The following is a 57,671-nucleotide window of genomic DNA, read 5'->3' on the forward strand; positions in this document are numbered from 1 at the left end:
TAGCTAACAACCCTGTAACTTCAAGTACAACGGGTTTATACCGGGACAAACAACCCCAGCCAATAGAACAGATTCAGCACAATACCGGCAATAATCACGGCGACCACCGGTGCGGCAATTTTCATTACCGGGCGACCAATGGCTTCATTCAGGAAATATAAGGCTGTGGTGATGGTAAAACCGGTGTAGCCGGCCATTTTGATCGAGGCAAAGATAGCCCCGATTAACAGTGCATATTCCATCAGCAAATTCATGGCATTACGAATATTGTCGGAGGCATTACGCACGGAGGGGAAGCGGCCCAGCCATTTACCGATTGAGCGCAGCATCAATACTTCCAGCGATATCACTACCGCACCAATTATCCCTGCCAGCAATGGATTCGGTACCAGATAACCCACCACAAACACGAATGTGAAACCAGCTACGGCATAAACACCGGTTGCCAGCGCGGTGGTGGCAATCAGCGGCACAAAACCAAGGCCGCGCATAAACTCGGCCAGCGATGCCTGATGGATTAATGCCAGTGATTCTTCCGGTGTGATGCCCGGAGCGTAAGCTTTGGCGAGCGTATAAATCGACACTTCACTGCCGCCGAAGATCTTCATACTGGCGACGGCTGAAATTAACCCACCGACAATGGCCAGCATCGGCAGATTTTTAATAATTCGCTGGGTTCGTTCTTCGAAAACAGAGTGCCCTCCACCCCCTCCCAGGTGGGTTTTTGCTTTCAAGTCTTGTGCGATAGCGATGCCGATAAGCAGGATCATACCGACGAAAATTTCAATAGATTCAGGGAAAAGCCCGGTAAAGCGGGTGATGACCAGCCGGGTCAGCAGCACGATAAAGGCAGAGACGACGGCAGTTTTCCAACCGAACTGGTAGAAAATGGCGACCAGCGGGAACAAGGCAAAGGCTGATATCACCGGGCTGCTCAATTCACCCAGCGAACCGATAAAGTTAACCGGTAAAGAGGTCAGCGCGGTATTAACGGCGGGTAAACTGGTCAGCGCCAAAATACCCCAAGCCGCGCCTAGCGCGAAGGCCAGATAGCTATTAATCGCCAACACGCCAATGATGTCGGTCGGCAGAAACAGTAGCCAGGAGTTAAGTAAACCGGTTGAGAGTGTGAAAGAGATACCGACAGAGGCAATAAAGCCGACACTCAAGCCAAACGCGATACTGCCTGCCTCACGGCGACTCATATTCCCTTCAACCAACTGCGGCAGAATAGGGCGAATGCCGTCATGGAACACGGCCACAGAACGGTGAGACAGCAGCGCGGTCATCCCTGTCAGCAGGGCAACCACAATAATATGAATATAATCCACGGTGGCCCCTTAGCGTAGCTGTGTAATTAGCAATGGGATAGCATGTTCAATATGTTCGACAGATAAGCCAAATGCCACTTTGCCATCAGTGACAAATTTTTCTATTTGTTCTGGTTTGGCTTTGATTCCCGGCTTGGCGATGGTGGCACTTTTGTTATAGCCGATAATGGCGATAGCCATTGATAACGCGGCTCCGGCCCCAGTGTTACAGGCACCAATATAATAATCCAACTGACCTTCTTTCACTTTTACCGCCGCATCCATATCCGAAAGAATAAATGTTTCAAAGGTATTCGGTGCCGTCTGCTCGATCATCTCGCGTATTAACTCGCGTTGCAGCCCGGCAATGCCAATCTTCTTCATAATCACTTTCCTTGCGTTGAGAAAAATTTATTAGGATTGTGGCGCAGCATCATTTCCACATGATCTTGTGAAAGTCCGGCGGCCAGTAACAGGGGAATAAACGTATCAACTAAATAACTAAAGCCGCTACCACCATTGGTTTTTAAATGGGAGCGACGGGTAATATCCATAGAAAGCATTACTTTATCCAGCAATCCACGTTCAGCCAGCATCACTAACATGGCGACACGCCGTTCATCCGGGAAATAGCTGTTTTTGCCGATAGTATCGAACTGTACATAAACGCCTTTATCGATCATTCGCAAAATAAGGTCTGGTTGCTCTTTGAGATCACAATGGCCGATAACCACCCGATTCAGTGGGACGCCATGTTGTTCGAGCAGTGCGATTTGTTCTAATCCCATTGTGCTGAAACTGGTATGAGTGGAAATGGCTAAACCGGTGGCGTGGTGCGCTAATGCTGCGGCATGGAATACTTTTGCTTCATCGGCCGTAACCACCCCCTCGCTGGTACCAATCTCGGCAATGACACCCGCTTTGAGTTCGGTGCCATCAATACCTAGCTCGATTTCATCAATCATGGTTTGTGCCAATTGCTGTACGGTACTTTCACGCACCATCGGCGGATAAAAACTGTCGGTATAGTAACCGGTTGACGCGATAACATTGATGCCACTGTCCCGCATCAAATTCAATAAAAACTGCGGGTTACGCCCCATGTAGCGATTGGTGACTTCAACGATGTTTGCTACCCCTTTGCTCACTAATTCGCGCATTTCGTCACAAATCGGCGGGTATTGGTCCAACCGGCAGTCCAGATTATTTTTAAAGCCAGATAAATCAATGTGGAGATGTTCGTGAGCGTAGGTATAACCGTTAGGATTAATCATCGTTCAGGCTCCGAAGGCGACAGAGAGTATTTGTAAGATAACACCCAGAGATGATGCATTATTGATTTCTGGGAGAGAAATTCATTAATATTACTTATGATACCAGCAATGACTATACCCTTCTTAGCGGGAGATGCAGCGATTAACTCAGACTATTTCCTTAATTATCATAGCGGCCAGGCAAGCGGGGATCTCCGCTTTGAATCCCATCAATGAGCACTACCTCGCTGCGGGTGACGCCAACTAACCGTACCGCAGGCATCTCGCGGATGGCGGCAATGACGACTGGCGGCCCGCGAAATCTCTAATGCTTTCTCTAGCGAGAAAACCGTAATGACTTCAGGTTGCTAACTGACAATATCATCTACCCTTGCAGAAGGTGGCTGCACCAGATGGCCGATATGAGCTACGGGAATTGCGTGTCGGTGTAGTTGGCGCGCTTCTTTAAAATCCACCGCTGCCATACTTGGGAAACGGGCGATTTTATTGTTTATTCCTTCATAACGACATGCCAGTAAGCGGCGACACAATTCAGGATTATGCCCAAACTGTTTGCTCATTAAATAGAGTTTTATATTGTAATGGCTGGCCGTTTTGAGCAATTGACGGGCATTGGCTTCTGTTTGTTCAACATCAATTAATCTGGGGTTCTGTTTTAACAGGGTTTTTAAAAACATTTGATGTCCTAATAGCCCGAGGTGGTTTTCATTAAGTCATGATAGCGTTAAATTATTATTATTTTGAATATTTAAGAAGGCACCAGTTTGATAACTATTAAAGCCCGCCCCGATTTAGCACCGTGGGGGCATGTCACTAGCAAGGTATAGACTGTAAAGGTTTGCGAGTAAATATCCGATTTCATTTTCTGTCGGTTTTAGCGGAAAATACGCCAATAAATCCTGATTGATTTCTCTGATATAATGGATTTCTTCGCTTTGATAGATTTCCGCTAATATTGCCGGGTCCAGCCCCTGAATTTCCTCACCACGGCGGGTACGCATCAGCGCATTTGCCATATGAGTGATGGCCATCACCCCTTGCTCGCCGTGAACGGGCAACTGCCAGAAGTTATCTAACCGACTGATAACCTTGTCTAAGCCCTGCCCGATATCGAGATCGATAACCCCAGACTGACACAAAATATTTAGGCGTGAATTGATACAGAGTTCCAAAGAGTTGCTCCTCTGAAAACAGTCTATTATCCGTCATACTTCAAGTCGCGGGTGTGTTGACGCTCTGCCACTCAAATTATGATTATATAACAATGTGTTATAATTAATAGCGAGGTTCTATCTCACCATTTTGTACTGCGCGCTGGTGGTTCAGCAACAATGTTCCATTGATGCCTTTTTCCAGTAACAGTTTGATCGGATGGTTATCTGGCCGGATGAGGAGCACCGCCTGAGATGCCTGAATATAACGCTCATCACCCTGCAATTTTGTTGCCTGCAAATGTTCATGGGGAACATTCTCCGTCAGGTTCCAGATAGCAGCATCAATATCACCACGGCTAATATGTGCAATACAGTCGCTATAAGGTATCTCTACCAATTCAATCGGTTGCCCGGCGAATTTAATCTCGGTCAACAGGCACTGGTCTGGTGAGCGAGGGTCTAATCCTACCCGACGAATATTCTGTTGTTCACCAGGGCGGCAAATCAATTGGTGACCATCGACGTAAGAGCCATTACCAAGATTGAGCGCCAGCGCGACCCTCCCTTCATCAATATAACTCTTGGCCGCCAGATGAGACACCACCGCGATATCGTAAATACCGTCTATCAGGCATTCGATACGTACCTTAGCGCCACGCATATGGGCGAAATAGAGGGGAAGCAAGGTAAACTGCTCTCTTAAACCACTGGCCAAACCTTCATAAAGCTTGGTGTAGGGCAATGGCATGGCACAGACCATGTTGCCGAGATCAGCTTGCTGCAACAAGAGTGGCATATTGAGATCAACCAGCAGCGTGCCATTGCGGCCATGACGCTCCACCACGATAATCCCTTCGGCCTCAAGCACTTTTAATGCGTGCTGTATCACGCCGACTGAAATTCCGAAATCATCTGATAGATCGTCGATAGTCTTTAGCCGACTACCGGGGTGCTCGCCAATTAAATAGCGCGCCATTGATACCAGAGCCAACCCTTCTTTTTTTATAAATTTCTTACTCATGGTGGGTCAAATAGCCTTATGTTGCCCAGCAGTCAATTATGTTACCTGACAATAGAGCATAAGAAGATGATTTTAGTCGTACTATTAATTTTCAATTATATGAATATTTTAACATTCATATAAATATATCATCGTGGCAATAATAAGTGAGGATATATGAGAGCTACATCAAGTTTTATCAACTTTTAAAGCAGGATACAAACGCTTTTCTTATAGCAGAATAGCTGGTCAGTTGGGGGCTGACCAGCGAGAAATTAAATAAAATTCAATTACTAGATAACTTTATGTGGGCCGAAGCATTCATAGTGAATTCGCTCAGCTGCAACACCTTGCGCCAATAATTGGCGACCAGCAAATTGCATAAAGGCTACCGGGCCGCAGAAATAGTAATGTCGGTTGGGATCGGCTGCTAACCACTGGTGCGAACTGAGGTCCATAAATCCTTTGCTATGATAATCCTCGCCCTGACCATCCTGTGCGGTTGGTTCGCGATACCATACATGGCGGCTAAGATTAGGCATGTTTTCAGCAATTGCCGCGATTTCATCAGCGAAGGCATGGACCCGACCGTTTTCTGCCGCATGTAGCCAATGTACCGGAGCCGCATGTTGCTGGCTATGAAGGGTATTAAGCATACTTAACATGGGCGTTTGGCCGACACCGGCTGAGATCAGTGCGACCGGCGTCTGTGGCGAAACATCCAGGAAGAAATCGCCGCGCGGTGGGGCGATGCGCACGCTATCTCCTTCATTTAATTTACCATGTAGATAATTTGAAACAGTACCTTGCTCTTCACGTTTCACCGCAATGCGGTAAGTTTTGCCATTCGGTGCGGCGGTCAGTGAATATTGGCGAATTTCCTGATATTCGAGGCTTTCATCTTCAATATAGATACCCAAATATTGGCCTGGTTTGAAATCAAGCACTCGTCCGCCATCTTCGGGTGCTAACACAAAGCTACAAATTACCTCGCTCTGCATCTCTTTTTTAATAATGCGGAAACGACGCAAGTTTCTCCAGCCGCCGGTTGCGGATTCACTCTGTTGATAGATCTGCTTTTCCCGCTGAATAAACACGTCAGCCAGCACGCCATAGGCTTTACCCCAGGCATCCAACACCTCCTGACCTGGAGACAGTAACTCATCTAATGTACTTATTAGATGATGGCCAACGATTGGGTAGTGCTCTGGTTGAATATTCAGGCTGGCGTGTTTATTGGCAATTCGCTCGACTGCGGGTAGCAGGGCGGCCAGGTTATCAATATTCGCCGCATAGGCACAAATGGCATTAAACAGCGCTTCACGCTGATCCCCATTGAACTGATTGCTCATGTTGAAAATGTGCTTGAGTTCTGGGTTGTGCTTGAACATGCGATCGTAAAAATGTGCAGTCAGTTTGGGGCCAGTCGCGGCAAGTACTGGGATGGTAGACTTGACGATGGCGATGGTTTGACTATCCAGCATGGTGTGCTCCTTGTTCCCTTTGTACTTAGCGTTGTAGCTAACCTGATATCGCTGTAACGCCAATTACTTTAGGTATTATAGTGTGTAAATTAATAGATGCATTCTATATGCACCTTATAGGTTTTTCGGGAATTTGTAAATACACTTTCCGATGCTAGGGAGAATATGTATGGCGCGTTAATCCAGAGAATATGAAAAAAGCACATGATGAATATGAGGATAATTCCGTTGCAGTGGATGAACTATGAACAGCTCAAAGCCTTATGTAGCCTCAAGCCAATCGTTTGCGTAAAAACCTCTGTCAAGACCTATCTTAACGGGGGCGAAACAGTTTACACTGTGCTCTACAACCCGAAGGGGTAGCCCACCAGGTCTATTTTGTTAGCTAAGTCAGGAGAGCCGGATGTTAAAGCGTGAAATGAACATTGCCGATTATGATGCAGATCTATGGCGTGCAATGGAGCAAGAAGTGGTGCGTCAGGAAGAGCACATTGAGCTGATTGCCTCTGAGAACTACACCAGCCCGCGTGTTATGCAGGCACAGGGTTCTCAGTTGACGAATAAATATGCTGAAGGTTATCCGGGCAAGCGTTACTACGGTGGCTGTGAGTATGTCGACGTGGTAGAGCAACTGGCTATAGATCGTGCTAAAGAGCTGTTTGGTGCCGATTACGCCAACGTTCAGCCGCATTCCGGTTCGCAAGCTAACGTGGCAGTTTACTCTGCTTTACTGCAACCCGGCGACACTGTTCTGGGTATGAATCTGGCACACGGCGGCCATTTAACTCACGGTTCACCGGTTAACTTTTCCGGTAAATTGTACAATATCGTGCCTTACGGTATCGATGAATCTGGCAAGATTGATTACGCCGATTTGGCCGCTCAGGCTGAAAAACATAAAACCAAAAATGATTATCGGTGGCTTCTCCGCCTATTCCGGTATCGTTGATTGGGCAAAAATGCGCGAAATTGCAGACAGCATTGATGCATGGCTGTTTGTCGATATGGCTCACGTAGCAGGCCTGGTGGCTGCGGGCGTATACCCTAACCCAGTTCCTCATGCGCATATCGTGACTACTACTACGCACAAGACATTGGCCGGCCCTCGCGGTGGTTTGATTTTGGCTAAAGGGGGGGATGAGGATTTGTACAAGAAACTTAACTCATCTGTTTTCCCAGGTAATCAGGGCGGCCCATTGATGCATGTTATCGCGGGTAAAGCGGTAGCACTGAAAGAAGCGATGGAGCCTGAGTTCAAAATTTACCAGCAACAAGTGGTTAAAAACGCCAAAGCGATGGTATCCGTGTTCCAGGAACGCGGTTATAAAGTGGTGTCTGGCGGTACTGAAAATCACCTGTTCCTGCTGGATTTGGTGGACAAAAACGTCACCGGTAAAGACGCCGATGCTGCTTTGGGTCGTGCCAATATCACCGTGAACAAAAATAGTGTACCTAACGATCCGAGAAGCCCATTTGTGACTTCTGGCGTGCGTATCGGTAGCCCTGCTATCACGCGTCGCGGCTTCAAAGAAGCGGAATCTCGTGAACTGGCTGGCTGGATGTGTGATGTGTTGGATAACATCAACGATGAAGCGACCATTGAGCGTATCAAACAGAAAGTTCTGGCTATCTGTGCTCGTTTGCCAGTTTACGCATAATAGCTTTGCATCAGTTGTAATGAAAACCCGCCAATGCGGGTTTTTTTACGTCTGTTGGCGGGTAACCCAGGCCAACAGACGATACGAGGGCTACCGCGTAATGGGGTGTTATTGTGTAAAACCCAATGCTTATAGTGTGAACTTACTCTCAAACTCTATGTTTGCAGAATTACAAAGTTGCTAGCAGACGGGGCCTCTGTCACAGTGACGGGCTGACCCTGGAGGGACTCATGGTATTGCAATCAACACGTTGGCTGTCGCTCAACTATTTCACTTATTTCTTTTCTTATGGCATTTTCCTGCCTTTCTGGGGCATCTGGTTGCAAGGAGAAGGGATACCACCTGAAACCATCGGTATCTTGTTGGGCGCAGGCTTAATTTCTCGTTTCCTCGGCAGTCTGATCATAGCCCCTAGTGTGAAAGATCCATCCCATCTGGTTACCGCCATTCGTATTCTGGCGCTGCTGACATTAGCCTTTGCGGTCGGTTTCTGGTTCGGCAATGGTTGGGCTTGGTTGATGGTGGTTATTGCGGGCTTCAACCTGTTTTTTGGCCCACTGGTGCCATTGACCGATGCACTTGCGGCCACTTGGCAGAAACAGATATCAATGGATTACGGTAAAGTCCGGTTATGGGGATCGCTGGCCTTTGTAATTGGCTCGGCGTTGACCGGTAAGCTAGTCTCGGTTTGGGGCCATCCCGCTATCCTCTACAGCCTGATTTTTGGTGTTTCAGCTATGCTGCTGGGATCTCTGCTGAGACCCAGTGTGATGCCAAAAGGAGAAGTTAAAAGTCGTAATGTGGTGGCAACGGATTGGAAAGTCTTGCTCGCTGAGCCGCAAGTATGGCGTTTTCTACTCTGCGTGACGTTATTACAGGGTGCTCATGCCGGTTACTACAGTTTCAGCTCCATTTACTGGCAAGAGGCAGGTTATTCCGCAGCGACTATTGGTTATTTATGGTCGCTGGGGGTGGTCGCCGAGATCCTGGTCTTTGCATTCAGTAATGTGCTGTTTCGCCGCTGGACGGCCCGCAGCCTGCTCCTGCTTTCGGCCATCAGCGGCATTATCCGCTGGGGCATGATGGCCTCGACTACGGAGTTAGCGTGGTTAATCCTGATTCAGATCCTTCACTGTGGCTCATTCACGGTCTGTCATCTGGCGGCAATGCGCTTTATCGCCGCACGGCGTGGGGCGGATGTTATCCGTTTGCAGTCGGTTTATTCTGCGCTGGCGATGGGGGGCGGTATTGCGATAATGACCGTGATTTCGGGTTTCTTATTCGAGCATTATCAAGGCGGTGTTTTCTGGGTTATGGCGTTGATCGCCATCCCTGCACTGTTTATTCGCCCTCGGGTTGTTGCTGATTCAGAAGGGGGAGCGGGTTAAGGCAGCTCCAATACCTTGTGTAGCTGCTTAATTTGTTGCTCTGTCAGTGGTAATAATACCTGAATCAGTGGGGGTGTTGATTCAGGTTGCCGCACGGCATAAGGGCTAATGACCACTGAGGTGCCCGCAGGTGCGCCGGATTGTAGATATACGTCGTGGGGCAAGTATTTGACATGCAACGGCAGCAGGGTCAGTTCACGTATCTGTTGTTCCAACTGTTCTTCTAGCGCTAAATTGTTCCGCGTTAGCAGTAAAATCTGTTTTTCATGTAAGGCATTTTCCTGCATTAACCAGGCACCGAAACTAATGGCGATCAGGCCAATTTCCTCGGCAGAAAATTGGATCTGGTACTCCTGTTCAAACTCCGTCAGCGCTTGTTGTGTGGCGCGCAGTAAGCGGGGATATTTACGATTTACTTCTTCTAGAAATGAATTATCAATCCCAATATTGAAATAGCATCGTTCAATCGCAGGGGCGAGATGAGCAAACAATTGGTTGACCAGCGCATCATTATGGCTGCTGAATGCCATGCCGGATAGTTGCTTAAAATGCTTAATCAATTGGTTAATCGCGGTTATCAGGCGTTCATCTTCGGCGGATTGAGAACTGTGATAGCTGTGGGCTTTAATCATGGTTAACATCAGTACCAGCATATCGCGTTCAATAGAATCCAATGGCTGATTTAGCAGCGGATTAAATGCATGGTACAGGCTGTCTGCCGCCGCCAGCGCGGGTTTGCACGTCAACCATTGCTGTTGTGTTTGTGATAGCTCAGGGGGGATTTGTTGTTGATTCTCCCAAGCACAATAGGCTAAATAGAGTTGCAAAAATTGGCGATCTTTTTCATTGAGTCGCCGGTTCAAATGGGGTTCGCACTGGCTGACTATCTGTGGCAAATGTTCTGATAACAAACGCTCATCCCACGACAGTGCCTGATATAAGCAGGGGGCGAAATGGTTTTCGATAAAATGGGGGCAATAGCGTAGCCCACGCCGTAGCCAATGGATAAGGCACAGTCTTTTATCCAGTCTGCTGCCGTAAATCAGGCAAATATCATCAGGATTGGCATTGAGCTGCAAATGGTAGAAACGCTGGATTTCACTGGCAACCTCGGCTATATCTTGCCGTGTCGTTGTCAGGTCGACGCCGTTTAATTGGCTAATGGTATCGAGTTGTACCACCGATGCTGGCATAAAAAGCATCAAAATCATATGACAGCGCCGCTGCTGACCTGATAGCGGTTGACTGGATAATAGGGTCACAGAGGAAGTGTCCTGTCTCATATAACCTTCAGTGATGAATGAGTTGTTATTTATCAGTATCAAGCATAGCAAAAGAGATTCATTCAGTTGGTTAGAGCAGAGGGCTTTTACATCGACTTACAACTTACATCACAGTTATGCCCTTTGTACCTGGCGCTACAGCGGGTGAGCTACGCGCACTTACCCGAATCACTGACTTATGTAAGCTCATTGGAATGCGTTTGCTGGCGGCCTACCTGTAACCCCAGTGACTTTGTGTATATCGTAGAATTTCCAAGGATTGATTAATGCGTAGTATGTTATATTATAACAAAATGATTGTAATTAACCGACTTACTACCTTGTTGTTAGCGGTGGCCGCTTTTATTTACAGCCCGCAGGCTCTGGCCCATCCTCATAGCTTTATTGATATGGATACCACTTTCGTCAGTGAAAAACAGACATTGATAGGCATGAAAATGGTGTGGACGATGGATGAAATCACCTCTGCTGATTTGCTGTATGACGCAGAAAATGCCAAGAGTGATGGCGAAATTTGGAAAAAGTTGGCGGCAGAAGTGATGGCTAATGTACTGGGACAACACTATTTCACTGATATCTACCGTGATGGTAAGCCAGTGAAATATAAAAACTTGCCGACAGAATATCGTTTGTCCCGCAAGGGGCATCAGGCAGTACTTGAGTTCATTTTGCCGCTGGCGGAACCACAACCGTTGGCGGGCAAGCCTTTTATCATTTCAACTTATGATACGACTTATTTTGTTGATATGACCTATGCCAGTGACAAAGCGATACGGCTGTCACCTGAAATGGAGAAAAGCTGCAAGCTGGCACTATTTACCCCGAATCCAAACGCCTCTTTACAGGCTTATGCATTGTCACTGGATAAAAATGATTCACCGGGAGAGGACATGGAACTGGGACAACAATTTGCGCAGCGAGTGACGGTACAATGTCAGTAGGGCTTGCAACTGCAACTCGCCAGCGACACGGGTTGGTTAATTTATGGCCGCTGTTTTTGTTCTTATTTCTGTTGGCGGGAGCCGCACAGGTAGCCTGGTTCTATTGGCCTGAACTGCTGTTTAAAACCGTGGTCTGGCAAAAAATTATGCACCAGCAAATGGCGCAACTGTTGCAGCAGGTTAAAGCTAACCCCCAGCACACCGGGCTGGCACTGATGATGTTTAGCCTGATGTATGGCGTGCTTCATGCCGTCGGCCCAGGGCATGGCAAAGTAGTGATAGTAACTTATCTGGCAACCCATCCGGCGCAGCTAAAAAGTAGCTTGAAGCTGACTTTTGCCGCCTCAATATTGCAGGGTGGGGTGGCTATCTTATTGGTTACGGTATTGCTGGGCGTGTTGCAACTCTCTTCGCGCTATTTACACCAAAGCAGCTTCTGGCTGGAAAAAGGCAGTTTCCTGCTGGTTATTGGCTTAGGTCTGTTGCTGTGTTACCGCGCAATAAAACGGCTTTATTATCAAGTGAGGTTATTAAAGCCGCAAAAAGTGACTATTCAGCGAATACAGCCTCTATCCGCGAGCCATGTTCACAGCGATAACTGTGGTTGTGGACATCGCCATCTGCCCAGTTCACAAGAGTTACAGGCCAGTAATGACTGGCGTACCCGGCTGGCAATTGTACTGGCGATGGGAATGCGGCCCTGTTCTGGTGCTATCATGGTGCTGCTGTTTGCCAAAGTGATTGGTGTCTATTGGTGGGGGATTTTATCCGCGATAGCGATGGCGATTGGCACATCACTGACGATTTCGTTGCTGGCGCTGTTGGTTCACTATGCGCGGCGTTTGGCGGTGCATTTAGGCCGTAATCGTACACCCGCAGCATGGGGGCCTATTGCCTGGTCGACTCTGGCATTAACCGGTGGTCTTATTTTATTGTTTGCCGGAGTGCTGCTTTATCTTTCCAGCCAGCCGGAAATGATGGGGGGGATCAGGCCATTCGGTCGTTAATCCTCACAATAAAAAAAGCCAGCCAGGGTTAGCCGACTGGCTTTTTTGTATCAAACCGTCATTCATATATACTCTAAATAATTCGAGTTGCAGGAAGGCAGCAAGAGAGAAAATCCCAATGAGCTTACATAAGTAAGTGATTCGGGTTATTGAACGCAGCCAACGCACATGCAGCTTGAAGTATGACGAGTATAGAATTAACGCTTCAGGGCATCACTCACTTCTGCTTGTACTATTGCGTTAAGAATGCCTTTTATAACGCGTGGATTACCCGCTACCACATTGCCAGAGTTGAAATGGTTATGGCCACCGGCAAAATCAGACACCACACCGCCAGATTCACGCACCAGCAGCTCGCCACCGGCAAAATCCCACGGCTTCAAGCCAATCTCAAAGAAACCATCCACACGGCCGGCGGCGACATACGCCAAATCCAGTGCCGCTGAACCGGTGCGACGAAAATCAGCACACTGTTCAAACAGTTTACCCACCACTCGCAGATAAGCTGGAGCGTGTTGTTTTACTTTGAACGGGAAACCGGTTGCCAGAATGGTGCCGTCTAAATCTTTGGCATTGGTGCCACGCAGACGATAACCGTTTAACTGCGCACCCTGACCACGAGTTGCGGTAAACAGTTCGTTACGCATTGGGTCATAAACCACGGCAACTTCGGTACGGCCTTTAATGCGTACCGCGATAGAAACCGCGAAATGAGGGAGACGTTTAATGAAGTTGCTAGTGCCATCCAGTGGATCAATAACCCATTGCACATCTTTGTCTTCGCCTTCCAACTCACCGCACTCTTCACTAATAATGGTGTGTTTTGGATAAGATTTACGGATTATCTCGATAATCAGTCTTTCTGATTCGCGGTCAACATTGGTAACAAAATTGTTACTGCCTTTCTGGCTCACTTCGACAGCGTCGGGCGTTTCATAACTTTTGGCAATCAGGTTACCGGCCTTACGCGCAGCGCGTATGGCGATAGTCAGCATTGGATGCATGGGTATCTTCCACTAGGATGTTAAAGAACGAGAAACGGCGCATAGTATAGCAGGGGTTCGGATAAATGCCTATACCCGTCACCCTTCAAGATGCAAGGGTGTTGGCCGCCTACCTGCAACTCGAAGTAGCTTGGGTATATGTCTGTGTTAAGATATGCCGATTCCCCGTTATCCTCAGAGTTTGTATGCTACACAATATTCGTATCGTTTTGGTTGAGACCTCACACACCGGCAATATGGGTTCGACAGCCAGAGCCATGAAAACAATGGGATTAACCAATTTATATCTGGTTAATCCGTTAGTTAAACCGGATTCTCAGGCCATTGCACTATCGGCCGGTGCCAGCGATGTGATTGGCAATGCCACTATTGTCGATACGCTGGATGAAGCGTTAGCCGGTTGCAGCCTGGTTATCGGCACCAGCGCTCGTTCCCGCACCTTACCGTGGCCGATGCTAGAGCCGCGTGAATGTGGTGTTCGCAGCGCACGCGAAGCGGAACATGCGCCGGTTGCGCTGGTGTTTGGCCGTGAGCGAGTTGGTCTGACTAACGATGAACTGCAAAAGTGCCATTATCATGTTGCCATTCCGGCTAACCCTGAGTACAGCTCACTGAATCTGGCGATGGCGGTACAAATTATAGCCTATGAAGTGCGGGTGGCTTTCCTTGAAAGGCAACAAGCGGTATTACCTGTAATAGAAACAGAGGAAGCCCCTTATCCGTTAGTGGATGATCTGGAGCGTTTCTACCTGCATTTGGAGCAGGTTTTATCCCATACTGGCTTTATTCGTCAGGCCCACCCGGGGCAAATAATGAGCAAATTACGCCGCCTGTTTACCCGTGCGCGGCCCGAGGTTCAAGAGCTAAATATCCTGCGCGGGATGCTGACATCCATCGAGAAACAAGATAAATACCCACAAGGTAGTGCGGGTGATGCTGCACCAGATAATAAAAATTAATGCCTTATATCAATTGGTTATTACAGAAAACATCGCATATCATTGAAAATGAAAAAGGCCAATAATACTTGAGTAAATTACTAGGTTAAATAGTTGACTAAAACACTCAAGAATGTCAGACTTCTGGCTCGTTTTAACCAACAGGTAATTTTAGCTATGAGACTGACTTCCAAAGGCCGTTATGCCGTGACCGCCATGCTTGATGTGGCATTACATTCCCAGGACGGGCCAGTTCCTCTGGCCGATATTTCAGAGCGTCAGGGGATTTCGTTATCCTATCTGGAACAGCTGTTTTCACGCTTACGCAAAAATGGCTTAGTCGCCAGCGTTCGTGGTCCAGGTGGCGGTTACCTGCTGGGTAAAGATGCATCAGCCATCGCAGTAGGTGCGGTTATTACTGCTGTAGACGAATCTGTCGATGCCACCCGTTGTCAGGGTAAAGAAGGCTGTCAGGGTGGCGATCGTTGCCTGACCCACACCTTATGGCGTGATTTGAGTGAGCGCATCAGCAGCTTCCTCAATAACATTACATTGGCAGAACTGGTGAATAATCAAGACATTCTAGAGGTCGCGGATCGTCAAAACAACGATACGCGCCGTACGGCTAATGGCCGACCGCAAGAGACGATTAACGTCAATCTGCGCGCATAAGCAGAATTTGCGGAATTTTACGTTTTGGAAGTGATGTACGGAGCAAAAGAGCAATGACCGAATCAAAATTAAAGTTACCGATCTATCTGGATTATTCAGCCACCACCCCAGTAGACCCGCGTGTCGCTGAAAAAATGATGCAGTATCTGACTCTGGATGGCATCTTCGGTAACCCCGCCTCTCGTTCCCACAAGTTTGGCTGGCAGGCAGAAGAAGCTGTTGATATTGCACGTAATGATATTGCTGCATTGGTAGGTGCGGACCCTCGTGAGATTGTCTTCACCTCTGGCGCAACCGAGTCTGATAACCTTGCAATCAAAGGTGCTGCTAATTTCTATCAGAAGAAAGGCAAGCACATCATCACCTGTAAAACTGAACATAAAGCAGTGTTAGATACTTGTCGCCAGTTGGAGCGTGAAGGCTTCGACGTGACTTATCTGGCACCGCAGTCTAACGGTATTATCGACCTGAAACAGCTTGAAGCGGCCATGCGTGCAGATACCATTTTGGTTTCTATCATGCATGTGAATAATGAAATCGGTGTGGTACAGGATATCGCGGAAATCGGCGAAATGTGCCGTAGTCGCGGGATCATATTCCACGTTGATGCTACGCAAAGCGTCGGTAAATTACCGATTGATCTGAGCCAACTGAAAGTCGATTTGATGTCCTTCTCCGCCCATAAAGTTTATGGCCCGATGGGGATTGGCGCGCTGTTTGTTCGCCGTAAGCCACGTATTCGCATTGAAGCCCAGCAGCACGGTGGTGGTCATGAGCGCGGTATGCGTTCGGGCACTTTGCCAGTACACCAGATTGTTGGCATGGGTGAAGCTTACCGTATTGCCAAAGAAGAGATGAAAAGTGAAGCTGCGCGCCTGCGTTCATTGCGCCTGCGTTTGTGGAACGGTATCAAAGATATCGAAGAAGTTTACTTGAATGGCGATTTAGAGAATGGTGCACCTGGCATTCTTAACGTCAGCTTCAACTATGTTGAAGGTGAGTCGCTTATCATGGCACTGAAAGATCTGGCTGTTTCATCGGGTTCAGCCTGTACTTCCGCGAGTCTGGAACCTTCTTATGTGCTGCGCGCGTTGGGGATGAACGACGAACTGGCTCACAGTTCAATCCGTTTCTCTCTGGGGCGTTTCACCACTGAAGAAGAGGTAGACTACGCCATTGCACTGGTGCGTAAATCCATTGGTCGTCTGCGTGATTTGTCTCCGTTATGGGATATGTTCAAGCAGGGCGTGGATATCAGCAGCATTGAATGGTCTCACCATTAATTCCAGACTTTAAGACTCAGGAGAAATCACATGGCTTACAGCGAAAAAGTAATCGATCACTACGAAAATCCACGTAACGTCGGGTCATTCGACAACGAAGATCCTACCATCGGTAGCGGTATGGTTGGCGCACCTGCGTGTGGTGATGTCATGAAGTTGCAGATCAAAGTTAACGAAGCTGGCATCATTGAAGATGCGCGTTTCAAGACTTATGGCTGCGGCTCTGCCATTGCTTCCAGTTCTCTGGTAACTGAATGGATGAAAGGCAAGTCTCTCGATCAGGCTGAAGCGATCAAAAATACTCAGATCGCGGAAGAACTGGAGTTACCGCCAGTCAAAATTCACTGCTCAATTTTGGCAGAAGATGCCATTAAAGCAGCTATCGCCGACTACAAAAGCAAACATACTGCCAAGTAGTTGTAATATAGATACCCTAAATAATTCGAGTTACAGGAAGACGGCTAACGCACTTGTAGCTTGAAGTATGGCGGGTATAAGTTATCAGAGTTGAGGAAGGTCTATGTCGATATCAATCAGCGACAGTGCTGCACAGCGGGTCAGCGCCTTTTTAAATAACCGTGGTAAGGGCTTGGGTTTGCGCTTAGGCGTTCGAACTTCGGGCTGCTCCGGTATGGCGTATATCCTGGAATTTGTTGATGAAATGAACGATGACGACATCGTTTTTGAAGACAAAGGCGTGAAAGTGATCATCGACGGCAAAAGCATGGTCTATCTTGACGGCACCGAATTGGATTTCGTCAAAGAAGGTCTGAACGAAGGCTTTAAGTTCAACAATCCGAACGTCTCCAGTGAGTGTGGATGTGGCGAAAGCTTTAACGTCTGACCCTGTTTTGTTCCTACCTCAGGCACTTGTGCTTCATACAGCTCTCTTGCGTTATAAGTGGGCTGTATAACTTTCAGCTAAGCCATCACATATTCTTGAGCATTCTATGGATTACTTCACATTATTTGGGTTGCCGCCTCAGTACCTGATTGATGGTAGCCGACTCACGACCCGCTATCAGGAATTGCAGCGCCAATTCCATCCTGACCGTTTTGCCAATCAGCCTGAACGCGAGCGTTTGGCCTCATTACAGCAAGCTGCGACCATCAATGATGCCTACCAAACCCTCAAGCACCCGTTAAAACGGGCTGAGTATATGCTATCTTTGCAGGGTTTTGATTTAGGCAATGAACAACATACACTGCGTGATACTGCTTTTCTGATGGAACAATTAGAGCTGCGCGAAGAGCTTGATGCTATCGAACGTAGCCCAGATGCTGAAATACAACTCGCTGCATTCAGTCACCGCCTGGCTTTGATGACAAAAACGCGCAGCCAACTGATGGTTGAGCAATTGGATCAGCAACAGTGGGAACAAGCCGCTGATACGGTTCGAAAATTACGTTTTCTGGATAAATTACAGCAACAGGTTGAACAGCTCGAAGAGCGGCTGTTTGATGGTTTATCTCTTTAGTGAAGTGAAGTGAAGTGAAGTGAATAGTTGTATCTAATTGATAAAAATAAATAAAGATCAATTTATTGATGACTGCAATGCCCAGCTACTTCTTATTAGGGCGCGTCACTAACGTTTTTATATGCTCTAAATAATTCGAGTTGCAGGAAGGCGGCAAGTGAATGAGTCCCGATGAGTTGACGTGTGTCAATGATTCGGGTGAGAGAACGTAGCCAACGCATATGCAGCTTGAAGTATGAAGAGTATAGATTGATGGAAGCTCAACATGGCCTTATTACAAATTAGTGAGCCTGGTTTAACGGCGGCACCACACCAACGTCGGTTGGCCGCAGGGATAGATTTAGGCACCACAAATTCATTGGTAGCCACTGTGCGCAGCGGTAAAGCGCAAACACTGGCCGATGAACAGCAGCGGGATCTTTTGCCGTCAGTGGTTCACTATCAACAAAATAACATTGATGTCGGCTGGAATGCGCGCGATTTAGCGGCATTGGATCCGGTCAATACTATTAGTTCAGTCAAACGCATGATGGGCCGTTCTTTGGCCGATATCGTGCAGCGCTACCCTAATCTGCCTTACCAGTTTCAGCCGAGTGAAAATGGCTTGCCGATGATCCAGACTGCCTGCGGGTTAGTTAACCCGGTGCAAGTGTCTGCGGATATCCTAAAAGCATTGGCACAGCGGGCGCGTGCTGCATTGGAAGGTGAACTTGACGGTGTAGTAATTACCGTTCCGGCTTACTTTGATGATGCTCAGCGTCAGGGAACCAAAGATGCCGCCCGCTTAGCGGGGTTGCATGTGTTGCGTTTGCTTAATGAGCCGACCGCAGCGGCTATCGCCTATGGTCTGGATTCAGGCCAGGAAGGGGTGATTGCTGTTTACGACTTAGGCGGCGGAACATTTGATATCTCTATTTTGCGCTTAAGCCGTGGTGTTTTTGAAGTGTTGGCAACGGGCGGTGATTCTGCGCTGGGTGGGGATGACTTCGACCACTTATTAGCTGATTGGCTGCGCGAGCAAGCTGGTATTGATTCCCGTGATGATCATGGTGTCCAGCGGCAATTACTTGATGCGGCGATCGCGGCCAAAATTACCTTGAGTGATGCCGAGGTTGCTGATGTCTCGGTCGCTGGCTGGCAAGGGCAAATCACCCGTGAGCAATTTGAATCGCTGATCGCGTCATTAGTTAAGCGCACATTAATGGCTTGTCGTCGTGCGTTAAAAGATGCTGGCGTGACGGCTGACGAAGTGTTGGAAGTGGTGATGGTCGGCGGTTCGACCCGTGTGCCGTTGGTGCGTGAGCAGGTGGGGCAATTCTTTGGCCGCACGCCACTGACCTCAATTGATCCCGATAAAGTGGTCGCTATTGGTGCGGCGATCCAAGCTGACATTCTGGTGGGGAATAAACCTGACAGTGATATGTTGCTGCTGGATGTTATCCCGCTGTCATTAGGGCTGGAAACTATGGGCGGTTTAGTGGAAAAAGTGATTCCACGCAATACCACCATTCCGGTTGCCCGCGCGCAAGAGTTCACCACCTTTAAAGATGGTCAGAGTGCGATGACTATCCACGTACTACAAGGTGAACGCGAGTTGGTACAGGATTGTCGTTCTCTGGCCCGCTTTGCTTTACGTGGTTTGCCGCCGCTGCCAGCGGGAGGGGCACATATCCGTGTGACTTTCCAGGTGGATGCGGATGGGTTATTGAGTGTCACAGCGATGGAGAAATCCACCGGCGTGGAGGCATCGATTCAGGTGAAGCCTTCCTATGGGCTATCCGATGATGAAATTGCCAATATGATTAAAGATTCAATGGCGAACGCGCAAAGTGATATTGGCGCGCGTAAGCTGGCGGAACAACAAGTCGAAGCCTCTCGTGTGCTGGAAAGTTTACAAGGCGCATTGGCAGAAGATGCAGCATTACTCAGTGAGCAAGAAAGTACTGCGATCGCTCAGGCGATGGCAGCATTACAGCAGCAGATGCAGAGCACTGACCCACACGCAATCGAAGCTGCGATAAAAGCGTTAGATGCACAAACGCAAGATTTTGCCGCGCGCCGAATGGATGCTTCTATTCGCCGTGCTTTGGCTGGCCATTCAGTGGATGAGGTTTAATCATGCCCAAAATAGTATTTCTGCCCCATAAAGACCTTTGCCCGGATGGTGCAGTACTGGAAGCAACGCAAGGTGAAACCATATTAGATGTCGCCTTGCGCAATGGAATCGACATCGAGCATGCCTGTGAGAAATCCTGTGCCTGTACCACTTGCCACTGTGTGGTGCGGGAAGGTTTTGATTCTCTGCCAGAAAGCAGTGAACTGGAAGATGACATGCTGGATAAAGCCTGGGGGCTGGAGCCAGAAAGTCGCCTGAGTTGTCAGGCCAGAGTGACGGATGAAGACTTGGTGGTTGAGATGCCGCGTTATACCATTAACCATGCACGAGAGCATTAATCATACTCGTCATACTTCAAGCTGCATGTGCGTTGGCTACGTTCAATCACCCGAATCACTTACAACAGTAAGCTCATCGGGACTCTTTCACTTGCCGCCTTCCTGCAACTCGAATTATTTAGAGTATATACACGAGAACATTGATATGAGCTTAACCTGGCAAGATACCCGCGAAATTGGCGAAGCGCTGTATGATCAATTTCCGGATACCGATCCCAAGACGGTGCGCTTCACCGATATGCACCAATGGATCTGCGACTTAGAAGATTTCGATGATGATCCGCAGGGATCAAATGAAAAAGTGCTGGAAGCGATCCTTCTGGTCTGGTTAGATGAGTTTGAATAGGTACCAGAGGGTCGCATAAGCGGCCCTTTTTTTATGCCGGATCTGATATCTTATAGATAGAAACTTTATTGGATCGATGCTGGTAACACAGGCCAGTATATAACTAACTGAATAACAGAAAAATAATAATGACGAGGTAATCCATGACCACAGAAATAATGCAAGTATCCCTATCATCCAAGCCGGCAGATGTCCGCTGGGGCGAGAAAGCCCTATTAAGTACCAATGATCAAGGCATTACTATCCACCTGACGGGAAAAGACACTTTGGGGTCGATCCAACGTGCCGCCCGTAAAATCGACGGGCAGGGTATCAAACAGGTCAAACTGGCCGGGGAGGGCTGGGGTCTGGAACAAAACTGGGCATTCTGGCAAGGGTTCCGTGGGCCAAAAGGTCAGCGTAGCGTGGAGTGGGCAGAGCTGCCAGAGAACGAAAAAACCGAGCTGAAACATCGGCTGAAAATTATTGACTGGGTGCGCGACACTATTAATGCACCAGCAGAAGATTTGGGGCCAGAGCAACTGGCTAAAAACGCGATCGATTTACTGTGTTCAGTATCATGCGATGCTGTTAGTTACCGTATTACCAAAGGCGAAGATCTGCGTGAGCAGGGTTATGCCGGGATTTACACCGTTGGTCGCGGCTCTGATCGCGCGCCGGTGTTATTGGCGTTGGACTATAACCCAACCGGTAATCCCGATGCGCCAGTGATGGCGTGTTTGGTGGGTAAAGGTATTACTTTTGATTCAGGCGGTTATAGCCTGAAACAGAGCGCCTTTATGGATTCGATGAAATCCGACATGGGGGGTGCGGCGACAGTCACCGGTGCATTGGCATTAGCAGTGGCTCGAGGCTTGGATAAGCGCGTAAAACTGTATTTGTGTTGTGCGGATAATATGGTGAGTGGTAATGCCTTCAAACTGGGTGATATCATTCGCTATCGCAATAAAAAGACGGTAGAAATCATGAATACCGATGCCGAAGGGCGCTTGGTATTAGCCGATGGCCTGATTGATGCGTCGGAACAGAATGCACCGCTGATTATTGATGCTGCTACCTTAACCGGTGCGGCGAAAACTGCCTTGGGTAATGATTACCATGCGCTGTTTAGCTTTGATGATCAACTGGCGCAAGAGTTGTTAAGCAGTGCCAAAAGTGAGCACGAACCTTTCTGGCGTTTGCCGCTGGCCGAGTTCCATCGCAGCCAGTTACCGTCTAATTTTGCTGAATTGAATAATGTTGCGGGTGCAGCCTACAGTGCTGGTGCCAGCACTGCTGCTGCGTTTTTGTCGCATTTCGTGACAAACTATCAGCAAGGCTGGTTGCACATTGACTGCTCTGCCACTTACCGTAAAGGCGCGGTTGAGCAATGGTCGGCCGGTGCTACAGGTTTGGGTGTACGCACCATTGCTAACCTATTGTTGGCGAAAGCAAAATAACATATTGATGTGTCGAGGAGTGAGAATAGGCAGATCGTAAAGACGCTGTATTCTCTTTGAAGAAAAAAGCTTCCCTGGGGGCTCGAGCCGCGCCATCCTTGGCGCGGACGCTTTACTCTTCTACCTGTTCTCCCTCCTATTTACCCATCGCAAGATGTTTTTGGAGTCAAGCATGAGTGTGCCGCAGTCCCCTGATGATAAGCACGATAGTCACCATCACGATGAAGACCAAAGCCTGGAATCCTTGCTAAAACTGGCGGCGACGGAGTCCATTCATCGCACCGCCTTTTTCCGTGCGCTGCTGGATGCGACCGTTTTAGTGCTGGTAGATGATTCAGATAAGTGCATTGAAGACGGTGAAATGACGTTCACCGCAGGAAATGGTGTGAATATTCTGCATTGGGAAAAGCAGGATGGCGAGTCGGTCATTCCATTCTTTACCTCAGTAGAAGTGCTTCAGCAGGCGCTGGATATGGCAGAAAATCAAGATATTGACAGTGAGAAACAGCCTTTTGTCGCCATGCCGGTGCGGGTGCTATTTGAAATGACTCAGGGCGCACATCTGTTTTTGAACCCAAAATCAGAGCACGGTAAAGAGTTCTGGCCGCAAGAAGTGGCGATGCTACTCGAAAACGGCGGTTTAGCGCAACCGGCTGAAATGGTCGTGGATAAAGAGAGCCAAATTCTATTGGGCCAACCGGAAGAGTACCCGGCGGCAATGGTTGATGCATTGATTCAATTGTTCAGCCAGCGTAAGCCAGTGCGCCGTGCTTTTCTGGCATTAATGCATGATAAAAATGTTGATGATCAACCTAACTTATTGATTGGTTTAGAAGTTGAGGGGCCTGAAGATGAGGTTGACCAGTTAATTCAGGAAGCCGGCAATGTGGCCAGTGATAATGCACCCGACGATCGCCCGGTTGATTTTTGCGTAGTGAGTGAAAAAGAGCGCGGTGTAAGCCATTATCTGATGACGCATACTCAGGCATTCTATCAGCGCAGATGGGGCAGTTGGCTGCGTAATGTGATTCCTTCAGTTAATCATTAGTCACGGAGCAGGATATGAATCACAACGGATTGCAGCGGTTAACGTCAGGAATCAAAAAGTGCCAGGCGACCATCTTGGGCAGTGCCATGTTATTAAGTGCCGTGTTGCTATTGGCGGCCTGTGACGACAGCAGCGATAAAAAGGATGTCGCCGCGCCGGCAACTCAGGCCAGTGCGCCGGTGGCTAATACTGCGGTTAAAACGAATGATGCCGCTGTACTGGCAGCGTTGGCGAAACGCTATGCAGGGCAACCGATCACCTTGCTTGATGCTTCTGAGCTGCAACTCGATGGGGCCAGCGCGATGGTGTTGACCTTCTCGCAGCCGCTGGATACTAAACAAGATTTTGCCTCGCAGGTGCATCTGGTTGATACCGTCAGCGGTAAAATCGACGGTGCCTGGGAGCTATCCGATAATCTGATGGAGCTGCGTTTACGCCACCTTAAACCCGAGCGTAAGTTGTTATTAACCATAGACGGCACGCTGAAAGGCATCGGTGGTGGGCAACTGGGTAAACAACAGCAGCAGCAAATCACCACCCGCGACATCAAACCGAGCGTTGGCTTTGCCAGTAAAGGTTCTTTGCTGCCGGGCAAGCTGGCACAGGGCTTGCCAGTGATGGCGCTGAATGTGAATAACGTCGATGTTAACTTCTTTCGCATTAAACAAAGCAGTTTGGCCAGTTTCCTCGCTAGCTGGCAGTACCGCAGTGCGCTGTCGAATTGGGAATCAGACGAACTGCTGAAAATGGCCGATTTGGTCTATACCGGCCGCTTTGACCTCAATCCTGCGGTCAATACCCGTGAAAAGTTGCTATTGCCACTGGCGGATATCAAGCCGTTACAGGAGTCTGGTGTCTATCTGGCGGTGATGCAACAAGCCGGGCAATACAGTTACACCAATGCCGCCACCTTATTTACGCTGAGTGATATCGGTGTTTCGCTGCACAGCTATCATGACCGGATGGATGTCTTTGCTCAGGCGCTGGCCGGTGGTGCGGCGCTGAAAGGCGTGTCACTGCAAGTATTGGATGAAAAAGGGCAAGTGCTGATTCAGGCTGAAACTGATGGTCAGGGCCATGCGCAACTGGAAAAAAACACTAACGCTAAGCTACTGTTAGCCTCGCAAAACGGGCAGACCAGCTTAATCGATCTTACGGTTCCGGCGCTGGACTTGGCTGAATTTGATATTGCCGGGCCGGAAGGTTTTCAAAAGCAGTTCTTTATTTTTGGCCCGCGTGACCTCTATCGCCCCGGTGAAACCTTAATTGTTAATGGCTTACTGCGAGACGCCGATGGAAAACCTTTGGCAACGCAGCCAGTTAAAGTGGATATCCTCAAACCCGATAATCAGGTGGTGCGCAGCTTTGTCTGGCAGCCGCAGGAGGGCTTGTATCAATATCAATATGCTATACCGGAAGGCGGCCCAACCGGGGAGTGGTCGTTGCGCCTGAATTTGGGTGACAACCAGCCGCGTCTGTACAAATTTAAAGTGGAAGATTTCCTGCCAGAGCGTATGGCGCTGGAAATTACCACCAGCAAAGAACCGATTGCCACTGACAGCGAAGCCAGCTTTGCAGTAACTGGCCGCTATTTATATGGCGCACCGGCCTCAGGTAACCGCTTGCAAGGTCAACTGTTTTTACGCCCCTTACGCGAGGCGGTTGCCGCGCTACCCGGTTTTGAGTTTGGTTCTGTGACGGAAGAGAACCTCTCTCGCACCTTAGATGAGTTTGATACCACACTCGATAGCGACGGCCAAACGGATGTCGCTGTGGATAACAGTTGGCAGAATGCGCAATCGCCGTTGAAACTGATTTTACAGGCAAGCTTGCTAGAATCCGGTGGGCGGCCAGTAACCCGCCGTGCTGAACAGGCATTGTGGCCAGCCGATGCGCTGGCAGGTATTCGCCCGTTATTCAACAAGCAGCAAGTTTATGATTATCGCAGTGACAGTTATAAATCACAGGCGATGGTCGATCAGGACACCACGGCCGATTTTGAAATTATCTATGCGAATGCCAGCGGTAAAAAGCTGGCCGCCGATGGCCTGAAAGTGAAGTTGGTGCGTGAGCGGCGCGATTACTACTGGCAGTGGTCAGAAAGTGATGGCTGGCAGTCACTGTTTGATAAAAAAGACCTGACTCTGGCGGAACAAACGGTAAATATTGCCGCCGATGGCAGTGCCAAGGTCAGCTTCCCGGTGGAGTGGGGCGCTTATCGTATTGAGGTGAGTAATCCAGATAATGAATTGGTCAGCAGTTCGCGTTTCTGGGCCGGTTATAGCTGGCAGGACAATACCGGCGGCAGTGGAGCTGTTCGTCCAGATCAAGTCAAACTGACACTGGATAAGCCGGCTTATCGCCCCGGTGAAAAAGTGAAGTTACATATTGAAGCCCCCGCCGCCGGTAATGGCTATCTGTTGGTGGAATCCAGCGATGGCCCGTTGTGGTGGCAGGAAGTGACTATTCCGGCAGGGGGCGCGGATATCGATGTGCCGATTAACACGGCGTGGAACCGTCACGATTTGTATCTCAGTGCGACGGTGATTCGTCCTGGCGACAAAGCACAGCAAGCCACGCCAAAACGGGCGGTGGGATTGCTGCATTTGCCGCTGGTGGATGAAACTCGCAAACTGGCACTGCAATTGGATGCTCCTGAGCGTATTCGTCCGAACCAAACTTTAACCGTCAAAGTTAAAGCCAACCGGGTCGGTGCGCCATTGCCTGAAAAAGTGCAAGTACTGCTGTCGGCGGTCGACAGCGGTATCTTGAATATTACTGATTTCGCTACGCCGGACCCGTATGATGCTTTCTTTGGTCGCAAACGCTACAGCGTTGATCAATATGATGTTTACGGGCAACTGATTGAAGGGCAGGGGCGATTGGCCAGCCTGCGTTTTGGTGGCGATGGCGGTGACGATGATGCGCTGTCCCGTGGCGGCAAAAAGCCGATCACGGAAGTGACCATTGTGGCACAGCAAGCCCTGCCGGTGACCTTGAATGCACAAGGTGAAGGTACGGTTGAGCTGGCAATTCCTGATTTTAACGGAGAACTGCGCCTAATGGCGCAAGCCTGGAGCGCAGAAGATTTTGGCAACGCAGAGGCTAAAGTGGTGGTCGCAGCACCGTTGATTGCGCAATTGGCAACGCCGCGTTTTCTGGCGGGTGGTGACACGACACAATTGGCACTGGATCTGAGTAACTTATCAGGACTGCCGCAAACTCTGTCGCTCAAATTGGCCGCCAGTGACTTGCTGGCATTAAATGGTGTGCAAACTCAGTCAGTTACGTTGGCTAAAGGCGAGCGCAAAACAGTGTTGATTCCGGTGCGGGCGCTAAATGGCTTTGGCCAGGGAAATATCAGCCTGAAGGTCAGTGGTATGGTGCTGCCAAATGAAAAACTGCCGGATTATCAGCATATTTGGAAGATCGGCGTGCGGCCTGCAACTCCGGCCCAAACCCGCCATTTTGCCAACGTATTGCACCGTGGCGAAAGTTGGAGCTTGCCGGCGGATGCGACTGCGGGATTGATAGCAGAAACAGTGCAAGGCCAACTTTTGCTTACCAGCCGCCCTCCGCTCAATCTTGCCCGCTATATCAGCGAGCTGTACGCCTACCCTTATGGTTGTTTAGAGCAGACCGTCAGCGGATTGTATCCCTCGCTGTACAGTAACCATGCGCAGTTGAGCGCGTTGGGAATTAAAGCCGATAGCGATGAGAAACGTCGGCAGGCGATTGACGTCGGGATTGAGCACTTGCTCAGTATGCAGCGTCATAACGGCAGTTTTGGTTTGTGGAGTAACGACAGCCCGGAAGAGTTCTGGCTGACCGCCTATGCCACAGACTTCCTGTATCGTGCTAACCAGCAGGGTTACAGCGTACCGATCGCGGCGTTGACGGCGGCGAATAACCGTTTGCAGCGCTACTTGCAGGATCCAAATCAGGTAGAAACGCGTTCTAGCGAACAAGCCAAACATACCCGTTTTGCGGTGCAGGCTTATGCCGGTTTGGTGCTGGCACAGCAACAGCAAGCCTCACTTGGCGCACTACGCCAGTTGTACACCCGCAGCAACGAAGCCCGTTCTGGCTTACCGTTGGTGCAGTTGGGTGTTGCACTTAAATTAATGGGAGATATGCCGCGAGCCAAAGAAGCCATTAGTCAGGGGCTGGATACTTCGCGCAATGATAAGGATTACTGGCTGGAAGATTATGGCAGCGTGATACGTGATGACGCACTGATTTTGGCATTGTTGACTGACCACAATTTGTTGCCACAGGTGCGCGATACTCGTCTGTTGGTACTGTCTGATGCTTTGACCAGCCGCAACTATCTGTCAACGCAGGAGAGCAATGCGGTATTCCTGGCGGGTCGCACCATGATGAGTGGTGCTGAAACACCGTGGCAGGCTGCCATAGCTGCCACGGCGGAGAGTCTCGCTGAGAGTGCCACAGTGACACAAAACGCGGCATTGAATCAAAACTGGTCAGCGCCGCAACTGACTGGTGGTATGCAGATGCAAAATCGGGGTGATGTTGCACTCTATAGCCGCGTCAATATCGTGGGGTATCCGCAGCAAACACCTGCGCCATTCAGCAATAATCTGCATATTAGCCGCAGATATATTGGGTTGGATGGTAACCCATTACCGCTATCACACCTGAAGAGCGGCGAGCTGGTGTTGGTGCATCTGGATGTGTGGGCAGATAAACGGGTGCCTGATGCGCTGGTGGTCGATTTACTGCCTGCGGGGTTAGAACTGGAAAACCAAAATCTGGGTGACAGCAGCGCCAGTCTGGGGGAGAGCGCCAGTAGTGTGACTGAACTGTTACAGGATATGCAGCAGTCAGAGATTAAACATCAGGAGTTTCGTGATGACCGCTATGTCGCGGCAGTGAGTGTTGATGGTTATCGTCATACCACGTTGCTGTATCTGGCCCGTGCCGTGACCCCGGGGGTTTATCAGGTGCCCGCGCCGCAGGTGGAATCGATGTATGTACCGGACTGGCGTGCGCTGGGCACTACTGTGCCACAACTTGAAGTCGTAAAGTAAATGCTCACTCCCCCTTTGCGGCTCAGTAGCAAAGGGGGATGCTATCAATGTTAATGGGTAAAACCGCTTCTCCCGCTATCGCCGCAACGTTTGGTGGCTGGCGCTCATTGTTGTCCTGTTCCCGGCTCTATTGTGGCTGGCGGATAAGCGCTGGCCGCTGCCGCTGACAGAGGCTCAGGTCGCGCGGGTGGTGACCGCCGAAGATGGCACCCCGCTATGGCGCTTTGCCGATGCTGACGGGGTTTGGCGCTATCCAGTGACACTCGATCAAGTTTCACCTTATTACCTGCAAGCGCTGCTTACCTTTGAAGATCGCTGGTTCTACTCTCATCCCGGCGTGAATCCATTGGCACTGGCCCGCGCTGCCTGGCAGGATCTGCGGGCCGGTAAGATTCTGTCCGGTGGCAGCACGCTCTCGATGCAAGTTGCCCGCTTAATCGACCCACATCCCCGCACGTTAGCGGGTAAATTGCGCCAAGTATGGCGAACGGTTCAACTGGAATGGCACTTTTCTAAAGATCAAATTCTCGAAATCTATCTTAACCGCGCCCCTTTTGGTGGCACGTTGCAAGGCATTGGTGCGGCCAGTTGGACATATCTGGGCAAGCCGCCCTCACAATTAACGCCGGCAGAAGCCGCATTATTGGCTGCCTTGCCCCAGGCTCCGAGCCGTTTGCGCCCGGATCGTTATCCACTGCGAGCTAAAGCTGCGCGCGATAAAGTGTTAAGCCGGCTGGCGGATTATCAGGTGTGGCCGGTTGAACAGGTGGCTGATATCAAACAAGAAGATATCTGGCTGGCTCCGCGTCAGGTGCCGCAATTAGCTCCCTTATTGGCACGCCGCTTAACCCGTGGCAACCAACGCGAAGTGATTCAGACTACGCTGGACGCCGGTTTACAGCGTCAATTGGAAGATATGGCTGTGGGTTGGCGGCATCAATTACCAGAGAAAACATCGCTAGGCTTGCTGGTGGTGGACCATACCACCATGAATGTGCGTGCTTATCTTGGTTCGGTGGATTTTCAGGATAACAGCCGTTTCGGTCATGTGGATATGGTCAGTGCATGGCGATCACCTGGCTCGACGTTAAAGCCTTTTCTTTATGCAATGGCACTGGATGACGGCCTGATCCATGCCGAATCACTGTTACAGGATGTCCCGCGTCGTTTTGGTGATTACCGGCCCGGTAATTTCGATACCGGATTTCATGGGCCGGTTAGTGCCAGCGAGGCATTGGTGCGTTCGCTGAATCTCCCTGCGGTACAACTGCTGGAAGTGTATGGGCCGAAGCGTTTTACCGCCAATTTGCGTAATGGCGGTTTACACTTACGTTTTCCACCTCACAGCGAACCCAGCCTTGCGGTGATTCTGGGCGGCACCGGTTCACGATTAGATCAATTGGTTGCAGCTTATAGTGCTTTTGCTCGGGGTGGAATGGCTGCCACTTTACGTTTTGAGCCACAGCAAAACATACAGGAACGGCGGCTTTTTTCTCCCGGCGCGGCATGGATAACCCGCCGTATTCTTGCCGGTGAAGCCAGACCTTTACCGGATGATAACCTACCGGCAGTCGTGCCGTTGGCATGGAAAACCGGCACCAGCTATGGCTATCGTGATGCGTGGGCTATTGGCATTAACGCCCATTATACCATTGGTGTCTGGGTCGGGCGGCCAGATGGTACACCGGTTGCCGGGCAGTTCGGTTACGCCACCGCAGTACCAATATTGAATCAGGTTAATAATCTGCTGATGGGCGGATTGCAGCACAGTGGTCGTCAACTGCCAATCGATCCCAAACCCTCCTCGGTCACTCGGGCCGAAATTTGTTGGCCGGGCGGGCAACCCTTGGCCGCCGGTGATAGCAATTGTCGACAACGGCGACAAAGCTGGGTGCTCGATGGCACTGTACCACCGACTCTTGCCGCACCAGGGCAGGAGAACATGCAGGGCGGCCAGCTAAGTCTCTGGCTGAATGCGCAGGGGCAGCGAGTTGCTGCAGATTGCGCTGGCGCGATTGCTACCCCATTAACTTTATGGCCACTGCCGCTCGAACCGTGGTTGCCAGTAAGTGAACGCCGCCTGCAACGTTTACCCGCAGCTAGCCCTCAATGTGCGCCACAAGGCAGTATTGATGTGGCTCCGTTGCTGATTTTGGGGATACGTGATGGTGCGATACTAAAGCGCTTGCCGGGACATAATAGCCTCGACCTGCGGTTGGCGGCGCAAGGTGGGCAGGGCCAGCATTGGTGGTTCCTTGATGGGGAACAGGTGGCGGTGACCGAAAATAATCAGTCGTGGGTACAAACTTTATCGATACCAGGCCGCCATCAGCTTAATCTATTGGATGAAAGTGGTATGGTGAGCAATTTGTTGTTTCGGGTAGAATAAGCTTATATATAAAATTAATAAATGACAACTTATAACCTTATTTTATATTACATTATTATTAATGTTTTTGTAATAAATTAAATAATATTATTGTTTTTATTTATTCGATAGATTATCTCCAGTGTTGATATGGCACATTGCTATTCATAACTGGAGGATAATATGATTAATCACATTTACTTTGTAATGATATCTTCAGTTCTCTTAACTTCCCATATTTTTGCCCAATCCCCTAAAGTTTGTTTTTATGCTGATGAAGGTTTCCAAGGGGAGTCTATTTGTGCTACTCAGGGTCAGGCGGTCAGTGACCTTAAACATGAATGGAATGATAAAATATCATCTATTACCGTCCCTCATGGCATGGTGGTTACGGCATTTAAAGATATAAATTTTTCAGGGCGGTCTTTAACATTCAAAGAGAATATTGACTTATACTCATCCCGTCGATGGACAAATTTAAATAATGCAATTAGTTCCTTTAAAGTAAGGAGTGCTGCCTGCTTTTATGAACAGGATAGTTTTATCGGTGATTCTATTTGTATCTCTGGCAATGAACGGATTGACCTATATAGCGAAACTCGCCCGAATAGAAGCCATATCATGAATCCTCTTAATGATAGAATAAATTCAATCATTATACCACCAGACACTCAGGCTATTATCTATAGAAATGACAGTTATAGTGGTGATTACTTTGTTCTGACAGATAATTACACTGCATCAGATTTAGAAAATATAGATATGAATAATGCCATTAGTAGTATTAGAGTCTCTCAGTATGAGCACTTTCTCTGTGACCAACACTGTGTTATCAAAAACAGCATGATTATTCCTATACAATATGCCTTTGGTAGTCATTGGGCTGATAAAAGAATAGGTTATAAGCAAGTATTGATTAGCTTTAATATAACAAGCGAAGATGATTACACTATAGATATAGCCGGTGGTGGGTTTTTAAAGTAAAAGGAGGTGAAGTGTTTTTTCTTAATCAAGAAAGTAACAATAGCGCCATATTTAAAATAAACAATCAGGTCGGTAGGTTATCCATGTTATCGAGATTCAATGGCGGCTATTTTGAAGTTCAAATTATTGAGTCCAGTGATGGAGTGTCAGTCAATGTTTATCCGATTTTTAGCTATTTATTTGATGTTGATAATACCAATGTTAGGTTCTTTGTTAATAATGCAAACACGTTTAAACCGCTTATAATAAATAAGCTTGTTATGACCGTTGAGAAAAAACAGAATAGAGCCGAACGCGGTGTTGCAGGAGTCGCGGCCTGTTGGTTAGTCCCGCTGCTTAATATTTATAACTATATTATCCAGGGAAAGTGTAATCAGGCTGACCGTTTTATAACTGATGCCAGTGAGTTTTTCAGCACTAGTAGCGATAAAATATTGCAAATATCCGGTACGTCGGAACCTCTGCCCAGAATAGAAAATAATGACACCTTTCCTTCTGAAATACTCCTCGTAGATTTTGCGACGGACCCAACAGGCACATTGACTCATATTAATTCTAATATGAACGGTAAGTCATTAACGCTAGCGGCAACGGCACTGGCCTGCAACGTCTCGATGAAATATGAGGTACTTCCACATCTGCGCTCTCGCCGTGACCTTATTCCGCCTTGCATCGATTGGACGCTAAATATTCTGACTGATTTTACGCTGTTATTTGGTGATAGTGACAGTACTTGGAATGCTGAAAACTTTGGCCGCGTTATTGCGCGCATTATCAGTTCTGGAGATACCGGTTATACCGCATCCGATACTATTACAGATGCACGTTTAATTGAGAATGTTCGAACCTACGTTACCGAAAATATTGATAATGCCGCACTGATAAAAACGGCATTTGATTTTTCACAACTCAGCTATGCGGGTTATTTACGCCATAATGATGTGGGATCTGAAACCCAGCCGCCGCAAGTTGTGCAGTCACTACCTCAGGGGCGCTATGAACTGGCGCTACAAAATTTTCATTTTGTCGAGACGGTACCCAGAAGACAGCTTAATGGTGAGTGGATTGAACAACCTGAATTGCGTTTTGATGTCGAGGTGATCAGTGGCGCGACAGAAGATACATTGGCTGCTCGGCAAAATGTTACTCCAGTGATAGAAGAGTGGCGGCAACGGTACCATCAGGCTGCAAGGTCTTTAAAGGTTGTTGAGAAGATAGGAAGCACCAACACTCCAAATCTGTATCAGGGCATGGATGCGATTATTTCTGCTGCTGCTATGGTCAGTGATGTGGCGCAAAGTTGGTTAAGAACATCGCGCGATGACTATATCTATGTGATCGTGCGTTTATCCGGTGAGGTCATCAGCATCGCAATGGCGGTAGATATTAACGATGTTGATGTGGGCATTGCCGGTTCGTTGACCAGCCCTTCCTATGTCCTTAACCCTTCAGATAACGGAGTGATTAGAGGGGCCGGTACTGCGGCTATCAGGGTACTCGCCGACTATTTGGCTAAGAAAGGAAAGCGCGCACTGGTATCGGATGTTATCAGCCAGCCGTCAGCAATTGTAAAAAAGAAAGTGGGCTTTCAGTTTATCGATGAACTTTGATATTAATAACTTTTGAATTGAATTTTCGGGTATGGGGCACAGAGTATGGCAAACTGATTTTTATGCAAAGTGTGAGTTGTGCATAAAAATGAGGAATAAAGATAAATAATTTTTAATGAAATGTTGTGATTCCCGTATGCAAGCGCTAGCAGCGCACATATAATCTGCGGCCACTGTACCGGGTCGGCACAATTATAGAGTAAAGGAACCGTTTGCCAGCCAAGTCTATGTGCTTATTAATATTGCCTCTGTTTTATTAATGACACAGCGCAGTGCAGGTTCCGAGTCCGGTAAATATTAGAAATCCAATCGAGGTTATCATGGCTTTAGAACGTACTTTCTCCATTATCAAACCCAATGCTGTTGCCAAAAATAACATTGGCGCTATTTATGCTCGTTTTGAAAGTGCTGGTTTCAAAATCATTGCGGCAAAGATGTTGAAACTGACTAAAGAACAAGCTGAAGGTTTTTACGCTGAACATAAAGGCCGCCCATTCTTCGATGGTCTGGTTGAATTTATGACTTCCGGCCCGATCATGGTTCAGGTTCTGGAAGGTGAAAATGCCGTACAGCGCCACCGTGATATCATGGGGGCTACCAACCCGGATAACGCTCTGGCGGGTACTTTGCGTGCCGATTTCTCTGAAAGTTTCACCGCCAACGCGGTACACGGTTCTGATGCGGTTGAATCAGCCCTGCGTGAAATTGCTTATTTCTTTACCGAGAGTGAAATTTGTCCGCGCTAATTGATTGATTCTGTGTATGAGTGGTGGTTATTTAATCAACTGAAATAATAAAGTTGTCAGCGCACCTTTCCAATCATGGAATCCATGCTTTAAAATTTGTACAATGCCGCGCCCCGCTGGAGATATCTGCCGGGGCGTTCTATTATTTATTCATCGCCGTTTCGAAAGCCATACTCGGTTTAAAGCGCAGCGCCGTAAAGTGTAACAACGAGGCCACGACAACTCATGTCCGAACAACTCTTAGCAGCATCAATACCTGTTGATGCTGCATCTCTGTCTGACAATGCGGTTCAGACCGCCGCTCCTGCTAGCAGCAAAATTAATCTGCTCGATCTCAATCGCCAACAAATGCGCGAGTTTTTCGCTGAAATGGGCGAGAAACCTTTTCGGGCAGATCAGGTCATGAAGTGGATGTATCACTATTGCTTTGATGATTTTGAGCAAATGACCGATATCAATAAAGGGCTGCGTACCAAATTGCAGCGTGTTGCAGAAATTCGTGCGCCAGAAGTGGCAGAAGAGCAACGCTCGACAGATGGCACCATCAAATGGGCAATTAAGGTTGGCGATCAGCAAGTCGAAACGGTGTATATCCCAGAAGGTGACCGTGCAACGCTGTGTGTGTCATCTCAGGTAGGCTGTGCACTGGAGTGTAAATTCTGCTCCACGGCACAACAGGGCTTTAACCGTAACCTGCGGGTATCGGAAATCATCGGTCAGGTATGGCGTGCGGCTAAAATTATTGGCGCAGTAAAAGCCACTGGTATCCGCCCAATCACTAACGTAGTGATGATGGGGATGGGAGAGCCATTGCTGAACCTGAATAACGTGGTTCCAGCTATGGATATCATGATGGATGATTTTGGTTTCGGCTTATCCAAACGCCGCGTAACCTTATCGACTTCCGGTGTGGTACCTGCGTTGGATAAGTTGGGTGATATGATTGACGTCGCCTTGGCTATCTCGCTACATGCCCCGACCGATGATATTCGTGATGACATTGTGCCAATCAACCGTAAATACAATATTGAAACCTTCCTGGCTGCGGTGCGTCGCTATTTGGCGAAATCTAAAGCTAATGGTGGGCGGGTTACGGTTGAATACGTTATGCTGGATCACATCAATGACAGCACCGAGCAAGCCCATCAGTTGGCGGCGTGCTTGAAAGACACGCCGTGCAAGATAAACTTGATTCCCTGGAACCCGTTCCCAGGCGCACCTTATGGCCGTAGTTCAAACAGCCGGGTGGATCGTTTTTCTAAGGTATTAATGGAGTACGGTTTTACAACTATTGTGCGTAAAACGCGTGGTGACGATATCGACGCCGCCTGCGGCCAGTTAGCCGGTGAAGTTATCGATCGTACTAAGCGTACCCTGAAAAAGAAAATGGCAGGTGAACCTATTGCCATTAAAACAGTCTGATTCGTAAGATTCATGCTTGCATATAACTAATTGTTATTTAACTTATAATTTGCAAGGTGTCTAATACTGAAAAGATTATACCCTAAATAATTTGAGTTACAGGAATGCTGCTGGCAGCGGCCTCGCACATACAAGGTTCAGGGATGGGCTAAGTCGCAAGAATTGCCAGTACACTTGTGGTTTGAAAGATGACGGGTATCTTCACACCTAAGGACAATTGAGAAAGCATGAAGCTGACAAGAATGTGGAAAGTGTGCCTGATAGCGACAGTATTGGCTGGTTGCTCCGGTTCTTCATCGGAAAAAGCCAATCAACCCGCGGCAGGGCAGACGCGTTTACAACTGGGTTTGGAGTATTTGGCGCAAGGTGATCTTAATGCCGCGCGGCAGAATCTTGAGAAGGCTGTAGCGGCGAATCCACAGGATTATCGCGCTCAATTGGGCATGGCTTTTTACGAACAGCGTATTGGCGAAAACAGCGCCGCAGAACAGCGTTATCAGCAGGCGATGAAACTGGCCCCGGGAAATGGCACGGTACTGAATAATTACGGTGCGTTTCTGTGTAGTTTAGGGCAGTATGTACCGGCCCAACAACAGTTTAGCGCGGCGGCATTGTTACCTGATTACGGTCAGGTAGCGGATAGTCTGGAAAATGCAGGTTATTGCTTTTTACGGGCTAACCAAAATGAGCAGGCGCGTGTGTTGCTGAGTCGGGCTTTAAAGTATGATCCGGATAAAGATGAGCCGCTGCTTGCAGAAGCTCAAAGGCATTTTGGAGAAGGGAATCGCGCTCAAGCGCAGTTATTACTGGATGTCTACCAACATACGCTTCCAGCCAGTGCTGAAAGTTTATGGCTACAAATTCGTTTCGCCGCGCTAGCAGGCCGTCAAGATAGTGTACAACGCTATGGCAAGCAGCTTGCGCGAAGTTTTCCACAATCCAAACAGTACCAGCACTTTCTAGCTAATGAATACTGAAGCCTCCCAAGATCAAACTGTTCCAGAGACGACAGGTGTGCGCCTGCGTCAAGCCCGTGAAGCACTCGGGTTAACTCAGCAGACGGTTGCAGAACGTCTGTGTCTGAAGGTATCCACAATCCGCGATCTTGAGGAGGATAAAGCGCAAGCTAATCTCGCCTCAACATTCCACCGTGGTTACATTCGTTCTTACGCCAAATTGGTCCATCTTCCTGAAGATGAACTATTACCTATACTGGCAAAACAGGCTCCAGTCAGAGCGGCTAAGGTTGCCCCGATGCAGAGTTTCTCATTGGGTAAAAAACACAAAAAACGTGATGGCTGGTTGATGACTTTCACCTGGCTTATCGTGTTGGTTGTGCTAGGTCTGACCGGCGCTTGGTGGTGGCAAAATCATCAGGCACAGCAAGCTGAAATAGCCACGATGGCCGATCAGTCTTCTGCTCAATTGTCGCAAAATGGCGGGCAACCTGTGCCGCTGTCTGATGACAACAGCGACGCTATCGCACCGGATGCTTCGGCTCCGGCTGCGAATAACAGCCTGTCAGCGCCGACACCAACAACTACTGATACTGCATCTGCTACCAACAGCACAGTATCTGCGGCTCCAGCGACGAATACCGCTACTGCCGCAACAACAGCACCTCAGGGAGCGACAGTGGCAGCGCCAGCTGTTGTCTCCCCGAATCAGGCTCCTTTGCCTGATGTCGCGACCACACAATCACCACTGCCTACCGCAGATGCAGGGGTGAATGGTGTTGCGTCGTCTGTGGGTTCATTGGTTATGAATTTCACAGCTGATTGTTGGTTACAGGTTGTTGATGCAACTGGAAAAACACTGTTTAGTGGTATCCAAAAAGGGGGCGCGACTCTAAATCTGTCTGGTAAATCCCCTTATAAGCTGACCATCGGAGCACCAGGTGCGTTGACTATTACGTATCAGGGTAATCCAGTAGATTTAACTAAGTTTATTAAGGCTAATCGCGTAGCCCGCCTGACTGTCGGTGTAGAGTAGAATGGTGGTTTTGTTAAACAACCATGTAAAAACTACACGACTGTAAAGGAGAGTGTGTAATGCATAATGAATCCCCAATTATTCGGCGTAAATCGACTCGGATCTACGTCGGTAAAGTGCCCGTTGGTGATGGTGCGCCAATTACGGTGCAATCGATGACCAATACCAAAACCACGGATGTTGCTGCAACCGTTGCCCAAATCGTGGCATTGCAACGCGTTGGTGTGGATATCGTCAGGGTTTCAGTACCCACGATGGAGGCGGCTGAGGCATTTAAATTAATTAAGCAGCATCAAGATGTCACAGTACCGTTGGTTGCCGATATTCATTTTGACTATCGTATTGCCCTGAAAGTGGCTGAATACGGAGTTGATTGTCTGCGAATCAATCCCGGTAACATTGGTAACGAAGCCCGTATTCGGGAAGTGGTTGCCAGTGCGCGTGATCATAATATTCCTATCCGTATTGGTATCAATGGTGGATCGCTGGAAAAAGATATTCAGGAGAAGTACGGTGAACCTACACCGGAAGCCCTGCTTGAATCCGCGATGCGTCATGTCGATATTCTTGATCGCCTCAATTTTGATCAGTTTAAAATCAGTGTTAAAGCCTCCGATGTTTTCCTGGCAGTAAACTCCTACCGTTTATTAGCCAAACAAATCAATAATCCTTTGCATTTGGGGATCACCGAAGCGGGTGGCGCGCGCAGTGGTTCAGTTAAATCTGCTATTGGGTTAGGTTTGTTGCTGTCTGAAGGTATTGGCGACACGTTACGAATTTCACTGGCCGCTGATCCGGTAGAAGAAGTGAAAGTAGGTTTTGATATTTTGAAATCTTTGCGTATCCGTGCCAGAGGGATTAACTTTATCGCTTGCCCAACCTGCTCTCGCCAAGAATTTGATGTTATTGGTACTGTGAATGCTTTAGAGCAGCGGCTAGAAGATCTGATTACACCTATGGATGTTTCTATCATCGGTTGTGTGGTTAATGGTCCGGGTGAGGCATTGGTGTCAACCATCGGTGTGACCGGTGCCCGTAACCAAAGTGGTTTCTATGAAGATGGCATTCGTCAAAAAGAACGCTTTGATAACAAAAATATGATTGACCAGTTAGAAGCTAAAATTCGGGCCAAAGCATCAATGCTTGATGCCAATAACCGAATTGTTATCAATCTATTGGATGATAAATAAGCTTCACCAGTAATATTGTTATTAATAATATTATAAGTCATGTTGTTATCGGCCCGACTATCGTCGGCAAGCGTGTTGTCAACCAGAACGGCACAAGCGGGCATGGCCCGCTTTATATTGCGCCAGTAGAGATAACAGATTGTCCCCATTGAATATGTGGGCAGCAAGCCTCTATAATCGGTATTATTTTTTGCATTATGCCCAATGCCTTTGATGTTGCGGCGAACATCGCTACAACGTCAAGTTAAGTAGGGTATAAAACTATAGAGAACAGACGTGGCAAAGAACATTCAAGCCATCCGTGGTATGAACGACTACCTGCCAGCCGATACGGCACTATGGCAGCGTATTGAAGGCAGCTTAAAGCAAGTGCTGGCAGGCTACGGTTACAGCGAAATCCGTATGCCGATTGTAGAGCAGACCCCGTTATTCAAGCGCGCCATCGGAGAAGTCACCGATGTGGTTGAAAAAGAGATGTATACCTTTGACGATCGCAACGGCGAAAGTCTGACACTGCGTCCGGAAGGCACCGCAGGGTGCGTACGCGCGGGTATCGAACATGGTCTGCTGTACAATCAGGAACAGCGTCTTTGGTACATCGGCCCAATGTTTCGTTATGAGCGCCCACAAAAGGGGCGTTATCGTCAATTCCACCAGTTAGGTGCGGAAGTTTTTGGTCTACAAGGCCCGGATATTGATGCAGAATTGATTCTTCTGACCGCCCGTTGGTGGCGTGCTTTAGGAATAACCGAGCATGTACAGCTCGAATTGAACTCCATTGGATCATTGGATGCGCGTGCAGATTACCGTGAAGCGCTAGTGACATTCCTGGAACAACATGTTGATAAGTTGGACGAGGACTGTAAGCGCCGCATGTACAGCAACCCGTTACGTGTGCTCGATTCCAAAAATCCAGATGTACAGTTGTTGCTTAACGATGCACCTAAGCTATCTGATTACCTGGATGAAGAGTCAAAACAACATTTTGCGGGCTTGTGTGAACTTTTAGACCAGGCCAGTATCCCATATACCGTAAATGAGCGTTTAGTTCGTGGCTTGGATTATTACAACCGCACCGTATTTGAGTGGGTGACCAACAGTTTGGGCGCACAAGGTACAGTCTGTGCCGGTGGGCGTTATGATGGCCTGGTTGAACAACTGGGTGGTCGTGCAACACCGGCTGTTGGTTTTGCTATGGGGCTTGAACGTCTGGTTCTGTTGGTGCAGGCCGTCAATCCAGAGTTCAAAGTACCCGCAATAATTGATGTGTATCTCATCTCATCGGGTGAGGGGGCGCAAAGTGCTGCAATGCAGCTTGCTGAGCGTGTACGAGATGATTTACCTAACCTAAAGTTAATGACTAACTACGGTGGCGGTAATTTCAAAAAGCAAATTACTCGTGCTGATAAGTGGGGCGCGCGCGTGGCACTCATACTCGGCGAAAACGAAATCGCAGCAAAGCAAGTGGTCGTAAAAGATTTGCGGAGTGGTGAACAAGAAACGCTGGCGCAAGCGGATGTTGCTGTGCGTCTGGCTTTGATGTTGGGTTAAGGAGAGAGACACCGTGGAAGTCTATACCACTGAAAATGACCAGGTTGATGCAGTGCGCCGTTTCTTTAGTGAGAATGGTAAAGCGCTGGCCGTGGGTGTGGTGCTCGGGATTGGTGCATTAGTGGGTTGGCGTTACTGGCAGAGTCATCAAAACACTGCTATGACCGAAGCCTCCTCTGCCTATCAGCAAGCCAGTAATGCCTTGTTAGCCAACAGTGCTGATGGTGTTGCTATTGCTGAAAAGTTTGTTCAGGGCAATAAAAATAACTACGGCGTCCTTGCCGGGTTAGAACTGGCCCACCATTTTGTTGAACAAGGCGAGTTTGATAAAGCCACACAGCAACTCAGTCAGGCGCTGGGCCAGACAAAAGATGAAAATCTGCTGTCATTGATCAATTTGCGTCTTGCGCGTGTGCAACTGCAATTGAAGAAACCCGACCAAGCGTTAAAAACGCTGGATGCAGTACAAGGTGATGGCTGGACTGCGATGGCGCAAGATGTTCGTGGCGATGCGTTGTTAAGCAAAGGCGACATCGCAGGTGCTCGCGCCGCTTACAGCAAAGGCGTCGAATCCAATGCTTCTCAGGCGCTGCAAGCACTATTGCGCATGAAATTGAATAACTTGTCCAGCTAAGGGGTATTCCCATGCAATTGCGTAAAACACTCTTAGTAGGACTGGTTTCTGTTGCCCTATTGAGCGGCTGTTCACTGTTTAACAGTGAAGAAGATGTAGTGACGATGTCACCACTGCCTAAAGTTGAAAATCAGTTCACACCAACCAAAGTGTGGAGTACTTCTGTTGGTGGTGGTATCGGTGATTATTACTCTCATCTGCGCCCCGCCTGGCAGGGAACCACTGTTTTTGCCGCAGATCGTAAAGGTTTGGTGAAAGCGATGGAAGCCGACACCGGTAAGCAAATTTGGCAAACCGATCTGTCTGAGAAAACTAATTTCCTCTCCAGTAATCGTTCAGCCATGTTGTCCGGTGGTGTAACGGCTTCTGGCGCACATGTATATGTCGGCAGCGAGAAAGCGGTCGTTTATGCGCTGAACTCTGACGATGGGCAAGTGGCGTGGCAGACGGTGGTTGCTGGCGAAGCCTTGTCTCGTCCGGTGGTCAGTGATGGTGTGGTATTGATCCATACGTCGAACGGGATGCTGCAAGCACTGAATGAATCAGACGGCGCGATCAAGTGGACCTTAAACCTCGATACGCCTGCATTATCTCTGCGTGGTGAATCCGCGCCAGCAGTGGCATTTGGTGCAGCAATTGTCGGTGGCGATAATGGCCGCGTCAGTGCGGTGATGATGGAGCAAGGTCAGTTAATCTGGCAGCAACGTATTTCACCGGTGACCGGGACCACTGAAATTGACCGTCTGAACGACGTTGATACTACTCCTGTCGTTGTAGATGGTGTGGTTTATGCGCTGGCTTATAACGGCAACCTGACGGCACTGGATCTGCGTTCCGGCCAGATTGTTTGGAAGCGCGAAATGGGTTCAGTGAATGACATCATTGTTGATGGTGGCACCATTTATCTGGTCGATCAAAATGATCGCATCGTTGCGTTGAAAGCTGATGGCGGGATAACTCTTTGGAGTCAAAGCGATTTATTGCATCGTAACTTGACCGCTCCTGTGATGTATAATGGTTATCTGGTCGTAGGTGATGCCGAAGGTTATCTGCACTGGGTGAACACCGATGATGGCCGCTTTGTGTCTCAACAAAGTGTGGACAGCTCCGGCTTCCTGAGTGCGCCAGTGGTTGCCAGCGATAAGCTGTTGGTTCAGGCGAAAGGCGGCACGGTATACGCGTTCACCCGTTAATCTTGATTTAAAGCCTGTTCAACAGGCCTATACCTAACGTTATTGGCGTTGCAGCTGGGCCGCAAATAAATGACAAATTGGTCGGTGACTGGTTTGAGTCGCATTTATGCCTGCCCGCAGGGTGAGCCTCATTAAGGTTCATTAATTCCGATGAGCTGACGCCAGTCAGTGATTTGGTGGAATGAGCGCCGCTGCGACGTTCAAAAACAACAGGTTTTAAGCGGCTCCTGAGATTCAGGGGCCGTTTGTCTTCTAAAAACTGCGCTGTTGAAGGTTTGCTACAGCGCTGTAATGATTTGAAAATTAAGTAATGAGGCTTCAACAATGATACCTGTCATCGCGCTGGTCGGGCGCCCGAATGTGGGGAAATCCACTTTATTTAACCGTTTAACGCATACCCGAGATGCGTTAGTTGCGGACTTTCCCGGGCTAACGCGTGACCGTAAATATGGTCGTGCCGAGGTCGAGGGTCATGAGTTTATTGTTATCGATACCGGAGGTATTGATGGCACAGAAGATGGCGTAGAAACCAAAATGGCGGGTCAATCGTTATTGGCGATTGAAGAGGCTGATATCGTGTTGTTTATGGTGGATGCCCGTGCCGGATTAATGCCTGCGGATCAGGGTATTGCCCAGCATTTGCGTAGCCGCGAGAAGGCCACTTTTCTGGTCGCCAACAAAACCGATGGTATTGATCCAGATACTGCAACCGCCGATTTCTATTCATTAGGTTTGGGTGACGTCCATGCCATCGCCGCTTCTCATGGCCGTGGCGTGACTCAGTTGATCGAAGATGTCATGGCACCGTATATGGATGCCGAAGAGCCTGAAGTTGAGTTGACAGAAGAAGAAGCTAATGCGGCTTACTGGGCGGAACAGGAAGCTGACAGCGACGAAATTCCAGAAGATGAAGAAGATGACTTTGACCCACGGACTTTGCCAATCAAACTGGCGATTGTTGGGCGTCCTAACGTAGGTAAGTCCACACTAACAAACCGTATCCTGGGTGAGGATCGGGTTGTGGTGTATGACATGCCGGGTACCACCCGTGACAGTATTTATATCCCGATGACCCGCGATGAACGCGAATATATCCTGATTGATACTGCCGGGGTGCGTAAACGTGGCAAAATCACTGAAACGGTTGAGAAATTCTCTGTTATCAAAACATTGCAGGCGATTGAAGATTCCAATGTCGTGCTGCTGGTTATTGATGCCCGTGATGGTATTTCGGATCAAGATTTATCACTATTAGGCTTTATTCTTAATAGTGGGCGCTCACTTGTTATTGCTGTCAACAAGTGGGATGGCATGACAGAGGAGGCCCGTGCGCAGGTTAAAGATATGCTGGACCTGCGTCTTGGCTTTGTTGATTTTGCCCGTATCCACTTCATTTCAGCCTTGCATGGCAGCGGTGTCGGTAACCTGTTTGAATCCATTCAGGAAGCTTATGACTGTTCCACCAAACGAGTGGGCACCTCGATGCTGACTCGTATTATGCAAATGGCGGAAGAAGACCATCAGCCTCCTTTAGTACGTGGCCGTCGTGTGAAGCTGAAATATGCTCATGCCGGTGGTTATAACCCACCAATTGTTGTTATCCACGGTAATCAGGTGACTGACTTATCCGATTCGTATAAACGTTATCTGATGAATTATTTCCGCCGTTCACTGAAAGTAATGGGTACACCTATTCGCATTCAGTTTAAAGAGGGCGAGAACCCGTTTGCCGGTAAGCGTAATCCGTTAACGCCGAACCAGATGCGTAAACGTAAACGGTTGATGTCGCACCTGAAAAAAGGTAAGTAATAGCAGCAGAGCGCGGGCATCCCGCGCTTTTTTCATTTCTGGCGCATGACTTTAGGGATTTGCTCTACGGAGCCAATTGCCAAAAGCAGAAGGAGTTGACGGTCAGCCATGTCTTGGGAAACCTGGAATTTCGCATTTAGTGTCACGGTGCCTAATTTGTTGATGATGTTGCTCGGCGTATTATTGCGTCGTTTTGGCTTGATGGATGACCGTTTCTGCGATGGTGCCACCCGTCTGGTTTTCAACCTGGCACTCCCTTGTTTGCTATTTTTCAGTGTTGCCACCAACCATGTTAGCCTGTTGGATAACCTGCCGCTGGCTATCTATGGTGCTGTTGGCACGTTGCTGACATTCCTCTTGCTTGAGATTGCTGCCAAGTGGTTGGTAAAAGACCCGAAAGAGCGCGGTGTATTCGTGCAGGGCGGTTTTAGAGCCAATACTGCTATCATGGGGCTGGCATTTGCCATGACCGCATACGGTGCCGAAGGGGTAGCTCTCGGCTCGATGTATCTGACGGTCACGGTGATTTTATTTAATATGCTGTCAGTTATCACCTTGACCCGCAGCTTACACGCAGGGCTGGGGGGCAAAATAAGCAAGTTGGCATTGCTGCGTAGCATTGTGACCAACCCGTTGATTATCGGGTTACTGTGCGGCTTATTTTATGCACAGACAGCATTACCGCTCCCAGCGGTCATCGTGCATACTGGCAGCTATATTTCCGCATTGGCATTGCCGCTGGCGCTGTTGTGTACTGGTGCCAGCCTTGACTGGCACGCGATGTTCCGATCTTCCAATGTGGCGGCGTTATCTTCGGCAGCAAAATTATTCGTAGTACCAATATTGATGACCGCAGGAGGCGTGTTGATGGGCTTTCGTGGCGTAACATTAGGAATTATATTTCTGTTTTCTGCCACACCAACGGCGGCAGGTAGTTATGTTATGACCAGAGCGATGGGCGGTAATGCGACATTGGCGGCCAATATCATTGCCATCACCACTGTGGGTTCATTTTTTACCACTGCGCTGGGAATATACGGGTTACGTTCGCTTGGGGTGATGTAGTTCTTTAAGGAGTGAGATATGGATGCATTATGTCCGGTTTGCCAAAAAGTGATGACAGAAGTAAGCGGTCACTTTCATTGCTCTGGCTGTCATGGCAACTATCTACCACAGGCGAACTGCCCTGATTGCGCCAGGCCGTTGCAGGTATTAAAGGCGTGCGGCGCAATTGATTATTTCTGCCAGAACGGCCACGGATTAATTTCGAAAAGCCGCGTTCGCTTCAGTTACCTGCCTACGGTTTGAGCCGTTGCTAATGGTGCGGGCGGCATTACTGTTTTGCCGCTTTGCGTTGACGTGATTTTTTGGCCACATCGATTTGTGTAATTTCACTTTCCACCCATCCGTCTTGCAATCTGGTGGTCAGTTTGTCACCTGTCTGCACTTGTTTGGTGGTTTTCAGCACCACTCCTGCTGGAGTCTGCGTAACACTATAGCCACGCGCCAGCGTTGCCAATGGGCTGACGGCTTCCAGTTGTGAACAGGCGATACCAAAGCGTTGGCGATAGCCATTAAGCTGGCGCTCGAAAGCTTGGCGCAAACGGTATTCCTGCTGCTGCACCTGTTGGCTATAACGGTGAATCTGCCCCTGCGGTTGTACTTGCGCAAGGCGCTGTTGGAGCCGCTCAGTGCGCCGGCTTAACTGGCGGATTTGGTTCTGCGCGCTGTCTTCCAGGCGGCGTTGCAATTTCAGTAATAACGTCTGCTGGCGTGCCAGCCGCAAATGCGGGTGTTGCTGCTGTAAACGGTGTTCCAGACGGGTGAACTGCTGGCTGCGTTGTGCCAGATAGTAATCCATCGCCATTTCCATCCGTTGCTGCTGCCCCTGAATTTTCCTGACCAATTCAATCTGATTGCGGCTGACTAACTCGGCGGCGGCAGAGGGGGTGGGAGCACGTAAATCGGCGACAAAATCGGCGATAGTGACATCGGTTTCATGGCCGACAGCGCTGACAATGGGAATCCGGCTGTTAAAAATAGCGCGGGCAACCCGCTCGTCGTTAAAACTCCACAAATCTTCCAGTGAACCCCCGCCACGCCCGACTATCAAGACATCGCATTCAGCACGTTGGTTGGCCAATTGAATAGCTCGGATTATCTGCATCGGCGCATCAGCACCTTGCACCGCTGTTGGATAAATAATAACGGGAAGTGATGGATCGCGGCGCTGTAAAACCTGCAAAACATCATGCAGTGCCGCACCGCTGGCCGAAGTGATGACCCCAACTTGCCGGGCGGGGCTAGGCAGCAGTTGTTTATGGCGCTGATCAAACAGGCCCTCTGTTGCCAGTTGCTGCTTAAGTTGATCAAATTGCTGTTGAAGCAGTCCATCACCGGCAGGCTGCATACTTTCAGCAATTAGCTGATAATCACCGCGCGGTTCATACAAGGTTATCGATGCTCTGACCAATACTTGCTGACCATTTTGCGGGCGGAATGTGGTGCGGCGATTGGTGTTGCGAAACATTGCACAACGCACCTGCGCTCGGTCATCTTTCAGGGTGAAATACCAGTGACCAGACGACGGCTGGGAGAAATTGGATATCTCGGCCGTGAGCCAAATCTGGCCCATTTCCATTTCCAGCAGTTGCCGCACCGTCTGATTCAGGCGGCTGACGGTAAATATTGTTGACGCGGAAGATTGTGACATGTGACCTGGATCAAATTTTAAAACAAGCACTTAATTGATCGATATTACCTGCCTCAAACCGGTTGGCAAGAAAAATTATGAGAAAGTACTGGAGGCAACCGATTACGCTCTGTAGAATGCCACGGCAATATTTTATCTTTTCACATTCACCTTGGTGAGATATTGCCCATGCTACGTATCAAGAAAGAAGCTCTAACATTTGACGACGTTCTTCTGGTTCCAGCCCACTCCACAGTTTTGCCTAATACGGCCGAACTGGGTACTCAATTGACTGCAACTATCCGCCTGAATATTCCTATGCTGTCCGCCGCTATGGATACCGTTACCGAAGCTCGTCTGGCCATCGCGCTGGCGCAAGAGGGCGGTTTGGGTTTCATCCATAAAAATATGTCCATTGAGCGCCAGGCTGAAGAAGTCAGCCGCGTGAAAAAACACGAAAGTGGCGTTGTGACCGAGCCGCAGACTGTGACACCGACGACCACCCTCCGTCAGGTTAAAGAACTGACCGTTCGTAACGGTTTCGCCGGTTATCCGGTCGTGACCGAAGATTACGAACTGGTTGGCATCATTACTGGCCGTGACGTTCGCTTTGTCACTGATTTGGACCAACCCGTGACTGCGGTGATGACACCGAAAGAGCGTTTGGTGACGGTCAAAGAAGGCGAAGCCCGCGAAGTTGTACTGCAAAAAATGCATGAAAAACGTGTCGAGAAAGTGCTGGTTGTTGATGATAGCTTCCATCTGCGCGGCATGATTACAGTAAAAGACTTCCAAAAAGCAGAGCGCAAGCCCAACGCCTGTAAAGACGAACATGGCCGTTTACGTGTTGGTGCTGCTGTGGGTGCCGGTGCGGGCAATGAAGAGCGTATCGACGCGCTGGTTGCCGCTGGCGTTGATGTTTTACTGATCGACTCCTCTCATGGTCACTCAGAAGGTGTGCTGCAACGTATTCGCGAAACCCGCAGCAAATATCCTGATCTACAAATCGTTGGCGGCAATGTCGCGACCGGTGCGGGTGCCAAAGCCTTAGCTGATGCTGGTGTGAGTGCGGTTAAAGTGGGTATCGGCCCAGGTTCAATCTGTACCACTCGTATTGTGACTGGCGTGGGTGTGCCACAGATTACGGCGATTGCTGATGCGGTCGAAGCGCTGGAAGGCACCGGTATCCCGGTGATTGCTGATGGTGGTATTCGTTTCTCTGGTGATATCGCCAAAGCCATTGCGGCGGGCGCAAGCTGTGTGATGGTCGGTTCCATGCTGGCCGGTACTGAAGAGTCTCCGGGTGAAATTGAACTGTATCAAGGCCGCTCTTTCAAATCTTATCGTGGAATGGGGTCACTGGGCGCGATGTCCAAAGGTTCTTCAGACCGCTACTTCCAGACCGATAATGCTGCCGATAAACTGGTACCGGAAGGTATTGAAGGGCGTGTGGCATATAAAGGTTTGTTGAAAGAGATTGTGCATCAGCAAATGGGTGGCTTGCGTTCATGCATGGGGCTTACCGGTTGCGGCACCATCAATGAATTGCGTACTAAAGCTGAGTTTGTTCGGATTAGCGGTGCAGGTATTCAAGAAAGCCATGTTCATGATGTGACCATCACTAAAGAGTCACCAAACTACCGCATGGGTTAATTCCAGAGGCTTAAACCAGCGAATGTGGTCATCGTCCGCTGCTCGCATTGCTCATTGACTTGGTGTCAACTGCGTATGCGGTGCTGCGGTCGTTAACCAACTTCTTGGCTTCGCCGACTGGAATGATTTATGAATAATTATGGTAACTATTTAATTTTATTATCTCTCTGTGGAATACGCCGCACATGACAAAAAATATCCATAAACATCGCATTCTTATCCTTGATTTCGGCTCGCAATACACCCAATTAGTGGCACGCCGTGTCCGTGAAATTGGTGTCTATTGTGAACTGTGGGCGTGGGACGTGACCGAAGCCCAGATTCGTGAGTTTAATCCAAGCGGTATCATCCTCTCCGGCAGCCCTGAAAGTACCACCGAACATGGTAGCCCTCGTGCACCGGACTATGTGTTTACAGCGGGCGTTCCTGTATTTGGCATATGTTATGGTATGCAGACTATGGCGATACAACTGGGCGGAAAAGTTGAAGGTTCAAATCAGCGTGAGTTTGGTTATGCGCAGGTTGAAATTAAAACTGACTGCGCGCTTATCCGTGATATCAAAGACGCTATTAATCCAGCCGGTGAAGCCATGTTGGATGTGTGGATGAGCCACGGTGATAAAGTCACGGCGATCCCATCTGATTTTGCGACTATAGCCAGCACTGATACTTGCCCGTTTGCTATTATGGCTAACGAAGATAAGCATTTTTATGGTGTGCAGTTCCACCCTGAAGTGACGCACACCAAGCAAGGCCAACGTCTGCTTGAGCGCTTTGTTCTGGATATCTGTGGCTGCGACGCACTGTGGACTCCGGCCACCATCATTGAAGATGCTATCGTACGTTTGCGTGAGCAAATTGGTGAAGACCATGTGATTCTTGGTTTGTCCGGTGGTGTTGATTCATCCGTCACCGCAATGTTGTTGCATCGTGCTATTGGCAAACGCCTGACGTGTGTGTTTGTGGATAATGGTTTGCTGCGTCTGAACGAAGCGGATCAGGTATTGGAAATGTTTGGTGATAAATTTGGCCTGAACATTGTCCATGTTGCAGCAGAGGATCGCTTCCTCTCAGCACTGGCGGGTGTTGATGAACCCGAAGCGAAACGTAAAATTATTGGTCGCGTGTTTGTTGAGCTGTTTGATGAAGAAGCTTGCAAGCAAGATCTGGTGAAATGGTTGGCACAAGGCACCATCTACCCTGACGTGATTGAATCAGCCGCTTCTGCTACCGGTAAAGCCCATGTGATTAAATCTCACCACAATGTGGGCGGCTTGCCGAAAGAGATGAAACTGGGGCTGGTAGAGCCGCTGAAAGAGCTGTTCAAAGACGAAGTACGTAAAATTGGCCTGGAATTAGGGCTGCCGTACGACATGCTATATCGCCACCCATTCCCAGGCCCCGGCTTAGGGGTTCGTGTTCTCGGTGAAGTGAAGAAAGAGTATTGCGATTTGCTGCGCCGCGCTGATGCCATTTTTATTGAAGAGCTGCATAAAGCTGATCTGTACAATAAAGTGAGTCAGGCCTTTACTGTATTCTTGCCAGTTCGTTCCGTCGGCGTGATGGGCGATGGTCGTAAATATGACTGGGTTGTCTCTTTGCGTGCGGTTGAAACCATTGATTTCATGACAGCACATTGGGCACATTTGCCATATGACTTCCTGGGCCGCGTTTCGAACCGTATCATTAATGAAGTAAATGGTATCTCACGCGTCGTTTACGATATCAGTGGTAAACCACCGGCAACCATTGAGTGGGAATAGTTATTATCTTAAGTAGTTAGTAAGATATTATTCCTGATAGATATAAGCCTCCGTTCATTTCCGGAGGCTTTTTTGTATGTTTAGTGTAATTAAACTTATTGTTCTATTTTATATTTATTTGTAACTTAAAAATAAATACTCTTCCATGTGAATACACTTTTAAATGGTTTTGCCTTGTGTGAATATAAATAACCACTTTTTCTTGATTGTTTATATTTAAATAGGTGAAATATGGATGCTAATCATAATATTTTAATTGTAGTTTGTGTTTTTATTTTCACGTCGCCATCTATAGTGGCAAGTTTACCTACTGAAGATAATGTTTGTTTTTATTCTAATGATAATTATACAGAGAAAGGAGACGGTAAGAAATTTTGCGTACCTTATTATACTGAAGACGAGTGGTTATTCAGTCAGTGGAATAATAACATTGCATCAATTAAAATCCCTTCTAATTTCCGGGTTGATGTTTTTAGTGATTATTCATTTTCTGGGAACTCTGCTTCACTTTATAGTGATGCAAATTCTCATGTTTTAGCTAATTATGGATTGATGGGAGATATAAGCTCTTACCGAGTATTGCCAAAAAACCTATATCCGAGTAATAAAAGAATCGCCTTCAATTTTAATTCGACAATCTTCTCTGAAAATTACTTTAGCTATAATTATTATGCTAACAGTGGTAACAGTATATTTTTGGTAAAACAGAGCCAACCTATTGGTGTTGATGGTGAAAGTTCATACATTTTTTACAGCTACGCAGGGCAGATAATGACGGCCTTTTTCGGGCTGGGTTTTGAACGTAATCTATATTGTCTTATGCCCACACAGCGGCGAAGCGGTAATTTAAATGCTAACGTGGCGTTTACCTATTGTGATTTCAATAATTCAGGTCAAACCTGGTTTCTGGATACTGTAGACGGAAAAACAGTATTAATTAATAATGGAACGGGTACTGCGCTATCGTTAGATCAAGCGGGTTTCTATGTGAGTTTACATGTTAGCCCCGTTAATGGCTTGCCAGGTAGAATACATCAGCATGATCAGCAACCTGTATCAGTTAATGAAAATACAATTTGGTTTGATAGCTCTGTGGTTAAGTTGTGGAATGAACATGCGGTTAGACCATTTCTTCAATATAAAGAAACGTTAGAATCAATTAATGGTAATGATCAGCGTGATGTGATTGCTCATCATTTGTATGAACTTGATGATGCTTATATTTATTTGGGTGATCAAAAGAATGGCAGGCATGTTTATTATAATGCCGAGACTAAGTCCTTGATGGCTTATAATAAACTAAGTGATGGTAAGGCATTAATTGAATCATCATGTCTCTCTTTATTGAATGACGGTTCTGATAAACCTTCACCCATCAGTTTCACCTATCATCGTAGTAACTACAGTGATGACAGTCTTGAATATCGTTGTGATAATGGTGTTGCATATAATATGTACACGAAACGGTGGTATTTTATGCCCGACTGGGAATATCATTATCTGGTTAATGGGCATGAAAATAAAATATTGCATTTTTATGTCAATGACAAAGCTCCCTCTAATAATTTTCGTGGCGTGTTGACGGGGCCAGAACTCGGTGAATATATTGGCCAAGGGGTGAACTTCCAGGAAAGAACGCCACATGATGCGGTATTTATCAGTAGTTTGGCATTGGGGTACTTATTGGATGCTGAAAAGGAAGTTTGCAAATTAAGCGGAGTTATTGATGATAAAGGTGCGTATTCTGGGGTACTGGGTACAACCTGGTCATCAACCGATAATACGGTGTGGAAGGTCAACCTTAGCCGTTACTATATCCCTTGGTTATTGTCAAAAATTGGCCACAAATTACATTCCAGCGAGTGGACAGACGAATTAAATGCTTTTCTGCAAAAAATCGAAGCATTGGAAACCTTTTTTGAACAACATAAGGACCAGCCCGCCGATAATGAAAAACTGCAACAAACCAAAGCGTTGTTAGCCGAATTTTTGCAGAATTATAAGTCAATCACATATGAACAGGTTTGGCATCAGGCAGCATATGTCCTTAATCGGATAGACGTCGTTCTCGAGCAAGATGAAGACTTAGAGTGAGCCGTGATGGTTACAAAATGTGACTCAGCTCACATTCTGCTTTACCCCTACAGTCAGGGATGTATAATCTTGACGAATCTTTACATCTAAACTAAATGTTTAACATATCGGCCACAATAATTTACATCGCCATAAGGCGGGAAATCCATTCATCATTAGTCAAGATTGCCACTACTGTCGCATAAGTCGCTTGGTAGTTTAGCCCGTAGTCACCCGCATCTGTTGAAAACATGCCTCTGGCGTGCTGATTAGTGCAATGGATGAATACTGCGAGCGTGCTGTTTTGTGGAGAAAAAATATGTCGGTAAACCTCCCTCCGATACCTCAGGTACGCGGTATTTCACGTCGTCGCCTGCTAGGGTATGTCGGTGTCGGGCTGGTCAGCAGCCTGATGAGCCCACTCTCTCTCGATGCTTTTGCAGCATCAAGCCAAAACTCACCGCAGAATCTGGAAAGATTTATGTTGGTATCCGTGCCTTGACCGGTAAACGCCAGCTCAACGGCCATATTGGTCAGCGTATCTATCAGGTTTTAATCGGTAAGATTGGCGGTTTCGATCAGAAACTGGCCTCACTCCAGCCCTTGCCAGCAGGGGAACCCCATCAATGGCCGCTACTCCAGCAGCAGATCGCCCGGCAAATTTTACAAGGTTGGTATATCGGTGTAATTGGTGAAGGAACTGATGCTGCGGTTATCAGTTATGAGAATGCGCTGATGTTTGATGCGGTATCCGATGTATTGGTTATTCGCTCTTATTGCCCGAATAAGCCTGGATACTGGGCTGCAAAGCCTGACGTCGCCTTATAAATCTGGAGAGTACTTACATGGCTGACACATTAACAGCAGACATTATTATCATTGGTTCCGGTGTTGCTGGTGGTTTGGTGGCACATCAATTGGCAATGGCGGGTAAATCAGTACTGGTTTTAGAGGCGGGGCCGCGTCTCTCTCGCTGGGAAATTGTGGAAAACTTCCGTAACCAGCCAGATAAATCAGACAATATGGCACCGTACCCCTCCACACCCTATGCACCGCATCCGGAATCTAACCCTAATAATAACTATCTGATTCAAAAGGGTGAACATCCCTACGATGTGCAATATATCCGGGCTGTGGGCGGTACAACATGGCACTGGGCGGCATCGGCCTGGCGTTTTCTGCCTAACGATTTCAAACTGAAAACCGTGTATGGCGTTGGGCGAGACTGGCCGATTGAGTATGCGGCGCTGGAAAAGTGGTATTTACGTGCAGAGCAGGAGTTAGGTGTTTGGGGGCCGAGTGATGAAGACTTGGGTTCGCCGCGCAGTGCGCCTTATCCGATGGCACCGTTGCCGCTATCGTGGAACGAACAGCGCATTAAAACCGTACTGAACAGCAACAGTTTTAACGGCAGCCGTTTTAATGTGGTGACAGAGCCGGTTGCACGTAATAGCCGCCCTTATGATGGTCGCCCAACTTGCTGTGGCAACAATAACTGTATGCCTATTTGCCCCATTGGTGCCATGTACAACGGTATTACCCATGTGGAGAAAGCCGAGCTTGCAGGTGCTGTTATCCGCCCGCAAGCGGTGGTTTATCAACTGGAGGTTAACGACCAGCAGCAGATTACTGCTGCGTTGTTTAAAGACGCGCAAGGTAATGAGCATCGGGCCGAAGGTAAGTTCTTTGTGTTGGCCGCGAATGGCATTGAAATTCCGAAACTGATGCTAATGTCTACCAGCGGTAAAAACCCGTTAGGGGTGGGTAATAGCTCAGATATGGTCGGGCGAAATCTGATGGATCATCCGGGTACCGGAGTGACCTTTATGGCAAACGAACCGCTGTGGCCGGGGCGTGGCCCGCAGGAAATGACTTCAATGGTAGGATTCCGTGATGGGGCATTCCGTGCCGAATATGCGGCGAAAAAGATTCATCTGTCGAATTTGTCACGTACTGACCAGATGGCAATTGAATTACTCAAGCAGGGGGATTTACAACTGGGGCCACAGCTTGAGGCGAAAATTCGAGATCGGGCCGCGCGGTTTGTGCAGTTTGACAGTTTCCACGAAATCTTACCTCATGTGGAAAATCGCATTATTCCCAGTGCGACCGAAAAAGATGCCATCGGTATCCCAAAACCTGAATTTTATTATGCGATGGATGATTACGTGCGTAAAAGTGCAGTACACACCCAGCAGGTCTACGCTGAGGCGGCAAGGCTGATGGGCGGTACTGAAGTGCAATTCCACAATAATTTCGCCAATAATAACCATATTACCGGCACCACAATCATGGGCGATGACCCGAAAGATTCTGTCGTGGACAGTGATTGCCGCACTCATGATCATAAAAATTTGTTTATCGCCAGCAGCAGCGTGATGCCGACTGTCGGTTCGGTAAACTGCACCCTGACCATTGCCGCGCTTTCTCTGCGGATTGCAGAAACCTTAAAGGCTGAGGTGTGATATGAAAAAGAACAACCTGGGCCGAACTGTAAAACAACTAGTAATTGCATTGGGATGGGTGGCGGTCGGTGGCTATGCCAACGCGGATGATAACCTGATTGCGCGGGGTGAGTACCTGACTAAAGCCGCCGATTGTGTGGCGTGTCATACCACCAAAGAGGGTAAACCGTTTGCCGGTGGATTGGCATTCAAAACCCCGATGGGCACCTTATATTCGCCCAACATCACACCAGATAAAGAAACCGGGATTGGCAGTTGGAGTGATGAGGAGTTTTTACGTGCGCTGCACGAAGGGAAAGGTAAGAACGGTGAAAATCTCTATCCTGCATTCCCTTATACCTCTTATACCTTGCTGACAGATAATGATGTCAAAGCGATTAAAGCTTATCTGTTCAGTTTGCCAGCGGTGCATCAGCCAAATCGTGAAAATGACATGCCGTTCCCTTTCAACCAGCGCTGGGGGCTGTGGTTCTGGAATTTGGTGAACTTTGAGGGTGAGCGCTTCCAGCCGGATAAGAGTAAAGATACCCAATGGAATCAGGGGGCTTACTTTGTTGAGGCGCTGGGGCACTGCGGTGAATGCCACACTCCGCGTAATATTACGATGGGGATGAAAGACAGTAAGGCCTATGGTGGTACTGAAATTGATGGCTGGACAGCATTTAATATTACCGTAGACCCCCATGCTGGAATTGGCAGTTGGAGTCAGCAGCAGATTGTACAGTACCTGCGCACGGGCCATGTTGACGGTAAAGCACAAGCTGCCGGGCCGATGGCGGAAGTGATTGAAAATAGCACTCGCCATTTGACTGATAGCGATCTCAATGCGATGGCGGTGTATCTGCGCACATTGAAACCGTTGAATCTGGATGATGAAACCAAGAGCCGTTCCGATTGGGGCCAATCCGCTACCAGCGTGGATACCTTGCGTGGTATGCCATTCAACGCGGATAACAGCACCGCTGGGGCGCGTTTATATCTGGGGAACTGTGCTAGTTGCCACAGCTTTACCGGTGATGGTGTGAAAGATGGTTATTATCCGTCGCTGATGAAAAACTCAGTGGTGGGGGCTTCTACACCGAATAATCTGATCAATGTGATTCTGCATGGTGTCTCACGTAAGACCAACGACGGCGAGGTCTTTATGCCCGGTTTTGCCGAAACGTTAACCGATGAGCAAATCGTTAGCCTGAGCAATTATCTGCTGCAACAGTTCGGGCAACCGACACTGAATGTAAAAGTAGATGATGTGAAAGCATTACGTGGGGAATGATAGCTAAGCCGAAGGGAGCTGCGGCTCCTTTCGGCTTATTTAACTTTTTCATTATGCCAATGCATTAATATATAGTCACCGTCATTGCTGGTTCCCGTTGCAATCGCCACCCAACCCTGTTTTTGATAAAACCCCAACGCCCGCTGATTTTTTTCCAGGCATTTTAACGCGCCGTGGCTGGTAAACAGGGTTTGTGCTGCCCGTAATAATGCCTTACCCGTGCCATGATGCTGTGCTGTGGGTTCAACAAACAGGTTATGTAAGAAACTCTCCGCCATAAAAATAGAGGCAAAGCCCAAGTGCTGGTCGCCATCAATGGCCACCAGAATGCTTTCCCCCAGCGTGACGCGATCAAAGTCTTCCAACCGAAAATGTTCTCCAGCCAGCCAATTAAACGCTGCTCGACGTGAAGCCAGGTACAAGGTGCGTAGATACGGGCGGTCACTTTCCTGATACTGACGAATCTCGATACTCATCCCTCGGCTATGCCCTCAATGTGCTGTATATCTTCCCGGTTGATCATAGGCTCGACCAATACATCATTGATCTTCTACCACCAGCCCATGATAATAACAGTTCTGACTCGGGGTGCCTGTCGCAAATTGTGATATGGCTGAGATATTACCCGTATGACCTGATCTGGATTATGCCAGCGTAGGGAAGTCTCGGTGCCGCCGGTACCGCCTTCTTGACCGCCGGTTAGGAGGAATATGTACGTTCAACCTACCGTTTTTTCTTCAGTGCTCTTTGCTGACCCTGCCATTTTAGTTCTCACCGACATGAGTACGGAGTCGTATTCATGAAACGTATTAATACGCTGACGATTGCTGGAACTGACCCGAGTGGCGGTGCCGGTATTCAGGCTGATCTGAAAACCTTTTCGGCATTGCACGCTTATGGCACCAGTGTGATCACTGCGCTGGTGGCACAAAATACCTGCGGTGTGCAGTCGATTTATCCCATTGAACCTACTTTTGTTAGCGCGCAACTGGATTCTGTACTCAGTGACGTGCGTATCGATAGCGCCAAAATAGGAATGTTAGCCAACGCCGCTATCGTCGAGATTGTCGCGAGCCAGTTATGTCGATACTCCATTGAATTTGTCGTGCTGGATACGGTAATGGTGGCGAAGAGTGGTGACCCGTTGTTGGCACCGCAGGCGGTAGACGCACTACGCCAGTTACTGTTACCGCAGGTTGCTCTGATTACGCCAAATTTACCAGAGGCCGCGGCATTGTTAGAGTGCGAGCCTGCAAGCAACGAACAAGAAATGTGTGAGCAGGGGCGAGCGTTACTCGCTTTAGGTTGTCAGGGCGTATTAATGAAAGGTGGGCATCTGAGCGGTAAAGAGAGTCCGGACTGGCTGTTTACCGCGCAGGGCGAACAGCGCTTTGTCACATCACGAGTCAATACCCGTCATACGCACGGCACCGGCTGCACTTTGTCAGCAGCACTGGCGGCGTTGCGCCCACGGTATAGCAATTGGGCGGATACCGTGGGCGCCGCCAAACACTATCTGCAAGGCGCGCTGTTACAAGCCGATACCCTTGAAGTGGGGCAGGGGGTCGGGCCGGTGCATCATTTCCATCAATGGTGGTAATACCCTTCGTCCTTGAAGTCGCAGGGGTGTTAGCGGCGTTCACGCACCCGAATCACTTACTTGAGTAAGCTCATCGGGATGTGTTCACTTGCAGCCTACCTGCGGCTCCAATGACTTTGGTTATGCCTTCATCCTTGAAGTCGTAAGGGTTAGCGGCGTTCACGCACTCGAATCATTTACTTGAGTAAGCTCATCGGGATGTGTTCACTTGCAGCCTACCTGCGGCTCCAATGACTTTGGGAATAGATATTTCATATATTACGAGTCACGGGCTACCGTGCCAGCAAATAGCGCTGTGCCATATCAAACATGGCGATAACCCGTTGCAGATGGTGTGCGTCAAAACGGTTAAGGATATAGCTATCCGCGCCTTTGCGTGGGCGGATACACAAGGATAGCTTCGGCTCACCCGCTTCATCTTTAGTTATATCAAACTGATAG

43 protein-coding genes, 5 pseudogenes and 1 riboswitch (1 of these 49 running past the window's edge) are annotated in these 57,671 nt (G+C 48.5%); of the genes and pseudogenes, 36 read left to right on the top strand and 12 right to left on the bottom strand.

Features of this window, described 5'->3' with window-relative positions:
• Nucleotides 1-35 precede the first annotated feature (35 nt).
• From YALDO0001_RS09375 to hmpA, 7 genes and pseudogenes are all read right to left on the bottom strand, one after another.
• On the bottom strand, nt 36-1,331 hold the full coding sequence (locus YALDO0001_RS09375) for a YhfT family protein (protein WP_004702377.1): 1,296 nt from the start codon (nt 1,329-1,331) through the stop codon (nt 36-38).
• A 9-nt stretch (nt 1,332-1,340) separates the two neighbouring features.
• A complete protein-coding gene (locus tag YALDO0001_RS09380) occupies nt 1,341-1,694 on the bottom strand; it encodes a DUF2620 domain-containing protein (protein WP_004702379.1) in 354 nt (117 codons plus the stop codon).
• Between the two features lie 2 nt (nt 1,695-1,696).
• A complete protein-coding gene (locus YALDO0001_RS09385; RefSeq protein ID WP_004702383.1) occupies nt 1,697-2,584 on the bottom strand; it encodes a phosphotriesterase-related protein in 888 nt (295 codons plus the stop codon).
• A gap of 208 nt (nt 2,585-2,792) precedes the next feature.
• Nucleotides 2,793-3,261 (bottom strand): annotated as a pseudogene (locus YALDO0001_RS09390) (type III PLP-dependent enzyme domain-containing protein); the annotation flags it as partial.
• Nucleotides 3,262-3,375: 114 nt separating this feature from the next.
• Complete coding sequence (locus YALDO0001_RS09395) at nt 3,376-3,756, bottom strand: hypothetical protein (RefSeq protein WP_042839643.1); 381 nt, start codon at nt 3,754-3,756, stop codon at nt 3,376-3,378.
• Between the two features lie 103 nt (nt 3,757-3,859).
• Nucleotides 3,860-4,759: a GntR family transcriptional regulator YhfZ gene (gene yhfZ / locus YALDO0001_RS09400; protein ID WP_004702393.1), complete on the bottom strand. Its 900-nt coding sequence runs from the start codon at nt 4,757-4,759 to the stop codon at nt 3,860-3,862.
• Between the two features lie 272 nt (nt 4,760-5,031).
• Nucleotides 5,032-6,222, bottom strand: coding sequence for an NO-inducible flavohemoprotein (gene hmpA / locus YALDO0001_RS09405; RefSeq protein WP_042839644.1), 1,191 nt, complete (start codon nt 6,220-6,222; stop codon nt 5,032-5,034).
• A 403-nt stretch (nt 6,223-6,625) separates the two neighbouring features.
• Here hmpA and glyA point away from each other — a divergent pair.
• Nucleotides 6,626-7,880 (top strand): annotated as a pseudogene (gene glyA, locus YALDO0001_RS09410) (serine hydroxymethyltransferase).
• A 230-nt stretch (nt 7,881-8,110) separates the two neighbouring features.
• Nucleotides 8,111-9,268: a 3-phenylpropionate MFS transporter gene (locus YALDO0001_RS09415; protein WP_004702399.1), complete on the top strand. Its 1,158-nt coding sequence runs from the start codon at nt 8,111-8,113 to the stop codon at nt 9,266-9,268.
• Here YALDO0001_RS09415 and csiE read toward each other — a convergent pair.
• Nucleotides 9,265-10,551: a stationary phase inducible protein CsiE gene (gene csiE, locus YALDO0001_RS09420; protein ID WP_042839646.1), complete on the bottom strand. Its 1,287-nt coding sequence runs from the start codon at nt 10,549-10,551 to the stop codon at nt 9,265-9,267. The genes YALDO0001_RS09415 and csiE overlap by 4 nt on opposite strands.
• Nucleotides 10,552-10,826: 275 nt before the next feature.
• On the opposite strand from csiE, the gene YALDO0001_RS09425 reads away from it, so the two are divergent.
• Nucleotides 10,827-11,492 (top strand): DUF1007 family protein, encoded by a 666-nt coding sequence (locus tag YALDO0001_RS09425; protein ID WP_004702404.1) that lies wholly within the window; start codon nt 10,827-10,829, stop codon nt 11,490-11,492.
• Entirely contained in the window at nt 11,483-12,499 is a 1,017-nt protein-coding gene (locus tag YALDO0001_RS09430) for a nickel/cobalt transporter (RefSeq protein ID WP_042839649.1), read from the top strand. Before YALDO0001_RS09425 ends, YALDO0001_RS09430 begins: the two co-directional genes overlap by 10 nt.
• Before the next feature lie 197 nt (nt 12,500-12,696).
• On the opposite strand, the gene suhB is transcribed toward YALDO0001_RS09430, so the two are convergent.
• Nucleotides 12,697-13,503, bottom strand: coding sequence for an inositol-1-monophosphatase (gene suhB / locus YALDO0001_RS09435; RefSeq protein ID WP_042839650.1), 807 nt, complete (start codon nt 13,501-13,503; stop codon nt 12,697-12,699).
• 185 nt (nt 13,504-13,688) lie between these two features.
• Here suhB and trmJ point away from each other — a divergent pair, with 185 nt between their 5' ends.
• The 25 genes and pseudogenes from trmJ (at nt 13,689) to YALDO0001_RS09560 (ending at nt 45,019) form a co-directional block, all read left to right on the top strand.
• Nucleotides 13,689-14,462, top strand: coding sequence for a tRNA (cytosine(32)/uridine(32)-2'-O)-methyltransferase TrmJ (trmJ, locus tag YALDO0001_RS09440; protein WP_004702411.1), 774 nt, complete (start codon nt 13,689-13,691; stop codon nt 14,460-14,462).
• A gap of 156 nt (nt 14,463-14,618) precedes the next feature.
• Entirely contained in the window at nt 14,619-15,113 is a 495-nt protein-coding gene (gene iscR / locus YALDO0001_RS09445) for a Fe-S cluster assembly transcriptional regulator IscR (protein ID WP_004707916.1), read from the top strand.
• A gap of 53 nt (nt 15,114-15,166) precedes the next feature.
• On the top strand, nt 15,167-16,396 hold the full coding sequence (locus YALDO0001_RS09450) for an IscS subfamily cysteine desulfurase (RefSeq protein ID WP_004702415.1): 1,230 nt from the start codon (nt 15,167-15,169) through the stop codon (nt 16,394-16,396).
• A 30-nt stretch (nt 16,397-16,426) separates the two neighbouring features.
• Nucleotides 16,427-16,813, top strand: coding sequence for a Fe-S cluster assembly scaffold IscU (gene iscU / locus YALDO0001_RS09455; RefSeq protein WP_004702420.1), 387 nt, complete (start codon nt 16,427-16,429; stop codon nt 16,811-16,813).
• A gap of 103 nt (nt 16,814-16,916) precedes the next feature.
• Nucleotides 16,917-17,240 (top strand): iron-sulfur cluster assembly protein IscA, encoded by a 324-nt coding sequence (iscA, locus tag YALDO0001_RS09460; protein WP_004702422.1) that lies wholly within the window; start codon nt 16,917-16,919, stop codon nt 17,238-17,240.
• Nucleotides 17,241-17,346: 106 nt separating this feature from the next.
• Complete coding sequence (gene hscB, locus YALDO0001_RS09465) at nt 17,347-17,874, top strand: co-chaperone HscB (protein WP_004702424.1); 528 nt, start codon at nt 17,347-17,349, stop codon at nt 17,872-17,874.
• A 265-nt stretch (nt 17,875-18,139) separates the two neighbouring features.
• Entirely contained in the window at nt 18,140-19,990 is a 1,851-nt protein-coding gene (gene hscA, locus YALDO0001_RS09470; protein ID WP_004702425.1) for a Fe-S protein assembly chaperone HscA, read from the top strand.
• 2 nt (nt 19,991-19,992) lie between these two features.
• Nucleotides 19,993-20,328, top strand: a complete 336-nt coding sequence (fdx, locus tag YALDO0001_RS09475) for an ISC system 2Fe-2S type ferredoxin (protein ID WP_004702431.1) — start codon at nt 19,993-19,995, stop codon at nt 20,326-20,328.
• A 145-nt stretch (nt 20,329-20,473) separates the two neighbouring features.
• Nucleotides 20,474-20,674 (top strand): Fe-S cluster assembly protein IscX, encoded by a 201-nt coding sequence (iscX, locus tag YALDO0001_RS09480; protein ID WP_004702435.1) that lies wholly within the window; start codon nt 20,474-20,476, stop codon nt 20,672-20,674.
• A gap of 143 nt (nt 20,675-20,817) precedes the next feature.
• Nucleotides 20,818-22,113 carry an aminopeptidase PepB gene (gene pepB / locus YALDO0001_RS09485; RefSeq protein ID WP_004702438.1) on the top strand — a complete coding sequence of 432 codons (1,296 nt, stop codon included), beginning with the start codon at nt 20,818-20,820 and terminating at the stop codon, nt 22,111-22,113.
• A gap of 172 nt (nt 22,114-22,285) precedes the next feature.
• Complete coding sequence (sseB, locus tag YALDO0001_RS09490) at nt 22,286-23,161, top strand: enhanced serine sensitivity protein SseB (RefSeq protein WP_004702441.1); 876 nt, start codon at nt 22,286-22,288, stop codon at nt 23,159-23,161.
• 14 nt (nt 23,162-23,175) lie between these two features.
• The gene (locus tag YALDO0001_RS09495; protein WP_042839651.1) at nt 23,176-28,212 is read left to right on the top strand and encodes an alpha-2-macroglobulin family protein; all 5,037 of its coding nucleotides are present in this window, start codon (nt 23,176-23,178) and stop codon (nt 28,210-28,212) included.
• Nucleotides 28,213-28,279: 67 nt separating this feature from the next.
• Nucleotides 28,280-30,601 (top strand): annotated as a pseudogene (gene pbpC / locus YALDO0001_RS09500) (peptidoglycan glycosyltransferase PbpC); the annotation flags it as partial.
• 162 nt (nt 30,602-30,763) lie between these two features.
• Nucleotides 30,764-33,174 (top strand): annotated as a pseudogene (locus tag YALDO0001_RS09505) (peptidase inhibitor family I36 protein).
• A gap of 320 nt (nt 33,175-33,494) precedes the next feature.
• Complete coding sequence (ndk, locus tag YALDO0001_RS09510; protein WP_004702449.1) at nt 33,495-33,920, top strand: nucleoside-diphosphate kinase; 426 nt, start codon at nt 33,495-33,497, stop codon at nt 33,918-33,920.
• A 225-nt stretch (nt 33,921-34,145) separates the two neighbouring features.
• A complete protein-coding gene (gene rlmN, locus YALDO0001_RS09515; RefSeq protein WP_004702451.1) occupies nt 34,146-35,342 on the top strand; it encodes a dual-specificity RNA methyltransferase RlmN in 1,197 nt (398 codons plus the stop codon).
• Nucleotides 35,343-35,569: 227 nt separating this feature from the next.
• Nucleotides 35,570-36,319 carry a type IV pilus biogenesis/stability protein PilW gene (gene pilW / locus YALDO0001_RS09520; protein WP_042839652.1) on the top strand — a complete coding sequence of 250 codons (750 nt, stop codon included), beginning with the start codon at nt 35,570-35,572 and terminating at the stop codon, nt 36,317-36,319.
• Nucleotides 36,309-37,334, top strand: a complete 1,026-nt coding sequence (gene rodZ, locus YALDO0001_RS09525; RefSeq protein WP_042839654.1) for a cytoskeleton protein RodZ — start codon at nt 36,309-36,311, stop codon at nt 37,332-37,334. Before pilW ends, rodZ begins: the two co-directional genes overlap by 11 nt.
• A gap of 59 nt (nt 37,335-37,393) precedes the next feature.
• Nucleotides 37,394-38,524 (top strand): flavodoxin-dependent (E)-4-hydroxy-3-methylbut-2-enyl-diphosphate synthase, encoded by a 1,131-nt coding sequence (gene ispG, locus YALDO0001_RS09530; protein ID WP_042839655.1) that lies wholly within the window; start codon nt 37,394-37,396, stop codon nt 38,522-38,524.
• Between the two features lie 276 nt (nt 38,525-38,800).
• Complete coding sequence (gene hisS, locus YALDO0001_RS09535; protein ID WP_004702461.1) at nt 38,801-40,075, top strand: histidine--tRNA ligase; 1,275 nt, start codon at nt 38,801-38,803, stop codon at nt 40,073-40,075.
• Nucleotides 40,076-40,088: 13 nt separating this feature from the next.
• Nucleotides 40,089-40,709, top strand: coding sequence for a YfgM family protein (locus YALDO0001_RS09540; RefSeq protein ID WP_004702463.1), 621 nt, complete (start codon nt 40,089-40,091; stop codon nt 40,707-40,709).
• Between the two features lie 11 nt (nt 40,710-40,720).
• The gene (gene bamB / locus YALDO0001_RS09545) at nt 40,721-41,902 is read left to right on the top strand and encodes an outer membrane protein assembly factor BamB (protein ID WP_004702465.1); all 1,182 of its coding nucleotides are present in this window, start codon (nt 40,721-40,723) and stop codon (nt 41,900-41,902) included.
• 324 nt (nt 41,903-42,226) lie between these two features.
• The gene (gene der, locus YALDO0001_RS09550) at nt 42,227-43,711 is read left to right on the top strand and encodes a ribosome biogenesis GTPase Der (RefSeq protein WP_004702468.1); all 1,485 of its coding nucleotides are present in this window, start codon (nt 42,227-42,229) and stop codon (nt 43,709-43,711) included.
• A gap of 108 nt (nt 43,712-43,819) precedes the next feature.
• A complete protein-coding gene (locus YALDO0001_RS09555; RefSeq protein WP_004702471.1) occupies nt 43,820-44,776 on the top strand; it encodes an AEC family transporter in 957 nt (318 codons plus the stop codon).
• Between the two features lie 18 nt (nt 44,777-44,794).
• Entirely contained in the window at nt 44,795-45,019 is a 225-nt protein-coding gene (locus YALDO0001_RS09560; protein ID WP_004702474.1) for a zinc ribbon domain-containing protein, read from the top strand.
• 25 nt (nt 45,020-45,044) lie between these two features.
• Here YALDO0001_RS09560 and xseA read toward each other — a convergent pair whose 3' ends face one another.
• Nucleotides 45,045-46,424, bottom strand: a complete 1,380-nt coding sequence (xseA, locus tag YALDO0001_RS09565; protein ID WP_004702475.1) for an exodeoxyribonuclease VII large subunit — start codon at nt 46,422-46,424, stop codon at nt 45,045-45,047.
• Between the two features lie 168 nt (nt 46,425-46,592).
• On the opposite strand from xseA, the gene guaB reads away from it, so the two are divergent.
• The 6 genes and pseudogenes from guaB to YALDO0001_RS09595 all read left to right on the top strand — a co-directional run bounded on the left by guaB (nt 46,593) and on the right by YALDO0001_RS09595 (nt 55,630).
• A complete protein-coding gene (guaB, locus tag YALDO0001_RS09570; RefSeq protein WP_042548056.1) occupies nt 46,593-48,056 on the top strand; it encodes an IMP dehydrogenase in 1,464 nt (487 codons plus the stop codon).
• Between the two features lie 185 nt (nt 48,057-48,241).
• On the top strand, nt 48,242-49,819 hold the full coding sequence (gene guaA, locus YALDO0001_RS09575; RefSeq protein WP_004702478.1) for a glutamine-hydrolyzing GMP synthase: 1,578 nt from the start codon (nt 48,242-48,244) through the stop codon (nt 49,817-49,819).
• A gap of 231 nt (nt 49,820-50,050) precedes the next feature.
• A complete protein-coding gene (locus YALDO0001_RS09580) occupies nt 50,051-51,913 on the top strand; it encodes a hypothetical protein (RefSeq protein ID WP_042839656.1) in 1,863 nt (620 codons plus the stop codon).
• Between the two features lie 298 nt (nt 51,914-52,211).
• A pseudogene (locus YALDO0001_RS22365) lies at nt 52,212-52,720 on the top strand (sugar dehydrogenase complex small subunit).
• A gap of 17 nt (nt 52,721-52,737) precedes the next feature.
• Nucleotides 52,738-54,357, top strand: a complete 1,620-nt coding sequence (locus YALDO0001_RS09590) for a GMC family oxidoreductase (protein ID WP_004702484.1) — start codon at nt 52,738-52,740, stop codon at nt 54,355-54,357.
• Nucleotide 54,358: 1 nt separating this feature from the next.
• Complete coding sequence (locus tag YALDO0001_RS09595; RefSeq protein WP_042839657.1) at nt 54,359-55,630, top strand: cytochrome c; 1,272 nt, start codon at nt 54,359-54,361, stop codon at nt 55,628-55,630.
• A 35-nt stretch (nt 55,631-55,665) separates the two neighbouring features.
• Here the strand turns inward: YALDO0001_RS09595 and YALDO0001_RS09600 are convergent, their stop codons facing one another.
• Nucleotides 55,666-56,106, bottom strand: coding sequence for a GNAT family N-acetyltransferase (locus YALDO0001_RS09600; protein ID WP_004702486.1), 441 nt, complete (start codon nt 56,104-56,106; stop codon nt 55,666-55,668).
• A 98-nt stretch (nt 56,107-56,204) separates the two neighbouring features.
• A riboswitch (TPP riboswitch) is annotated at nt 56,205-56,308 on the top strand.
• Nucleotides 56,309-56,429: 121 nt separating this feature from the next.
• Between YALDO0001_RS09600 and thiD the strand changes: the two genes are divergently transcribed.
• Nucleotides 56,430-57,230, top strand: a complete 801-nt coding sequence (thiD, locus tag YALDO0001_RS09605) for a bifunctional hydroxymethylpyrimidine kinase/phosphomethylpyrimidine kinase (RefSeq protein WP_004702487.1) — start codon at nt 56,430-56,432, stop codon at nt 57,228-57,230.
• 272 nt (nt 57,231-57,502) lie between these two features.
• On the opposite strand, the gene YALDO0001_RS09610 is transcribed toward thiD, so the two are convergent.
• Nucleotides 57,503-57,671: the final stretch of a hypothetical protein gene (locus tag YALDO0001_RS09610; protein WP_004702488.1), read on the bottom strand. The gene runs 698 nt beyond the window's last position; 169 of the gene's 867 nt are visible here — the last part of the coding sequence; its start codon lies beyond the right edge, outside the window; it ends in the stop codon at nt 57,503-57,505.

The organism is Yersinia aldovae ATCC 35236, from assembly GCF_000173735.1.
GTDB lineage: Bacteria > Pseudomonadota > Gammaproteobacteria > Enterobacterales > Enterobacteriaceae > Yersinia > Yersinia aldovae.

What these genes read in the sequence shown, in the direction of transcription:
- YALDO0001_RS09595 (WP_042839657.1), top strand. Translation starts at nt 54,359, where the DNA reads ATGAAAAAGAACAACCTGGGCCGAACTGTAAAACAACTAGTAATTGCA.
- YALDO0001_RS09385 (WP_004702383.1), bottom strand. Translation starts at nt 2,584, where the DNA reads ATGATTAATCCTAACGGTTATACCTACGCTCACGAACATCTCCACATT.
- bamB (WP_004702465.1), top strand. Translation starts at nt 40,721, where the DNA reads ATGCAATTGCGTAAAACACTCTTAGTAGGACTGGTTTCTGTTGCCCTA.
- YALDO0001_RS09450 (WP_004702415.1), top strand. Translation starts at nt 15,167, where the DNA reads ATGACCGAATCAAAATTAAAGTTACCGATCTATCTGGATTATTCAGCC.
- YALDO0001_RS09580 (WP_042839656.1), top strand. Translation starts at nt 50,051, where the DNA reads ATGGATGCTAATCATAATATTTTAATTGTAGTTTGTGTTTTTATTTTC.
- YALDO0001_RS09430 (WP_042839649.1), top strand. Translation starts at nt 11,483, where the DNA reads ATGTCAGTAGGGCTTGCAACTGCAACTCGCCAGCGACACGGGTTGGTT.
- csiE (WP_042839646.1), bottom strand. Translation starts at nt 10,551, where the DNA reads ATGAGACAGGACACTTCCTCTGTGACCCTATTATCCAGTCAACCGCTA.
- iscR (WP_004707916.1), top strand. Translation starts at nt 14,619, where the DNA reads ATGAGACTGACTTCCAAAGGCCGTTATGCCGTGACCGCCATGCTTGAT.
- trmJ (WP_004702411.1), top strand. Translation starts at nt 13,689, where the DNA reads ATGCTACACAATATTCGTATCGTTTTGGTTGAGACCTCACACACCGGC.
- hscA (WP_004702425.1), top strand. Translation starts at nt 18,140, where the DNA reads ATGGCCTTATTACAAATTAGTGAGCCTGGTTTAACGGCGGCACCACAC.
- YALDO0001_RS09495 (WP_042839651.1), top strand. Translation starts at nt 23,176, where the DNA reads ATGAATCACAACGGATTGCAGCGGTTAACGTCAGGAATCAAAAAGTGC.
- yhfZ (WP_004702393.1), bottom strand. Translation starts at nt 4,759, where the DNA reads ATGAGTAAGAAATTTATAAAAAAAGAAGGGTTGGCTCTGGTATCAATG.
- sseB (WP_004702441.1), top strand. Translation starts at nt 22,286, where the DNA reads ATGAGTGTGCCGCAGTCCCCTGATGATAAGCACGATAGTCACCATCAC.
- iscX (WP_004702435.1), top strand. Translation starts at nt 20,474, where the DNA reads ATGAGCTTAACCTGGCAAGATACCCGCGAAATTGGCGAAGCGCTGTAT.
- YALDO0001_RS09415 (WP_004702399.1), top strand. Translation starts at nt 8,111, where the DNA reads ATGGTATTGCAATCAACACGTTGGCTGTCGCTCAACTATTTCACTTAT.
- thiD (WP_004702487.1), top strand. Translation starts at nt 56,430, where the DNA reads ATGAAACGTATTAATACGCTGACGATTGCTGGAACTGACCCGAGTGGC.
- hscB (WP_004702424.1), top strand. Translation starts at nt 17,347, where the DNA reads ATGGATTACTTCACATTATTTGGGTTGCCGCCTCAGTACCTGATTGAT.
- fdx (WP_004702431.1), top strand. Translation starts at nt 19,993, where the DNA reads ATGCCCAAAATAGTATTTCTGCCCCATAAAGACCTTTGCCCGGATGGT.
- rodZ (WP_042839654.1), top strand. Translation starts at nt 36,309, where the DNA reads ATGAATACTGAAGCCTCCCAAGATCAAACTGTTCCAGAGACGACAGGT.
- hmpA (WP_042839644.1), bottom strand. Translation starts at nt 6,222, where the DNA reads ATGCTGGATAGTCAAACCATCGCCATCGTCAAGTCTACCATCCCAGTA.
- pepB (WP_004702438.1), top strand. Translation starts at nt 20,818, where the DNA reads ATGACCACAGAAATAATGCAAGTATCCCTATCATCCAAGCCGGCAGAT.
- YALDO0001_RS09425 (WP_004702404.1), top strand. Translation starts at nt 10,827, where the DNA reads ATGTTATATTATAACAAAATGATTGTAATTAACCGACTTACTACCTTG.
- YALDO0001_RS09560 (WP_004702474.1), top strand. Translation starts at nt 44,795, where the DNA reads ATGGATGCATTATGTCCGGTTTGCCAAAAAGTGATGACAGAAGTAAGC.
- rlmN (WP_004702451.1), top strand. Translation starts at nt 34,146, where the DNA reads ATGTCCGAACAACTCTTAGCAGCATCAATACCTGTTGATGCTGCATCT.
- suhB (WP_042839650.1), bottom strand. Translation starts at nt 13,503, where the DNA reads ATGCATCCAATGCTGACTATCGCCATACGCGCTGCGCGTAAGGCCGGT.
- der (WP_004702468.1), top strand. Translation starts at nt 42,227, where the DNA reads ATGATACCTGTCATCGCGCTGGTCGGGCGCCCGAATGTGGGGAAATCC.
- YALDO0001_RS09600 (WP_004702486.1), bottom strand. Translation starts at nt 56,106, where the DNA reads ATGAGTATCGAGATTCGTCAGTATCAGGAAAGTGACCGCCCGTATCTA.
- pilW (WP_042839652.1), top strand. Translation starts at nt 35,570, where the DNA reads ATGAAGCTGACAAGAATGTGGAAAGTGTGCCTGATAGCGACAGTATTG.
- ndk (WP_004702449.1), top strand. Translation starts at nt 33,495, where the DNA reads ATGGCTTTAGAACGTACTTTCTCCATTATCAAACCCAATGCTGTTGCC.
- iscA (WP_004702422.1), top strand. Translation starts at nt 16,917, where the DNA reads ATGTCGATATCAATCAGCGACAGTGCTGCACAGCGGGTCAGCGCCTTT.
- guaA (WP_004702478.1), top strand. Translation starts at nt 48,242, where the DNA reads ATGACAAAAAATATCCATAAACATCGCATTCTTATCCTTGATTTCGGC.
- xseA (WP_004702475.1), bottom strand. Translation starts at nt 46,424, where the DNA reads ATGTCACAATCTTCCGCGTCAACAATATTTACCGTCAGCCGCCTGAAT.
- YALDO0001_RS09380 (WP_004702379.1), bottom strand. Translation starts at nt 1,694, where the DNA reads ATGAAGAAGATTGGCATTGCCGGGCTGCAACGCGAGTTAATACGCGAG.
- YALDO0001_RS09590 (WP_004702484.1), top strand. Translation starts at nt 52,738, where the DNA reads ATGGCTGACACATTAACAGCAGACATTATTATCATTGGTTCCGGTGTT.
- guaB (WP_042548056.1), top strand. Translation starts at nt 46,593, where the DNA reads ATGCTACGTATCAAGAAAGAAGCTCTAACATTTGACGACGTTCTTCTG.
- ispG (WP_042839655.1), top strand. Translation starts at nt 37,394, where the DNA reads ATGCATAATGAATCCCCAATTATTCGGCGTAAATCGACTCGGATCTAC.
- iscU (WP_004702420.1), top strand. Translation starts at nt 16,427, where the DNA reads ATGGCTTACAGCGAAAAAGTAATCGATCACTACGAAAATCCACGTAAC.
- YALDO0001_RS09555 (WP_004702471.1), top strand. Translation starts at nt 43,820, where the DNA reads ATGTCTTGGGAAACCTGGAATTTCGCATTTAGTGTCACGGTGCCTAAT.